We start from the raw sequence: 57,671 nt of genomic DNA on the forward strand, positions 1-57,671 counted from the left end.
GGGGTCATGGCTGATTCCTTTGTGTAAGTACGGTTGGAATCAGTGTGTTGAAGTCGAATCAGGAAAAACAGGTGCTGATTCTTTGGCGCTTACAGTCCGCAAAACTAATACGCTGGATTTCCTCGGGTTCACTTTCAAAGGAAAGCAGATCCGCTGGAGCGAGAAAGCGATACGACACTTCAAGTACCGGGTGCGTCAACTGACGGGCCGGTCTTGGGGAGTATCAATGCAGCGTCGGATACGCGAACTGAACCAATTCCTGAGCGGCTGGATCAACTACTTCGCCTTAGCCAAATACTACCGGCCTCTCCCGCTCTACGATGAGTGGATACGCAGGCGGTTACGCATGTGCTTTCTCAAGCAATGGCGCAAACCGCGAACACGTATCCGTAATCTCATTAAGCTAGGTGTACCGGAAAAGCCCGCAATATCAATCGGGCTGAGTTCCAAAGGGCCGTACCGGCTGGCGAAGACGTTTGCAGTTCACCAAGGGATCAGTAATGAGTTCCTTAGTAAGCTGGGGCTCGTCTCGGCAAAAGAAATATGGGTGAAATTTCACTATCCGAATGGATAGTGTTAATGAACCGCCGTATGCGGACCCGCATGTACGGTGGTGTGGGGAGGGCGGGTTAGAAACCCGCCTTTACCCGATTATGTGCCTTCCAGTTTAAACTCATTAATACAGTTCCTTTGATTTTCATTAGAGCCATATCCCCAGTCGATCGGAACTGGAAGGAGAGTATCCAAGCTGATTAGCAGATTTCCTGGATATCCATCTTTATGGCCTAGTGTGATGTATGGCGGCAACGAGCTAGCACGCTCACCATGATACCAAGATGATGTTATTAATAACTTACTAACATCAAAGTCGAATTCGGATTTAACACATTCAGGAAAGATTACGACTTTTCCTGATATTGACAATCTTAGATCCGACAAATTGAATTCTGCAGGATAGTATTTCTCAGGCAGACCTCTTAACTTCCCATCGTCTAGCTGCAATACAGTATCGCTATGAGGGTATGCGTTAAGAGAAAACACTGAAAGTAAAAGTATTAGGATATTTCTCATGACTGCCCTTAAACATAACGCCCAGCGCAGGCGCAGCCAACGCGGAGCGCCTTTTGTGTTAATGTTTGAGCGACAGCGAGTAACACAAAAGGCGCGTAGTGTTGGCTGTCGCTCTGCCGCTGTTTGTTAAGTGCTGTACGTGTAGAAGTGCCATGTGCTCTTGCTGGTGCCCATAGAATCATAGAGCTTCTGGGCTGCTACATTATCTGGGGCCGTGACCCACTGGAGCCTTGCCGCACCATTACCTTTTGCGAACTCTCGACAATGGTCTATGAGTTGACGGCCGATGCCATTACCCCGAAACTTTGGCAGAGTGTATAGATCATTCAATATAGCGATCTTTGATGTAATTGTTGAAGTAAACGTAAAATACACCGTGGCAAAACCAACCACTTCTTCTTCTTTCCGAAATAGAAACTGGCTCCCTTGCTCTGAAGATCCGCAAAATTTTGAAAAGAACTCAAAATTTCTTTTGTCGCAGACACTTTGAACTTTGTAAAACTCTTGGTACGCCCGCACAAGCGGTAAAACTTCTTCCAAACTTTCTCTTGAAACTTGCTCAATCACTTGAATTCCGTGTGACACTTAACATTTATATAGTGGTCATTCTCAACGTATTTCTCACGATCACTATCGCTTGGTTGAAAATTGATCTGAAGTCTCTCAGCCACATGCGAGACGGGCTTTGTGCGATATTTCGGTGCCCGCATTTGAATCTGCAAAATGGTCCCCATGCCTTATATACGCCAAACATTGGCCGGACGTAACTCGTTGTTTTTCTGTAGGATTATCCACCCCATCGAGATTTGCCCGAGATAGTGGGCGCGGTGACCGTTTTTCTGCTGTCTTTATAACCTTCTTTGTATTCGGTGTCAGCCCGTATGTTGCTTTACGTCTTTAGTTGGCGAATAGAAAAGGGTCGGCAGTGCCGACCTTTTTATCTTGAGCGAAATTTAATAAGCCTGCTTAAATTTTAATTAGCTCTTTGGGGTTATAGGTGGAGGTATTTCGTGATTTCTACAGCCCCAAATTAGGCAGTACAAATGATTTGGTATTGCGGTGCAGCCTGATCCACAACCCTGGGTTCGCATTCAATTGCTGTAGAGCTTCCTGTCTATCTGAGCTCAAACGCGTATTCAGCACATTCGCATACGTCTGCACCTTGGCCGGCGCTGTATCCGCATCGACTATGGATTGCACAACTTTCTTCGCCTGTAATATCGCCGCCGGGCCCAGGGTTAAGATGTATTGGGCGGAGCGGCATTCGGTTTCGTCCTGCTCGCTTACGGCGCTGCCACCGGCTTTGAATTTGCTGATGTGGTGTTCGAGGATGCTGCTGGAAATCGGGATTACGCCGGCCACATGATGGCCCTTGGCGCCGGAGTAGGGCTTGATGTAGGCGAGGTGCGAGGCCTGGTTTTCTTCCGGGCCGTGGCCGATGAAGAAGATATCCAGGCCGCCGAGGGATTCCAGTTTGTTCAGGTAGGCGATCAGTCCGGCTTCCAGGTCGGCGGTGTCGGTCTGCATGGGTGTAAAACTTTTGATCTTTTTGAAGAAGTCGGGGCCGAGGATGCGCTCGAAGTCGCGCACGAAGCTGAAGCCGTTGTCCATGCTCATGGGGGCGAGGGCGTCCTGGGTGAATACGTTCAGGCGGTCGAGCAGTTCGTCGTATTGTGAGGTTTTGGCCAGTTCGCCCAGCAGGCGGTGCAGGGCCTGGGCGCCGCGGCCGCCGAGGAGGGCAATATTGATATCGCCGGTTTTTGCTCTGGCGGTTTCGAACAGTTCATTCAGCATGGCTTGGCCGACTTCTGCTTCTGAGTCGAGTACGGTGGGGGTAATACCGTAATCGGTCAGGCCGGTGTTGCGCGCGTTTTCCTGGGAGAGCCATACGTTGCCGCTTTCTTCGGCTCTGGTGAAGGATGTGTTGTTGTTTTCCATGGAGTTTACCTCTTTATTCTCGTCTGCAGCTGGCGCTGTTAGGTCGTCAATTTTATAGGGGTGGGGAGGAAAGTTCATTCCTTGTCGTCCTTTATTGGTAAGGCCGGTGCTTCGGGGGGGCTGGATTCCCGCTTTCGCGGGAATGACGGGGTTGGAACTGGAATGTCGCTTTCGCGGGAATGACGGGGGTTGGAAGTGTTTATGCGTAAAAAAAGCCGGCGATGCCGGCTTTTTTGGGTTTTGGCGGGACTGGTTTTAGTCTTTGCGTGCTTTTAGTGGGCCGCGCAGTTGTTCGGCCATGTTCAGCAGCAGGGATTCGGTGGTTTCCCAGTCGATGCATTTGTCGGTTACGGATACGCCGTATTCCATCTGGCTGCGGTCTTTGTTGATCTTCTGGTTGCCGGCTTTGATGTTGCTTTCCACCATGATGCCGATGATGGATTTATTGCCGTCGAGGATCTGGTGGATGACGTTGTCCACTACCAGCGGCTGCAGCTCGTGGTTTTTGTTGGAGTTGGCGTGGCTGCAGTCGACCATGATGTTGGGGATCAGGCCGGCTTTCTCCAGTTCTTTTTCGCACACGGCGACGCTGACGGAGTCGTAGTTGGGCTTGTCGTTGCCGCCGCGCAGTACCACGTGGCCGTATTTGTTGCCGGCGGTGTGGATGATGGCGACCTGGCCTTCTTTATTGATGCCGAGGAAGCGGTGCGGGTTGGCGGTGGACTGCAGGGCGTTAATGGCCACTTCCAGGCTGCCGTCGGTGCCGTTCTTGAAGCCCACGGCGGAGGAGAGGCCGCTGGCCATTTCCCGGTGGGTCTGCGATTCGGTGGTACGCGCGCCGATGGCGGACCAGGAGATCAAGTCCTGCAGGTACTGGGGAGAAATCGGGTCCAGCGCCTCGGTAGAGGTGGGCAGGCCCAGCTCGGCAATATCCAGCAGCAGTTTGCGGCCGATGTGCAGACCCTCTTCGATCTTGAACGAGTCGTCGAGGTGCGGGTCGTTGATCAGGCCTTTCCAGCCCACGGTGGTACGGGGCTTTTCAAAATACACGCGCATGACGATCAGCAGGGTGTCGGAGACCTGGTCTGCTACCGCCTTGAGGCGGTGGGCATAATCCATGGCCGCATCGACATCGTGAACGGAGCAGGGGCCGATAACCACCATCAAACGGTGGTCTTTGCGGTCGAGAATATTGCGAACTGCGGCGCGGCCGGCGGCCACGGTGGTTTCAGCGGTGTCGCTGACGGGCAGTTCCGCTTTGAGTGCCTGCGGGGTGATGAGGATGTCCTGGGAGAGGACATTTAAATCGTCGAACTGCTGCGTGGTCATGGTATTTCTGTCACTACTTGCTGAATGGGATCGTCTTCCTTGCCCGCGGCATGCGCACCGCGGGGCAGTTATGCTAACCAGTGACTAGGGGTAGGGCTAGGGTTTCATTTGAAACAGTTTTAAGTGTCACCTTTGGTGGCTTCTATCGTAACTGATGTCCGGTTTTATTGCCGATTGATGGGATAGTTTTGCTTGACGATTGATGTGTATGGCGGATTGTAGGATGGGTGCACTCGGCGCTCCATCCCGCACGTTGGGGTCTTTTGCTACTCCGCCGGCAGTTCGGCGAGCTGTTGGAGCAGGGGGAAGTACAGCGCGCAGCGGATATTGCGTTCGCCGCGCTGGTAGAACAGGCGGCGGTAGCCGTCGAGCTGTCGACGGTATTTCTCCAGCTGGGTCTCGATAAACGCTTCCACGGTTTCCCCGGCGGCGGGTTCCGCGGTTTTGTAGTCGATGATCCAGCGGGTGCCGTTGCCTTGGCCATCCCCTTCAACAAATGTGCGGTCGACGATGTTGCGGCGCAGCTCCTGGCCGCTGCTGTGGAGTTCCAGTTCCGCGGCGGATTGCTGATGGCTGGCGTCCAGCAGCCAGCGGCCGGTGTTGCAATTCAGGGTGCGCAGTACCGCCTGTTCCACTTTTTCCAGCGCTTTTTCCAGGCTGCTGCCGTTAAGACCGAGCTGGCTGAGGCGCAGTTGCCACAGCGGGCGCAGTTCTTGTATGAGTTGTTCTGGTGCGGCCGCAAGGCGTTCGGGGGATTCTGTGAGTGTCGCGAACGTCTCGTGCGCGACGGTACCGGCGTGTCGGAACCAGCGCTGGTGCACAAGGCCTAGGTCCGGCAGGTTGATTTCCTCCTCTTCTCCGCGCTGGTTGTTCCCCATGCGGTAGCGGGCGAGGTACTCCCCGCGGGGCAGCGGTGGTGCCTGCCAGTTTTGCGCCACGCGCAACAGGTAACTCTGCCCCGTGTGTTCGGTTTTCGTCACCAATTCATCGGCGCTGAGCCAGTGGCACCAGTCCGCCTCGGTGGAGAGCGCGGGCCAGATGCTCGCCAGCAGTGAGGCCGCGGCGGGGGCCTTGAAGTCCTCGTTCTTTTTGTCTGACGACTTCACGCAGGCCAGCAGGTGCAGGCTGTGAATGGCGCGGGTGCAGCCCACATACAGCAGGCGCGTGCCTTCTAGCCGCTCGCGCTCGCTGTTGTCGTGTTTCACGTAGGCGTAGAGCGGGTCTTTGCCGCTGCGCGGACTTTTTGGTGCGAGCAGGAAGCGGTTTTCCACATCGCTGTTGAGCCAAGTGCACCAGCGCAGCAGCTGGTCGCTGCCGCCGGCGCCGCCGGTTTTATCCAATCCGGGAATCAGCACATGCTCAAACTCCAGGCCCTTGGATTTGTGAATGGTCATCACCTGTACGCGGGCTTCCTGCGCGGGGCGGGCGAAGAGCTGTTGCAGCGCCAGTTCGAACGCGGACCAGTCGGTGATGCTGCCGCCGCCGTCGTATTTTTCCAGCAGCTGGAAAAAGTCTGCGGCGTTGCTGAGCTCCCGTTTGTCCGCCACGGTGGCGGGGCCGCCGAGGGCGAGCCACAGGCCTTCCACCCACACACGTAGCGGTTTGCGGCCGCGTTGCTGCCAGCTCTGTAGAATCAGTGCGGCGGTTTTTTGCAGGCGGTTGCGACCTTCGTCGCTGATGCCCCGAATTTCTTCGAGGGTGGTGAGGGTGTTCAGGATTGGCGGCACGCGCGGGTCGCGCGGGCCGTGTTCGCCTGGATTGTGATTGGCCACGGCGTAGAGGTCCGGCAGCGCCAGACCGCACCAGGGGGCGCGCAGTATGGCGAGCCAGCTGATGCGGTCGCTGGGGTCCTGCAGGGCACGGGTAAGACTAAGCAGGTCCAACACCACCATTTTGCTCGCAAGCGGCGCCAGGTCCTGGGCCTGGTAGGCGATGCCGGCGCGGGTGAGGGCGGGCAGTATCTGCTGCAGGTGTTTCTTGTTGCGCACCAGGATGGCGATGTTGTTTTCCGGTGCCTTCGCTTGCAGCTGCTGGATAATCTCCACGCACTGCTCGGCTTCTTTCAGGCGCTCCTCGTCGTCCACGCAACCGTAAAAAGACACCGGGGCGCCTTCCCATTGTTGCGGTCTGAAGGCGACGGAATCCAGATAGCGCACGGCGCCGCGGCTGATGTTGTCGCGGGGCGGGAAGGCTTTTAAAAACGTGCGGTTGACCCAGTCCACCACTGCATTGCTGGAGCGGAAGTTTACCTGCAGGTTGAGCGGGGTGAGCGGCAGTTCGCCGATGCCCTCGTTGCGAGCGTCGAGGAAGATACCCACGTTGGCATTGCGGAAGCCGTAACAGGACTGCATGCCGTCGCCGACGATAAACAGGCTGCGTCCGTCGCCCGGCTCCCAGCCGGCGGTGAGTTTCTGCAGCAGTTCCAACTGCAGCTGCGAGGTGTCCTGGAATTCGTCAACGAGGATGTGGCGGATCTGCACGTCGAGTTTCAGCGCTACATCCGTGGGGGCTTCGCTGTCTCCCAGCGCCACCAGTGCGGCCTGGGCCACTTCGGTAAAGTCGGTGCTGCCGAGCTGCTGGAACACGAGCTTGAGTTCCGCTACCAGCAGCGGCAGCACGCGCGCCATGGCGCGGAGTATCTGCCACTGGCTCTCGTCCATGCCCGCGGGCAGGGTACGTACTTCGGCAATGATGTTCAGCAGTTCATCGTTGTCTGACAGCGCTTCCAGCAGCGCGGTGATGCGCTCTTTTTGTGCTTTGGCGCGCTCTGGATCCGGGGATTTTTTGTCTGCGGCGGGGAACCCCGTGGTTTTGGTGACGGACTTGCGCCAGGTGCCGGTGCCGGTCACCAGCAGATCCGCCAGCGCCAGCCACTGGGGCAGCCCCTGGTCGTTGCACGGCGGCAGTTCGGTGATACCGGCGAGGCTGCTGATGATGTGGTCTGGTTTTTCTTTCTGCAGATTGCTGCCGGCGTAATCGGCGAGATCCAGCAGTTCGCCGGCGAAGGTGCCAAGTGCCGTTTGGAATTGGCCCAGCTGATCTTCGATCAATTCACGGATAACGAAGGTGAAATAGTCTTCGGCTTCTTCGCGGTGTACCGACAGCAGCGGTTCCAGCCACTGCTCGCGTTTTTCCAGCAGGGTCTGCAGCAGGTCGGTAACTTCCGGCAGGTTGTTGTCCAGGTGCAGCAGCAACAGGCTGAGGTCTTGGTCCGGTTGCTCCTTTTCCAATTTTTTCAGCAGATTGGCGATGGCCTTTTGATAGGCGATGGCCGGCTGTTCCAGCGGTTCGCCGGGGGCGCCAAGGCCGCTGTCGATGGGCAGCTGGCTGGCGATATTGCGGCACAGGCCGTCGATGGTCTGGATGCGCAAACGCTGCGGGCTCTGCAGCAGGTGCCATTGGTGCTTTTCGTCGTGGGCGAGCAGGTTGCTGGCCAGCTGCCAGGTGATTTTTGCGTGCGGGTTTTCCGGTTCGGGATTGTCGCGGGCGTCGAGCAGCGCGTGCAGCAAACGCTCGCGCATTTCACCGGCGGCCTTGCGGGTAAAGGTAATCGCGAGCACTTCTTCCGGTTGCTGGCAGGCCGCCAGTAGTTTCAGCAGGCGCTGGGTGAGCAGGCCGGTTTTGCCGGAACCGGCGGGGGCGGATACGGCAAAGCTCTGTGTGATGTCCAGCGCCTGTTCGCGTTCGCTGGCGTCTATGGGTATGTGGGTGGTCATGGTGTTACTGCCTCTCCGGCCAGCGGTTCAGGGGCCAGAGCGCTTTCTGGTTTTCATTGTCTGCCGCGCGGTCGAAGATGAGGGCGGCATGGCCGGTTTTGTATTCTTCGGCGAGGCCTTCCAGCGCCTGTTGCCAGTGCTGCGTTAGCTGGTCCCACTGGATGATTTCGGGGTCTTTGTCTTTTTGGCTATCGGCGACGGTTTTTATCCCGCTGATCGGCTGGCTCAGTTCGCCGCAGCCCTGGTATTTGCAGTCGCCATTTTTGATGGCGCCGAAGGCGATGGCTTTGGCCTGGGGTTGGAACAGGGCGTAGAGCGGCAGCTGTGGCTCGCGCACGCGCGGTTGCAGCCAGTCGGCCACGGAGGTTTGGCCGGTTTTGTAGTCGATCACCAGTTCCTCGCCGTCAGTCAGGGTGTCGGCCCGGTCGAGACGCAGGGTGAAGGTGAGGTCCTGCAGGGTGACGGTGAGTTCGGATTCCACCTGGGAGACGGTGAATTCGGGGCGCGCCTGTTCCAGTGGCAGCCACTGCTCGAAGATGTCGCGCAGGCGGATCTGTTCCAGCTGCCAAAAGGCTTCCGGCAGTTCCGGGTGCTTGCGCTTGAGTTTGGCGATGGCAGTGTCGATGGCGGACGTAATCTGCAGGTCGCGCTGTACGGTGGCCATGGCGGCGAGCTGTTGCGAGCTTTTGCACTGCAGCCAGAAGGCGGCGAGCATTTCGTGGATCAGGTTGCCGCGCTCGGCGGCGCTGAGACCAAGGGCGGGTTCTGAAAAGGCTTCCGCTCCCAGGCGGTAGCGCAGTTGGGCATTCTGCGGGCACAGGGCCTGGGCTTTGAGCACGCCGGCGCCGCCTCGCACCTGGGCGCAGTCCTCGGGGCTGAGCGGTGGCAGGGTGGTGTCGGTGATGTGCTCGAGTTCGGGGGCGTCGGTGAGTGTTTGGTACAGGTGCGAAAGTGCATCGCTGTTCTGTACCTGCGCTTCGCCGTTGCTGTCGAACAGCGCGCTCAACATCTGGCCCACGCCGTCTTCCTCACTGGCATAGCTGACGACGATATCATCGCTGGCGTTCAGCAGATCGCGAGTGAGCTGGCGGGCCAGTTCCAGTTCGCGCTCGGCGCTGGCGCGGGGCATTTTCCACTCTTTTTGCCACAGCACTGGCAGCATGGGATTCGGGGACGGTGGTGTGGGCCACTGTTGCTGGCCGAAGCCAACCAGGCGGATATGGTCGAAAGCGAGGCCGCCGGCTTCCAGTACGCCGAGTATCTGCAGGGGGCCATCGCGGGTTTCTGCCTGGAACGGCGTGCGGCTGGCGATCTGGCGCAGCAGCTGCAGTGCTTTGGCCAGCGGCAGGGCGCCGGTGAATTCACTAAGGCCGGCGAAGTTTTCCAGGGCCTGTTCCCACAGTACCAGCTGCTGGTATTCCTGGCTGTCCGGGTTGCGCTGGCCGGGCCAGCCGAGTCTGGTCAGCAGTTCGGAAAATCGCTGTGCCCAGATTTCTGCCGGTGCGCGCTGCCAGCGGCGGGCCCAGTCGCCCAGCTGGTTCAGTTGCGCGGGCAGCGGGCTTTCCGGCGCGAGCTCCTGGGCGAGTTTCTCGGCCCAGTTGCGCAGGATGTTGCCGGGAACTTCCTGTAGTTCGAGTTTTTGCAGGCGGCGAAATAGGGCGCTGCGCAGGTGTTGTTCCGGCGCGCTGTTGTCGCCCCAGAATGGCGAGAACAAGAGGTTGCGCAGCTGGCTGTAATCGAACTTGTCCCGCAGCGTTTCCAGCAGCTGCAGGGTAGCCGCGCCCACGGGTGTTTTCGCCAGTGGAGTACCGGCGGAGAAGTTGAATGGCAATGTGTAAGCGGGCTGTGTGGGATCGAGCCACTGGGGCTCCAGTACGCGGGCAAAAATCTGTTCTACCTGCGGACGGCACTGGCCGAGGTTGTTCACGACGATGCCGATGCTGGTATCCGGGTTTTGCTGCAGTTTTTCCGCGGCCCAGCGCGCAGCCTGGGTGAGTTCGTCTTCCAGGTTGTGGCAGCGGGCTATCTGTAGCGCGCTTCGCGTTTTTTCCGGGATAGTAAAGGATTCAATCCGTTGCGCGGCGCAGGAAAAAATATGCTCGGTCAGCGGGGAATTCTGTACGAAGCCGGCGAGTGCGAGCTGTGGCAGCTTTTCCAGTACGCCTTCGCCAAACGCGCGCGCGATCAGCAGGTCTCGCTGGTCCTGGGTGATGGCGTTGTGCGCGCGCAGTTGCTGGTGGAATTTCGGTAGTACGGCGAACAGTGGATAGTCCGCCGGCTGCAGGCCGGTTTTTTCCCAGTGGCGGGCGAGGGCGGAGTCGGCCTGGTCCAGGTTGTCCAGCAATCGCCATTGGATCAGCTGTGCCAGCGCGGTGTCGCAGTTGGCAGCGAGCTGTTGTGTGTTGATCAGCCCCTTGTCCAGGCTGTCTTCCACGCAGCCTTGCCACAGAAGTTGCCGCTGTTCCCGGTTCAGAACCCGGCACATGGCGGGCTGCCACTGGCGCTGCTGCAACTGGAACCACAGCTTGTCGAGCCAGCCCTGCAACGATTCCACCGCGGGCGGTGCCCAGTTCTTGTTGGCCTGTTGCCAGGTGCCGTACACCTGCTGGCAGCGATTGCGCAAGCGGTTGGTTGGTGTGAGCAGCAGGCCGCCCTCGGGCAACTGGTCGAGGATCTGCTTGAACGGAAATGCGGGTTGCAGCATGGGGTCTGTGGCGTTGTGGTTTTAATTATCGACAAGATACAGGCGCTGCCCGGCTGTGTGGGCGGCGCCGCAAGGCGGGTTACAGTCTAACCGGCTCAGGCTTTGATTGGGATGCCGGCGCCGAGGTAACTGGGGGAAAACTCGGCAAAGGCGCGCTCAATCTGCTCGCGGTTGTCATCGCTGCTGGTGAGCAGTTGGCTGATGCCCGGCGTTTGCGGGAGCTCCAGTTTCAGTTCATCGAGCAGCCAGCGCACGCGGCGGGCGATGGCGTCACCGGAATCGAGCCAGTTCACCGGTCGCGGGGCGGCCTTGGCGAGCTCTTCTTTCAGCAGGGGGAAGTGGGTACAGGCGAGCACTGCGGTATCCACCAGATTACCATTGGGGACGGAGAATATCCGCTCAATCACCGGGATCAGGTCTGTGCTGGTGACGGCTTCCCCGCGCAACTTGGCCTCTGCGAGACTAACCAGTTCCGGCGCCGGTACGTTGATAACGTGTGCACCGTTGGCGAACTGCTCAATCAGCTCGCGGGTGTAGCGGCGGTTTACGGTGCCCTCGGTGGCAATCAGCGCGATGGTGCCGGTGGCGCTGGCGGCGGCGGCGGGTTTGATGGCTGGCACCACGCCCACCACCGGCTGGCTGAGGGCTTCCCGCAGTGGCGGCAGGGCGAGGGTACTGGCGGTGTTGCAGCCCACCACAAGAATGTCGGCGCCGCACGCGGCCATCATGCCGGAGGCTGTGTCGACGATGCGCGGGCGCAGCTCCTCTTCGGTCTTGGTGCCATAGGGATAGAAACCGTTGTCGATGCCGAAATGCAGGGTGAGACCGGGAATCTGGCGGCGCACCTCGCGGGCGATGCTGATAGCGCCCACTCCGGAATCGAATATCAATGCACTGGGGGCCTTGTTAGAATGGCCGCTTCCTGTTGGCATGTAAAAACCTGTCTCCCGTAACGGTTTGTTGCGGGGCCAAGGATAACTCAGCCCGCGATTTGTAATAAGAGATCACTAAAAGTCGTAAGATTTTTGGTGGTCTCTGTAAGTTTAAGTGAATTTTTATGACCTGGTTTCCCTTGGAATTATCCCTTGAACAGGCCGTGTTGGCCGCTGTCGCCGTACTGATCCTGGTGGTACTGGCAGGGTGGGCGGGCCGGGCGCGTCTGGTTGCCAGGGTCCGGTCACTGGAGGCGGAGCGCCAGGTCAGCGCGTCGCAGCTGGCGAGTGCGCTGGAGCGCGAGGCCCGGCAGGATACTGAAATCCAGCAGCTGCGGGAGGAACTCTCTTCCAAATCCCAGCAGCTGGCGCGATACCAGGTTCTGGTGGAGAAGGGCGAGGCGGCGCTGGCAGAGCAGAAGCAGCAGCTGGAACAGACCCGCGCAGCCATGACTCAGCAGTTCGAAAACCTCGCCAACCGTATTTTTGAAGAAAAGCAACAGGCGTTTGTGCGCCGCAGCGAAGACAGCCTGCGCAAGAGCCTCGACCCGCTGGAGCGCCAGCTGGGCGACTTCCGCAAGCGTGTGGAGCACGTCTACGACCGCGAGAATGCCGAGCGCAACAGCCTGCTCGGTCAAATCAAGGCGCTGCGCGAGCAGACTCAGCGCATCAGCGACGAGGCCCTGAACCTTACCTCCGCGCTCAAGGGCGACCGTAAGATCCAGGGCAACTGGGGCGAGGTGGTGCTGGAGCGGCTGCTGGAGGAATCCGGACTGCAGAAAGGCCGCGAGTACGAGACCCAGGTGACCTTTACCAGCGACGGCCGCCGTCGCCAGCCCGACGTGATTGTGCGCCTGCCGGAGCACAAGGACCTGATCATCGACTCCAAAGTCTCCCTGGTGGACTACGAGCGCTACGCCTCCGCCGAGACCGACGAGGAGCGCAGCCAGGCGCTGAAACAGCATGTAAATTCCCTGCGCGCGCACATCACCGGTCTGAACAAGAAAGCCTATGAGCAGCTGGAAGGTGTGCGCACCCTGGATTTCGTATTCATTTTCGTGCCCATCGAGGCCGCTTACATGCTGGCGATGCAGGCGGACCCGGAGTTGTTCCGCTTTGCCTATGAGCGCCAGATCGTGTTGGTGAGCCCCACCAGCCTGATGGCGACATTGCGTACGGTGGAAAATATCTGGCGCTACGAAAAACAGAACAAAAATGCGGAAAAAATCGCCGCGGAGGCGGGCAAGCTGCACGACCAGTTCGCGCTGGTGCTTGAATCCCTGGATGCACTGGGCAGCCGTATCCGCCAGGCGGATGAGGCCTATCAGGAAACCTACAAGCGTCTGGCCACCGGCCGCGGCAATGCGGTGAAACGGATCGACAGCCTGCGCAAGCTGGGGGCGAAAACCCGCAAGCAAATCGCCGCGGACCTGCGGGAAAAAGCGGAGGATGAGCACCGGTTGCCGGCTTTGGCGTACGACGCCGACGACGAGCTGCTGGATGAAGAGTTGTCGGAAGAAGAACGTACCGAAGAGAGCGAAGCGGAATAAATCTTGAACGCCGTACTGGACACCTTTACGTTTGCGCTCTCGGTTACTGCGCCGATTTTCCTGACCCTGCTGGTGGGGTATGGGCTCGCGCGGGTGGGCCTGCTGAGCGAGAGTTTCGTCGACGACGCCTCGAAACTGGTGTTTCTGGTCACACTGCCGGCGCTGCTGTTTTTCAATATATTTGGCTCCGACGCCCACCTCGGCGACGAATGGCCGCTGTTGGCCGCGGGCCTTATCGGTACCGTACTTACCGTACCACTGGCATGGCTGGCGGCGCGCCCGTTTGCGTTTGGCGATCGCAGTGCGTTTATCCAGGGAGCATTTCGCGGCAATCTCGGCATTATTGGTCTCGCCTGGGCGGCGAATGCCTATGGACCCCACGGCCTGGCGCAAGCGGCGCTGCTGATGGCGGTGATCACCATTTTCTACAACATCGCCGCGGTGGCGCTGTTTGCGGTTTACAGTCAGAAGGCGAAATTCAGCTGGGTCAAACTCGGCAAGGATATCAGCCGTAATCCGCTGATTCTCGCCATTGTGGCAGCGCTCATTGCCAAGGCGGTGGGGCTGAAGTTGCCGGCAATGATCGTGCAGACCGGAGATTATCTGGCGTCGGTGACGCTGCCTCTGGCCCTGCTTTGCATCGGCGCTAGCCTCGATCTGAGTATGCTGAAGCGCAGCTCCTTCGGTGCGTTTGCGGCGAGCGGTTTTAAATTGTTGATCGTGCCGCTGGTACTGCTCGCATTTGGCTGGTTGTTTGGACTGGATGAGCAGCCGATGGCGATTCTGTTTCTGCTGGCCGCAGCACCGACGGCCTCGGCGTCGTTCATCATGGCGCGCGCGTTGGGCGGTAACAGCCAGCTCGCGGCCAATATCATTGCGATCAGCACCCTGTTTTCCATTGTTACTGCCAGCCTGGGGCTGGCGCTGTTGAAGGTGTCTCTCTCATGACCGAAGTACCGGTTTGGATTCTGGTAATTGCCGGACTGATTATTTTTACCCTGTCTGCCATCGCGACCTACTACTGTTTGGAACTGCGCAAGGCGCGCAAGCGGCAGGCGCAGCAGTTGGCGGAACTTGAAGCGGCGGCGGATGCGCAGCGGGATCGGGTAAATACGAGTATTCAGATTATTGCCAAGACACTGCTGGACGAGGGCGTGGGCCTTACCGAGGCTTCGCTGCGGATTCGCGTGTTGCTGGATTCACTGCAGGTGGACGAGCCAGTGAAAAAGGAATTTGTGGCGTTTTACAAAGTTGCGGACCAGACCAGCCATATTCCGATTCTGCAGGACTGGAAAAAGCTTTCGCGCAAGGAGCAGTTTGCATTCGAGAAGGAAATGGCGCGGGTGGAAGACGAGTACCGCGATTTCGCGCTGGACGCAGCCAAGCGGATCCTTGGGCGCAAATTCTGAGCTATAGCGGTGGTATGCCGCTGGTCTATGAACAACCGGTTAGTGACTTAGAACCAGAACCGAACACCTGCAACAGCAAATGTCATTTCTCGGTCGCCGCCATCTTCCTCAATCAGGTCAGCGGTATCGCCAAATTTGCGTTCCCAGGATACGCCGATATAAGGCGCGAACTTGGGGGTAATCATGTATCGCAGGCGCAGCCCCAGTTCGATACCGGTAAAGCCGTCGCCGATGTTGTAAGCGGGAATATCCGAAAAGGAAAAATCGGTTTCCAGTCGAGGCTCCAGCTCAAGGCGCTGGGTAAAGTGAAAGCTGCGCTCGATTTCCAGCCGCCAGGACCCATCGCCATCCTCACTGACATAGCCGGTCAGGTCGGTTTCAAAGCCGTAAGGTGTCATGCCCTGAAATCCGGCGGCGAGGAAGGACCGGCTCTGCCCGGGATTGAAGTCGTGCCGTGCGCCGAGCTGTAGGTCCCAGTAGGGGCGCACGGCGTGGTTCCAGAAAACTTCCAACCGAGCAGATTCCGTCTTTCCTCCCACTTCCCGCTCACCTTCCGATTCCAGGTAGAGCTTGTTATGGTCGCCACCATACCAGGCGTCAATTTCCCATAAGGTATTTTCGTTATCGCCGTCGCGACGATACTCAAGGCGCTTGCCCAATACCTGAAAAAATTTGTGGTTGTCGTGGATGGGAATGACCCCAAAATTTTGCTGGGGCCGATCCAGTGTATCCTCGGCATATTTCCTGATCTGTTTTCCCGGCGGTGGTGGCAGCGGCGGACTGCGGTAACCCTCGGGCTTTGGCTCTGTGCCGTTGTCGCTGGCCTGAATTGGCACAGTGTGCGGTGGCGGCTCCTGGGCCAACAGGAGTGGTGATAGCAGGAGCAGGGGCACGCCGATAGTGAATGTTTTCATGGCGGTGTAATTCTTTGTGAGAGTCAGGCGACGCGCACCACCTGGAACATGCCGGCTTCCATGTGGTAGAGCAGATGACAGTGAAACGCCCAGTCGCCTTTTTCGATCGGTGTAATCAGCACAGAGAGTGCCTCACCGGGTTTGATCAGAATGGTGTGTTTGTAGGGGATCTCGTTGTGGCTGGCTCCGTTTTCAAGCTGCATCCACATGCCATGCAGATGCATCGGATGTTCCATCATGGTGTGGTTGACGAGAAACAGTCGCAATCGTTCGTTGTGCCGAAACAGATAGGGACCCGGTTGTTCGGTGAACTTTTTTCCGTCCAGGGAAAAAATAAACCGTTCCATATTGGCAGTGATATTGATACACATTTCCCGGTCTACCGTCGGTTTGTACGGTTGCGGTTCGGCGGAGGCCAGGTCTTTGTAGGTGAGCACCTTCCATCCGTCGTGGCCGAGACCCACACCGGGCTCTGCCAGCCGGTTTTGTGGGTTCATTACCACCATGGCCACGTTGGGATTGTCCTTGTTCGGCAGGAAGGGCATGGGCCCGTTGGGGCCAGGGATGCTGTCATCCTGCATTTCCATACGCTTGCGATGCAGCTTTTTCTTCATCGCGTCGCTCATGCCGCCGAAGTATTTCCCTTTCATCATTCCCATGCCGATGTCTTCCAGTTTGCGATCGGGAACCGGGCGCGGCGCAGGGATCGGTGCCTGCATGCCTGATTCGGGTGCCAGGGTACCGCGGGCATAGCCGCTGCGGTCCAGGGATTCCGCATACAGAGTATAGGCATTCGCGTCACGGGGACGGATCAGCACATCGTAGGTCTCGGCAACACCGATACGGAATTCATGGCAGCGCACGGGCTTCACCGCTTTGCCATCCACCATAACCACGTCCATGTCGAGCCCGGGAATACGCACATCAAAATTGCTCATGGACGAAGAGTTGATAATACGCAGGCGCACGGTCTCACCGGGCAGGAATTTGCCGCTCCAGTTCATGTCTGGCGAGTGGCCATTCATCAGGTAGGTGTAGATATAACCGGTGACATTGGAAAGGTCTCGCGGGCTCATATTCATCCGGCGAAACGGTAGCAGCTCTGCATTTGCGTCGGCGAAGCCCATCTTGCGGACGTCGCGCAGGTAATCGAATACCGTGCGCTTGTAGTAGATGTAGTACTCGGGTGAGAGGTTGATATTGCGGAACAGGGTTTCGGGATTTGTGAAGGCCCAGTCCGACAGGACAACCACGTGGTCTCGATCGTAGAGAAACGGCTCGCCGTCTTTGGGGTCGATGACCAGCGGGCCGTAGGAACCGCTCTGCTCCTGAAGGAATGAATGGCTGTGATACCAGTAGGTGCCGGCCTGCTTTACGCGGAACTGGTAGCGGTAAGTTTCTCCTGGCTGGATGCCATTAAAGTTGACACCTGGTACCCCGTCCATGCGAAATGGCACGAGAATGCCGTGCCAGTGTATGGAGGCGTGCTTGGTGTCTGGCATATTATTGGTGACGTCCAATGTCACTGTGTCACCTTCCCGCCAGCGTATCAGTGGCCCGGGGACAGTGCCGTTGATAGCGGTGGCGTTACCAGTACGGCCATCTATTTCCAGTGGAGTATTGTGGAAAGCCAAGTCGAAATAGGTCTGTGGCTGATGGTCGCGGATGCCGCCGTGCAGGTATTTGGGAGAGGTGAGGGCCCAGGATGCCAGGGGAAAGGTGGTGTTGATGCCGGTGGAAAACACGCCGGCGCCCAGAGTTCTCAGGAACTGCCGTCGCGTGCCGAATAGCGGCTGCCCGTCTTCCTCCTGCTGTGCCATGGTGAACTATCCCTAAGTTCCGGATGTGTACCCCCAAGCTAGTGCACAGGGCGCGCCAGGCAGAGCGAAGCGCGCCATATTTCAATAAAGTACCGGAATTATTTTCTCACCAGTAGTACGCCCGACTCGGTATGGTCTGTGTACGGAAACTGATCAAAGATTGCGAAGCGTTCGATGCTGTGAGTCTTGGTTAACTCAGCCAGGTTCTCCAGCTGGGTCTCCGGGTTGCAGGAGATGTACAGAATGCGCGGGAAGCGCGCGATCATCGCGCAGGTGTCGGCGTCGAGGCCGGCGCGGGGTGGGTCTACCAGGACGGTTGAGAAGTCGTAGCTGTCGAGATCAAAATCTTTCAGGCGGCGGAAGGGACGCACCTTGTCGATGGCCTGGGTGAATTCCTCGGCGGAGAGGCGCAGGATATGCAGATTCTCAACCCCGTTCGCGGCAATGTTTTCCTGTGCAGCATTCACCGATACCTTGGAAATTTCCGTCGCCAGCACTTTGCGGAATTTCTCTGCGAGCGGGAGAGTGAAGTTGCCATTGCCGCAGTAGAGTTCGAGCATGTCGCTTTCTGCGCTGCCCTCACAACAGCTTCTGGCCCACTGGATCATGGCGCGACAGATCTCGCCGTTGGGTTGAGTGAAACTGCCTTCCACCTGTTTGTACTGGTAGGTGCGGCCGTCGATATCGAGTTTTTCGATCACGTAATCGCGGTCGAGTACAATCTTCTGCTTGCGCGAGCGGCCGAGTATCGGCACGCCGAGTTGTGCCTGCAGTTCGCGGGCTTCTCCCTCCCAGGTCTCATCCAGTTTTTTGTGGTAGATCAGGGTGATCAGTGCATCGCCAGAGAGGGTGGTGAGGAATTCGGTGCAGAACAGCCGTTTGCGCAGTATCTCGCTCTGATTGATGGCGTCGAGAACCTGCGGCATCAGTTCGTTTATTCGCTTGGAGCCGACAGTAAATTCTTCGATCACAAACGGTTTTTTGTACTCGCCCTGTTTGTACATGGCGTAGTCCACGCGGCCACCTTCCTGCCACATTTTGAACTCCGCGCGCAGGCGATAGTGGCTGGGCGGGGAGGTGAAGACTTCGGGGGCGAGATTGGTATAAGAGGCATAGGCCTCCCGCAGGCGGGTCACCTTCTGGTCCAGTTGCTGCTGGTAGTCGTCGGTGTTTACGCGGTGCAGTGCCATTCAATTAACCGTAAAAAGAACCAAATTTGTCGGGGCGCGGATTATAGCGGATGCGGCCCTTGAAAGTGAGACTGGTGTGGCCAGCCTGATCTCAGGCCTGCGACGGGTAAGCGGGTTGATCAAATAGTCTTGCTCCCGGGCCATCCTCGGCGGCGGAGTCACCCGGATTCCGTAATGGACAGCTCGTCAGTGACAGACATCCGCAACCAATACAGTCACCCAGCTGATCTCGCAGCAGCACAAGCTTCTCAATTCGGCGATTCAGGTCGCTGTGCCACTGTTGAGACAGCATTGCCCAGTGTTTCGCGCCAGGTGTCTGTTGCTTGGGTAGCGCCGATAGCGCTTTGCCGATCTCGGCCAGGGGAATTCCCAGTTGCTGCGCCGCTTTTATGATGGCGACACGACGGAGCACGTCCCGCGAGTATCTGCGCTGGCCGCCGGCGTTGCGGGTGCCGCTGATCAAACCTTCGCTCTCATAGAAGCGCAGAGCCGAGGCGGCCACACCAGTGCGCTTGGCGACCTGGCCGATGGTCAGCGCATTCCCCTCTACGCTGTAGATGTCCTGTTCGTCCGATTGTCGTGTGCTCATCCGCTCGGTCTCCCTGTTGAACAGGAGCAAGTTTAGGGAACTTGCACCTTGACTTAAAGTTAACTTTAAGTATTAGCCTGCGCTCGCCAACTTGAAATGGCACGAAACGGCGAAACATGGAGAGACGAGTATGAAGCAGGTTCAATCTGATATCTGGGAAACCGAAATGCAGAGTCCTTTTCCCGGGCTGAAGACACATGCCTATTTATGGGTGCGCGAGGGAGGAAATGTGCTGTTCTACAACACGGGGCATTCTCATGAGATTGCCCGTTTGGAGGAGTTCGGTGGGGTGGAGCGCCAGTATCTCAGCCACCAGGATGAGCTGGGCGAAACACTCAATGAGATTGCCGGCCGGTATGGATCGGTACTCTATGGTCACCGTGCAGAGTTGGAGGCGTACGCGAAAGTGCGTACGCCAGATCATCTGTTGGATCGTCGGGAAATCCATACTGGCGGTATCGAGGTGATTCCAACGCCGGGGCACAGCCCGGGAAGTACCTGCTTTCAGGTGGATTCGCCCACGGGCAAAAAATACTTGTTCACCGGAGATACCCTGTTCCTGGATCGGAAATATCGCTGGACTGCGGGCTTTATTCCCGGAGTGCATGACGAATCGGTTCGCCCGGCACTGGCGAGCAGTCTGCGAATCTTGCGTGTATTGAATCCAGATGTGGTGTTTGGCAGTGCATTTTCGGGCGATTTCGGGTTTGAGGAAATCCCCTCGGGATCCTGGTCTGAAAAAGTGGACGCGGCGCTTGACCGGCTGTTGGCCGGATCCACAGCGGGAAGGCGGGTTGACCGATCGCAATTCTGAAACGGTACAATCCCCCATATGAACAGGGCACCGAGATGCGTGCGGCTGCTGATAGAGGAGTGGTGTTATGGCGATTGGTCAGCTGGAAATTGCAGTGCGGGGACAGGGGCTGCACGAATTTACCGATGCGGTGGGGCACTGGCTGCGGGGGCAGATATTTTCTGGCGACGGCCTTTGTACCCTGTTTATCCAGCACACCTCGGCGAGCCTGCTGATACAGGAGAACGCGGACCCCAGTGCGCGGGTGGATCTGGAAAACTGGTTGAATCGCCTGGTGCCGGAAAATGACCCTTTGTACACGCACACCATGGAGGGCGCCGATGATATGCCTGCGCACATCAAGGCCGCACTTACCGCGAGCAGTCTCTCCATACCGATACATAGTGGTCAGCTGATGCTGGGAACCTGGCAAGGGATTTACCTGTGGGAGCACCGTCACCATCGCGGTAAACGAAGAGTGATAGTGCATGTGAGTAGCTGATCGAACAGGTCGACCTGCAGATCGTAGAGGTTCTCGCTTCCAGTGATAAAGGGGTGGATATCGATACGCGAGTAGAGCTGCTGCGTTGTTGGAAGGTAGCGGCGTGTGTGATCTCCCCGGCATTCGCACGCCCAGCGGTACCCTGATAACGGACACGGCAATTTCGACGTGAGAATTGCAGTTTCAACGTTAGTAATCGGGCCTCTCAGCACCTAAGCTTCGAGAGTCCAAAGCAACTTTCCAGCGTTGCAGGATTGCTCACGTATTTATTCGTTCGCTAGCGCGCTTGGCAAAGTGAAATCGGGGCACGCCACCATAATAAAATTGGCGCCACTCAACCGCTGGTTTTTTGCGTACACGAGTCCGCTGATTACAAGAGAACGGTAAATGAAGGCATCTGATTTGTTTGTTCGAGCCCTGGAGGCGGAAGGCGTCGAATACGTGTTTGCCATCCCGGGGGAAGAGAACCTCGACCTGTTGGAGTCCATGCGCGGTTCGAAGATCAAGCTCGTCATTACGCGCCACGAGCAGGGGGCCGGTTTTATGGCTGCTACCTATGGTCGACTTACCGGCAACTCTGGCGTTTGCATGTCGACATTGGGGCCGGGGGCGACCAACCTGGTGACTGCGGCGGCTTACGCGCAGCTCGGCGCGATGCCCATGGTGATGGTTACCGGGCAGAAGCCGATCAAGAGTTCCAAACAGGGGCAGTTTCAGATCATCGATATCGTCGACATGATGCAACCTCTGACCAAATTCACGAAAACCATCGTGAGCGGCGACAACATTCCCGCCCATGTCCGTGAGGCCTTTCGCCAGGCAGAGGAGGAGCGTCCCGGCGCGACGCATCTGGAACTGCCGGAAGATATTGCGCACGAGCATTCCACCATGCCGGTGCTCGAACCGAGCTATACGCGCAGGCCCATCGCCGAGGAAAAAGCCATCCGGCAGGCGGTAGAAGCAATTTCCGGCGCGCGCAAGCCTCTGCTACTGGTCGGTGCTGGCGCCAACCGGAAACTGACCGCAAAAATGCTGCGCGAGTTTGTCGCCAAGCTCGCTATTCCGACGGTTACCACCCAGATGGGCAAAGGCGTAATCGACGAATCCGGCCCGCATTTCATCGGCAACACAGCCCTGTCCGACGGCGATTTCGTGCACCGTGCCATCGACCAGGCGGACTTGATCATCAATGTCGGCCACGACGTGGTGGAGAAACCGCCTTTCTTTATGCGTCCCGGCGGCCCGGAAGTCGTGCATGTCAATTTCAATTCGGCCCGGGTGGACCCGGTCTACTTTCCGCAGATCGAAGTGATTGGCGACATCGCCAACAGCCTGTGGCAGATGAAGGAACAACTTGAGCCCCAGGATCACTGGAGCTTTGCCGATGCGCACCGCATACGCGATGCGCTGCAGAAGCACATTCACGAAGGCTGTGGTGACGACAGCTTTCCGATACGCCCCCAGCGACTGGTGAAGGAAGTGCGCGATGTCATGCCGGAGGACGGCATCATTGCGCTCGACAATGGTATGTACAAAATCTGGTTTGCGCGTAACTATCCGGCGTACGCGCCCAATACCGTCCTGCTGGACAATGCGCTGGCGACGATGGGAGCAGGCCTGCCATCGGCCATGGCGGCCAAGCTGGTGTACCCGGAGCGCAGGGTGCTGGCAATCTGTGGCGACGGCGGTTTTATGATGAACTCCCAGGAGCTGGAGACGGCTGTACGCCTGAAACAGGACCTCATCATTCTGGTTCTGCGCGACGATGGTTACGGCATGATCAAGTGGAAGCAGGCGCATATGGAATTCCATGATTTCGGCCTCGACTTTGGCAATCCGGATTTTGTCGCCTATGCCGAATCCTACGGCGCCCACGGGCACCGGGTCGGTGCCGCCGCCGAGTTGCAACCGCTGATCAAGAAGTGCTGTACAGAGGGTGGCGTACACCTGATCGATGTGCCGGTCGACTACAGTGACAACGACCGTATTCTCAATAACGAAATACGCGAACTGTCCCGTAAGCTATAGCCAGTTTCCAGGTGGGAACGACTGAGAGTACCAGCCCGCCAAAGCGACAATGACGGTCCGCCAGGGAGTAGAAAATCGTGCTTCGGGAAACCTATCCTTACTATCTCGCCAATGAGGCGGTATTCGCCAACACCGACCTGGAAGTCACGGACAAATATTCCGGCAGCGTCGCCACGCGGGTGGCCATGGCAGATACTGCAACCATCGACCAGGCTATCGACTGGGCGGTGAAAGCCGAAAAGCCCATGGCCGCAGTGCCACCCTATGAACGACAGGCGGTTCTCAATCATTGTGTCAGGCGCTTTCAGGAACGTTTCGACGAACTCGCCGAGGCGCTGTGCATTGAGGCGGGTAAACCGATAAAGGATTCCCGTGGCGAGGTCACGCGCCTGATCGATACGTTTAAGGTCGCCGCAGAGGAATCGGTGCGGATCAATGGCGAAGTCATCAATCTGGAGATATCCGCGCGCGCCAAGGGCTATCGCGGGTTCGTAAAGCGCGTGCCTATAGGGGCCTGTTCCTTTATTTCGCCGTTCAACTTTCCCCTCAACCTGGCGGCCCACAAAGTGGCGCCCGCGATCGCCGCTGGCTGTCCATTTGTACTCAAGCCGGCAAGCCGTACTCCGATAGGCGCGCTGATAATCGCCGAGGTGCTCGCTGAAACCGACCTCCCCAAGGGCGCTTTTTCTGTACTGCCCTGTCACCGTGAGGGTGCGGACCTCTTTACCGTCGACGACCGCTTCAAGCTACTCAGCTTTACTGGCTCACCGGCGGTGGGTTGGGATTTGAAAGCGCGTGCCGGGCGCAAAAAAGTCGTGCTGGAACTCGGCGGAAATGCAGCCTGTGTGGTGGATGAGGGCACCGATCTGGATGACGCGGTGGAGCGCATCATTTTTGGGGCGTTTTATCAGTCCGGACAGAGCTGTATCGGTGTGCAGCGCATTTACGGCCATGCGTCAATCTATGCTGAACTCAAACAAAGACTCGTCGAGCGCACCCGTGGGTTGAAAAAGGGAGATCCAAAAGACGAGGGCACCTTTATCGGCCCAATGATCTCCGAGGGCGAAGCCACCCGTCTGCATAACTGGATTCAGGAAGGCGTAGCGAAGGGCGCTACGCTGCTGTGCGGAGGCGATCGGGATGGTCCCATGCTCGAGCCGACGCTACTTGAAAACGTAGCGAAAGGTTGTGCTGTGGTTGAACAGGAGGCCTTCGGGCCGGTGGCGATACTGGAATCTTTTGATGATTTCGATGCTGTGCTGTCGCAGGTTAATGACAGTGTCTTCGGCCTGCAGGCCGGCATATTCACCCGCGATTTATACAGGGCGCAGAAGGCCTGGGATGTATTGGAAGTAGGGGGCGTGGTAATCGGTGATGTACCGAGCTGGCGCGTGGACAATATGCCTTACGGCGGTGTGAAGGACTCGGGCCTCGGTCGCTAGGGTATCCGCTGGGCGATTGCCGACATGTCGGAAGAGCGGCTGCTGGTTATCCGCACCCCGCAATAATTGATTTTGATTAACGGCGATAAATAAATATTTCAATTTATCGACATGGCAATGCACTAGGCTGTATGGACATACTACAAGCACTCAAAGCGTTAGGTAGTCAGGCAAGATTATCGTTACTGCATAGCCTTTGAGAGCCGGAAAAGCACTTTCTGAACCGCCCCGGGCGGCGGAAATACTTTTGCATGTCAGGCGTTAACGCTGGGCGCCGAAACCCGGCAATGCCTCGTACGCTCCTTGGGCGGAACAGGGAATTCTTATCTGGCAGGCTGATTTAGCAGCCCCGAAGCCAGTGCCTGGAAGGCCTCTACGGCAAGTGGCAGAACTTCCTCTGGGGTGGGGCTGGCAGCGACCCAAAGTGCAGCATTAAGCGCAGCGCCGTTGAGCAATCGAGCAGCTGCTTCTGCGTCAACTGTTTTCATGATGCCCTGGGAGATCAACTTCTCTACGATCTGTATTGTTGCCTGAAGGCAACTGTTTTGACTGGGCCATTGGGATGGGTCACCGAGCACTGCTGGTCCATCAAGCAAAACGATGCGTTGAATTTCTGGGTCAAGAGCCATTTCAATATAGGCAGTGCCTTCGGCAAGCAGCCCTTGCCAATCGTCCCCGGTTTCTGCGCCGGCCTTTTGCGCATACAGGGCCATTTCTGAATCAATTTGATCGACCACCGCCGCCAGTAAACCGCGCTTATCGCCGAAGTTATGGTAAAGCGCGCCCCGGGTTAACCCCACCGTCGAGGTCAAATCATCCATAGAGGCCGCTGCATACCCCTTTTCGGCAAATGCTTTCCTGGCTGCGGAAATGAGCTTGGCCCGATTTTCTGCCATTTTTTCTGCACGTTTATTCATTCTCACTCCCAATCTTGAACTACATACGGCCCGTATCTGAGTGTTGACATACGAGCCGTATGCGAAATAATCTACATACGCGACGTATGTGAGGTGGCCTCACTGCACCGTATAACAAAACTTGGGCTTGCTTGTGAAGCAAAAAGGCGCTTCTTGGCTGCTACCCCATTTATTGACTGTTGATTCAGAGGTTTAACATGACCCAACGCAAAGCAATTTTCCCTGCAGATAGGCACGCACTGTACGAGGAGCATGGTTACTCAGCAGCGATTCAATCCGGTGACCTTCTGTTTGTATCAGGGCAGGTAGGCAGCCGCTCGGACGGCAGTCCCGAGCCGGAGTTTAAGCGTCAGGTTGAGCTGGCCTTTGAAAACCTTAAGGCCGTATTGGCGGCTGCTGGCTGTACATTAAATGACATCATCGATGTAACAACCTTTCACACAGATCCTGAAAATCAATTTGAGGCAATCATGGAAGTGAAGGGAAGGGTATTCAGTACTCGCCCCTACCCAAACTGGACGGCTGTCGGTGTGAGCTGGCTGGCGGGTTTTGACTTTGAGATTAAGGTTATTGCCAGAATTCCGCCAAAGGATTAAGAGCTAAAAAGTAAACCTCCGCAATCACAAGGCTATTGTTAAGTTCAATGAGATAGTTGAGTGATTCCTGATTTTGGCGGTGGTGTACACAGTTGATGCTCGGTACATGGCAGGGGATTTATCTGTGGGAGCACCGGCACCACCGGGGCGAGCGGCGGGTAATTGTGCATGTGGGTAGCTGAGCTGTCGGAAAAATTCCGTTGTAGGAGCCTGCCTTGCAGGCGAACAGTTCGGAGCAGGGAAGGTTCGCCTGCAGGGCAGGCTCCTACAGAGGGGATGTGATCCGGGAATTTTCAGAGGCAGTTGGTGGGTTTGGGCAGGCCCGCGATCTTGCTGCCGATTTTTGCCGGGCTTGGCGGGAACAACTGCATCAGGAATATGCTGCGGCCTTTCTCCGGGCCCAGGTGCTGGTCGATATATTTGACCAGCGGGCGCATCGCCGGGGACAGCTCGAACTCCCGATAAAAATCCTGCAACAGGCGGATCACATCCCAGTGGTCTTCAGTAAGAACAATGTTTTCCTGCGCAGCCAGCGCTTCCGCCACCTGCGGGCTCCAGTCGCCCAGGTTGCGCAGAAAGCCCTCTTTATCCAGCGGGATCTCGCGGCCTTCGATCACCAGGTTTTCCATAGCTTTTACCGGAACCAGCTGACGATGGGATTGTGTTCGGCGCAGAGCGCCACCCAGCGGGCTTCATCAATGGTTTCGATGCTCTCCGGAACGGTTACGCCACGCGCGATTGCGTCGGCGCCGAGGCAGAAACTGTTGTCGGCCGATGCCGACAGCCGCGGGTCATTGACCGCATAAACGCCGTCTTCGATCAGCACCACAGCGTCGCCGGGGTGGAGCGCATTCAGGCAGTCACTCAGGGCACTGCCGGCATAGGGGGACTGATTAACGATATGCAAGGTCATTTCAAAAACTCAGTACCTGGTCGAACCCGGCAATAAACGCGCCGGGATTCTGCAGCAGTTTCAGTTCTGTGCCGGGGAGGCTCAACTGCGCCGGGTCGATGCCGCGTTCCCGCAGGCTGCGCTCACACAGATGCAGGGTCTCCACGCCGAACATGGGCAGCGCGGCTAGATTCCGGCGCAGGTTTTTCTCGCCGATCTGCTGGGCATCCTGCTCCAGCAGCAGGAACACACCGTCGTTGATCAGCAGTACCGCGGGAACTTGATCCATGGCAGCACACGCGAGGATCGCTTCCAGCCCTTCGCGGGCGAGGGCATTGCCGTAGGGCGCGTGGCGGCAGATGGCGAGTATGGATTTGCGGGGCATAGCATCAGCCTCCAAAGGTCACAACGCGGTCGCTAAGCGCCGCGGCTTCTGCCAGTTGCCCAAGCCCCGCCAGGGTAAATCCGGCGGCGATATTTACGGCGGGCTTTTCCAGGCGTTTGGCTTCGCTCTCACTCAGCACACCGCGGCGTTGTGCGGCGGCGATGCACAGGGTGAGGTCCAGATTGTGCGCTTGTTGCAGTTGCTGCCACTGGGCGAGCAGATCCTGTTCATCCTGCGGTGGCGCGGCCAGGGCGCTGCCGTTGTGGATGCCGTCGCCGTAGAAAAACACCCGGTAGATTTCATGGCCGGACGCGAGCACGGCACGGGCGAAGCGCAGCGCGGTGGCGGCGCCTTCGGAGGCGTGGGGTGCGCCGTAAATAACGAGGGTGAACTGCATGGGCGGTAGTTTCTTTGCCAGAGAATCGTCTTCTGCCGATAAAAAAATGCCCCGCAGAGCGGGGCACTGTTTGATCCTGTAGCGCGTGCCGATTAATCGTCGGAAGCGAATCCGAAGATGTGCAGCAGGCTGGTGAACAGGTTCAGGATGTTCAGGTACAGGGAGGTGGTGGCCATGATGTAGTTGGTTTCACCGCCGTTCACGATACGGCTGGTGTCGTACAGGATGAAACCGGAGAACAGCAGGGCAATCACACCGCTCAGGGCCACGCTCGCCAGCGGCATGTACACACCGAAGAAGCTGGCAATCATCATGCCGAGGGCGCACACCAGTACCGCGATCAGGCCGACAAACAGGAAGCCGCCCATAAAGCTGAAATCCTTGCGGGTGGTCAGCACGTAGGCGGACAGCGCGAAGAAGATCAGCGCGGTGGTGCCCAGCGCCTGCATAACGACCTGGCCACCGCCGGGCAGGCCGACATAGTGGTTCAGCATCGGGCCGAGAGAGGCGCCCAACAGGCCGGTGAACGCGAACACCACACCCACGCCGGCGGCGGAGTTGGCGGTGCGCGGCAGTACGAACCAAACCAGCGCGATGGCGGCGATGGAGCAGATCAGGCTCATGCCACGGCCCATGCCGATGGCCATGGATACACCAGCGGTGACTGCGCTGAAAAGAACAGTCATCGCCAGCAATGCGTAGGTATTACGCAATACCTTGGCGGCTTCCGAGCGTTCCAGCGCTCCGGACTGTGAATAAACTTGCGGCTGCATTAGCGTCTCCTGCTAGTGAACATAAAATCTTCCGGGATCATATAACCAGTGCATTGGACCTTCAAGTAGGCACCGGGTTCGACCTTCTTTAAAAACTTGGGGCAAAATAGCGCGTAAAACCGAGGATTGGAAATGAATTTGTCAAAATATCTGTGGGCACTGTTTTTCTGTGCTTTCACTCTGCTTACAACCCCTGCTGTGGCCACTGAGTCAGAGGCACAGGAGGCGCAAACATCAATAAAACAGGTGCCTTCTGCGGATGAGATGGGGGCGATTGTGGCGAATTACAATCGCCTGCGCCCACAACTGGCCACTGGAGGCAGTATAGATCTTGCGGAGGTGAATTCCCTGAAACAGAAGGGCTTCCGCACCATCATTGACTTGCGGACACCGAAGGAGGGCACCGCGGAGGAAAAGGCGGCGGTTGAGGCGGCCGGAATGCGCTATGTAAACCTTCCTGTTGCCGCCGGTGTGCCCTCCGACGCGTTGATTGCGGAACTCGGAAAAGTGCTTGAGGATGCTTCTGCTGCACCGGTACTCCTGCACTGTGCGTCCGGCAACCGGGTGGGGGCGGTATGGGCGATCTATCGCACAAGAAGGGGCGTACCGTTGGAGACTGCGCTAGAGGAAGGGCGCTCCGCCGGCATGCGCGATGCCAGGGAAGCCCAGGTGCGCGAGTTGCTGGAGGCGGGGGATCAGTCGCCCTGTTGCTCTTGACCGACATGGCCGGCCACTGGGACCGTCACCCTGAGATCGACGATCAGGGGCAGGTGGTCTGACGCCTGTCGGGTGAGTTCGCTGCGGGGTACGTGGATGTCATTGACCTCGAGCTCCGGATCTACAAACACATAATCGATGCGCGCCTTGGGCAGCCGGCTGAAAAAGGTGCCCTTGGGCTTGTGGCCTTTCAGTTTCAACTGCGTATCGTCAAGCCATTCGGAAACCCGTCTGATCTCCTGGGAGCCGGGCAGGGCGTTGAAGTCCCCCAGGAGTATGCGCGGCCGCTGGCAGTGGTCGCTGCCCATCCATTCCTTTCCTGTCAGGGCGTCAATCTGCCGCAGGCGCTCTGCTTTGCTGAGCCCGAGGTGGGTATTGAATACCTGTATCTTTACGCCATGAAAATCCATTTCAATCCATAGCGCGCCCCGCGGTTCGGCAAAACCGGGTAGGCGCGATTTCGTCGGCGGACCCGGGAGTATGCCTTTCTTGACCAAGCGCACCGGAAAGCGCGACATGATGGCGTCTCCGTAGCGCTCATCCTCCAGGTGCATGGCGGGCTGAAAGTGGAAATCCATGGCCAGCAGCTGCGAGATCTGGTGCGCCTGGTCGATACCGCCGGTGCGCTGGCGTCGAACATCCACCTCCTGCAGCGCAACGACATCCGGCGAATAGCGTGCGATGACCCGCGCGATGCGCTCCGGCGAGAGCTTGCCATCGGTGCCCTCGCAGATGTGCACGTTATACGTCATTACCCGCAGGATTTTTGTCGTCGTGGGGTGTTTTGTTGTTTCGCCCTCACGGGAGGCAGGCGCCGATACCGTAGACGAGAGTGTTTCGGCATTGCCCGATGAGACCACCGTAACCGCCGGTGGCGATTTCAGTTTCCGCGCGGGCTGCGCGCGCAAGAACCTGAGCGCCGCATCGCGGATATCCTTTGGTCGCCAGTGTTCTTTGCCGTCACTGGGGAAGTGGATGTCGCCGGGCATCAATGCGAAGGCGTGGGTCTCATTGGGGCCAGCGCCACCGTGGCTGCCACTTTCGATTGCAAAACTGATGCTCTCGTGGCCGGCGCACCAGCCACTGATGACAAAATCGCCGGCGTCCGGATGACGGCAAAGGTTCGCCAGATCCTCTACGGCTTCATCGACAAACGGGTGTTCGTCGCCGAACACGAGATGTCCGTCTTCTGGCAGAGAGAAGGCACCTTGGCGCCACCAGCCGCGCACTTTGGTTATCGCGTTGCCGTCGGGGCCCATCTCCGTGGCGTTGGGGTCTTCATAGAGCACCATGGGGGCTTTGGTTTTTTCGACGATCAGCCTGGCGATCTCGGCGTGAGGAGTATCTCTGCAACGGATGTTGTACAACAGCGCCAGCGGACCCATGGCCGAGAGCGCCATGGGGCTCTCTCCTGTGCGTTGACTTTGTTGTGTGCCGACGGGGAAGAGCTTCTGTACCCACTGGCCGCCAAACAGGCGTATGCGCTGTAGCTGTATGCCGTGATTACCATTGGCGAGATAGCCCTTGGGGCTTTGCGGCAGATTGGAGAGTGCTTCGCTCACCGCATCGGCAAGGCTGCGCCCGTGCAGGGTCTCATAGGGAATACTGTCTTCCTGGCCGTGATCTGAGTAGATCCACACATCGTAGTGACGGCGCGAGGAGCGGTGTGCTGCGCGCCAGATACGCGCGATGGCGTCATCGATACCCTTCAGTGTCCAGTGGGCGAATTTGGAACTGGGGCCGCGGCGGTGGGCCTGCTCGTCGTACCCCAGAAAGTTGATATAGATTACCGGCAGGCCGCGGGCGATGTCGATCTTTACGCCCACGGTGGAGAGTTCGCGCAGCAGTATGGTGATACCGATGCGTGTTGGGATAAACATCAGCTCGCGGATAAAGTCCTGGCCGTCGGTGAGACCGCGGAAAAAGTCCACCACGGATAACATCAACTCAAGCAGCACCAGCGCGCCGGTGCGGATCAGACTCCAGATGTTCGCCAGCAGCAGCACCAGCAGCGCTAGTGGCCCCGCCTGTTTTAAGCTCGGACCCCATCCCTGGGAGGCAGGGCAGAAGTGCGCCTCATCGTTATCGGCACCGGCGCGAAATACACTGACGTAACAGCTGCCGCGCTTCAGCAGCGGTTCGTGGCCTGTGCTTTTGAGCTGCTGCTCCACCTTCGTGGCTGCGTTGGATTCGTACATCCGCAGCATTTCCTGCGAATCGGTGGACATAAAGCCGAAGGCCGGCACAGCCGCTTTCACGCCGTAGAAAATCTCCGCCTGTACGGCAGGCGTGGTTGCCGGAACGCCGGAATACATATGGTCCAGATGGTAGTGCTCGCGCTCAATCAGTCGTTTCAGGAAAGGCATTTTGCCGTCGGCGAGCGCGCGGTCGAGCTGTGGGCGGCCGAGGCCGTCGATCTGGATCAAAACCAGTGCGGGCGCGTCGGGATCGCGCTCGTTGATCTGTAATTTGAGCATCCGCGCCAGCCACTCACTGCGGCTGATCTTGCGACGCCAACGGCGCAGAGTACTCTCAAGGCGGGTAATCATGGTGCTGCGTCCACCTGTCCTTCAGCTGTCATTCTTCCGCGACTCATTTTTTCAATGCATGATCCGGGTCGAGCGCGGCGGTGGCCGCACCGGTGACGCCTTCGAGAATTTCCCACTGTGCGCCGATGGTATTGCGCAGACGCATCCACTGGGCGTAAAGGGAGTCGTCCAGTGGCCAGTGTTGGTGAACAAGAGACTGGTAGTGCCGAAGTGCGGAGGCTGCGCAGTTTTCCATGGAGAAGCGCTCCGCGGTCTGCAATGCGGCTTGGCACAGGCGCTGGTATTCCTCCGGTGCGAGATCGTGTACCCACTGCAGGGCCGCGATCATTTCGCGGGTGCTGTGCTTCAGTACCAGGCGGCCATTGATCCGATCCTCCACCACTTCCCGGCAGCCGCTTGCGTCCAGTGCCACTACGGGTACGCCCGCGGCCATGGCTTCAGTCAGCACCATTCCCTGGGTTTCACTGGTGGAGGAAAATCCGAAAACATTCATCGCGCTGTAGGCATCGCGCTGGGCGTCGCCCTGGAGTGTACCGGTGAGGTGCAGGCGTGAAGAGAGGCTCTGTGTATCGAAGAGGCTCCGTATCCGTTGCTGCATTGGGCCTGCACCGACCACCAGGAAATGTATGTCGTCGTTGCGGTGCATCAGTTCGATCACGACGTCGGTTAAAAAATCCAGATTTTTCTCTTCCGCAAGCCGCCCGAGATGGCCAATAACGAAAGCAGACTGTGGGATGTTGTACTGCTGGCGGGCGCTGGCGCCGTCGCCATGGCGATAGTTTTCTAACTGTACACCGGTAGGCACTACGGCGATGGGGCGCTTTACACCGCGTTCGCGCAACAGGTCGGCGACGCTCTCGCTCGGGGCAAATACCATACTTGCCAGGTTGCCATAGCGGGTCGCGAGTTCGATCACAAAGCGCTTGAGTGTCTCTGAATCCGCCGGTACGTAATGGGTGTAGCGTTCGTACAGGGTGTGGTGAGTGAAAATCAGCGGCAATTCCCGGCTGCGGGCAATGCGCAGGGCGGTCATGCCGAGCAGGAACGGGTGGTGTGAATGGACCAGGTCCGGCTCAAAAAAATCGAGCCTCTCCGTCAGCTCGCCGGATAAGGGCAGGGCCACGGAAAAGTCACTGCCGTTGAAATTCTGGATGGCGGGAATACGCACAACATCTTTTTCGTTGTCGATTTTCTCCGCAAACTCCGGAGCCACCACGAGAACCTGATGTCCCTGCCGACGGTATTCCCGGCTAAAGGCATCCACTGATCGCGCCACGCCACCCACATGGGGCAGGTAGGTGTTGGTGAGCATGACGATGTTCACTTGGGTTGCAACTCCATCATTTCCACACCGGCTTCGGCAATTTCCGCGTTATAACCGAAGGCGCGGACTTCAATGGTGGGCGCGTCCCTGTGCCATTTTCCCGACCAGGAAATTCTGGGTCTTACTCCTGGAGTGATTTCCAGGGAGATAGTTCCGAAATGTGTGGGCGCGGGGCCAAAGCGGATCGGCTTTGGCGCGCTCGCATCGCGCAGCCATTCCGGTGGCAGGCCGGAGGCGAGGATCAGGCTTTCGCCCTCTTCGCGCACAAAACAGTTGCGTTGCATGGTGACCCATTCGGCCGCAGCCCAGGCATGCTGGCCGTCGCCCATGCAACCGCCGAAAGAGTGCGGATGAATGGCCTCCGGCCATTGACCGGTGGGGGAGGCGAGATTGGCGACATTGCGCATCAGCTCAATGCAACGTGGGTCACCTGCGCGCAACAGCACTTGCGCTACGTGAATGGTGAGGTAGGCATTGATTCCCGAGTGGATCATGTCCTGGAAAAAACCACCGGACACAAAACATTTTTCCATCAGGAATTCCACCAGGTCCAACAGGCGCGGGTCGTCTTCTGGGTACAGCTTCAACGGGTAGCCGGCGGCAATGGAACCTATAGCGCCGGCATCCAACCGGCGTTTGGGCGAGGCCGGCATGGCAGGGCGCTTGAGGCGCTCTGCGCATTTCTGCAGTGCGTCGTCAATGGTGAGCATGAAGTCATCGGCCTGTCTCTGGAACGTATCCGCATCCTGTTGGTGTCCCTCGCGCTGGCAAATGGCTACTGCGGCGAGCTGCCCGCCAATACCCCAGAAATCGTCCCAGAAATAACAGTCGTTGGGGCCGAGGTGTTCAGCGCTGAATCCCGCGGGCAACAGACCGCCGGTGAGGCTACCGTCTTTTGGCATGCGCTTGTTGTCAATCCACTGTGCACCGCGCAGCACCGGGTCCAGCCACTCAGACTTGAGCTTGCTGTCGGTAATGCGACAGTACTGGTCGATGATCCACAGCGCTTCGCCGTTTGAGTCCCATTCGCCATCCTGGGAATGGAAATAGCCATCGCGCTTCTGGCGCGAGGGAAAACGCTCCAGGGCGCGTTCGGCACGCTCCAGCAGACCGGCGTGCAGCAGCGATTGAATCATGAACGCGGCGTCGCGGAACCAGAATCGCTTGTAGGTGTAGGGCCCTGGGTAGACATCGTAGGGCGAATGGAGAATCAGCGTGCGCACCGCCGCGTCGTAGAGAAACTGCATTTGCGGGTCGGGAATGGTCATGGCGCAGTGATGCGCGAGATTCTGCTTCCAGCCAGCGGGCGCATTGCCGCTGTTGAGCTTGCAGTGCTGTGGGATTTTTACCACGGTGTCGAACAATTCTCCCGGCTCAAGCCGGAACAGTGCAGCCGCGGTGGCCATGCCCACGTCGCACTCTGCGTGCGTCTCGTTGCCTTCCTCGCGCAGGTATAACGCGATGTCGCCTGTGCGATAGTCAGACGCGTGGTGGCGATCCACCGGGCGATCGAAGAAAATCCGGTCTTTACTGTCGATCAACCAGTGGCTGCGATTTTGATCGAGAGCCACTTTATTGATGAAGGCCACGCCCTCTGGATTGCACGGCCGCAGTGCGACGACCAGCCAGCCTCCGGCTCTGTGCTGCGCCTGCAACCGCAGCAGGCAATTGTTGTTGCGCTCATCCACCTCCGCCCACACACGGCTGACAAGCGTGGCGTGATCCGATTGCGTTTCTGTGACTACCGCCACACCGCCTTGCAGGTCCAGGTGCTGTGTGACCTGATTGTGCTGGGAGGGGAAGAGATCCTGACCGTCGTCGCCGATGACCCAGCTGTCAATGGACCAACCGTCGTAGTGGGGGGTGAGCAGCCCACGGGGATCGACGATAGGCATTTCCTCACTGCCGGGCACGCCCACTGCGGTCCAGTTGCGATGGCTCAGATTGCAGTGGGTAATGGAAAAGGCGCGCGGGATGAACGAGACATCCGCCGGATCGAACTGGCGCTCGATCCAGTAGGGCCACACCCAGTCCAGGTTGTGCTGAATGACCTTGCTGTTCATCAGCGCGCGGGCGTGGAAGATCACACCCGCGCGCAACAGCTCAATTGGTTCACTGACTTCCGAGGGCTCGGCAAAACGCTGCAGTCGGGCCATGACCGCGAGGGGGTCCAGGAAGCCATGGGCAGTGGCGAACTTGCGCACGAAGAATCGCCAGGGAAGCCATTTCATCCAGGGCATCAAAGGTCTCCTTCGCCGATTTTTTGCTTCAGTGCCCGGCGTGCCATCCGCGTCAGGCCGATGATGGCGATAATCGCCAGCAGGAATCCGAGACCGTAGAGAGTCCACTCAATCGGGGTGCGCGCCGCACGTCCGGTACCAATACTGGCGAGGTCCGAGGCAATTGAGCCAATGTATACGTTGTTTACAGTGATGGGGATGACCCCGAACAAGTTGCCGATGAGAAAGTCCCGAAACCTCAAAGGCGTAAGACCGAAGAAGTAGTTCGAAAGCTTGAACGGAAAGAATGGCACCATGCGCGTGTACATCACCATACGCCAGCCTTCGTCCCGCAGGATTTCGCCGAGATTGGGCGGGTGTATCTTCGACAGAAGCCACTGGGAGGCCCGTTCGCCGAAGACATAGCGGGCGATCAGAAACGCGATCGCGGCTCCCAGAACTGTGCCCAGTACAACATAAATTGTGCCCTTCAGCACACCGAATACGAAACCTGCTCCCATGGTGAAAATGACGCCCGGTAGCAGGAAAACAATGGCGATGGCCACGATCAGCATAAACCAGACACCCGCCTGCCACCCGAGCGTGTCGAGCCACTGCAGCAGTTTGAGAATTTCGTCATCCAGGTTGAAATAGTGGAGTATTCCCAACGCCGCACCAACGGCGGCTGTACAGATGACAATCAACCAGATCGGTGAAAACTTCACGCCAAATTGTTCCACTGGCCCCGGAGTTTCTGGTGGCCGTATTTAAAGAATCGAACTGGGTTCGAATATTGTGTACTCCTTAAGACTAGCCAAACCCGTGACGGGCGTGTCCACCTGTTTCGAAGAATATAACTGTTTGGTATTTTCAAGTGTCTGACTATCAGGAGTACACCTAAGGCCACAGCCAGAGCGCAGCCAGCCCTGCGGCAAAGGGGATGGCAAACAGTGCAAACACACGGCGCAATAGTGTCCAGCCGCCGAGAAACCCGGCCGCGCAGAGCTTGAAGACGAGGTTGGCAAGGCTTGCGATAACCATCGCGCGCCAGGCGATATCTGCGTCCATGGCACCGGAAGCCGTGAGGTTGGCCGTGGACAGCGTAATGGCGTCTACGTCGGTAAAGCCGGACAGTAGGGCGACAACATAAATGCCGCGATTGCCGAAGTACTCTTTACCGGCGGCAATTGCCAACAACACCACCGCGTAAAGCGCGCCGAAGATCAGCGCCGGTTTTAGTTCCGCCGGATTACCCGGCTCCGGCATGGCGTTCTCGCGGTGCTGGACGCGCAGGTAGGCGGCGCCACAAACTGTCAGGCTTACCACAAACAGCATGCCCAGTGGCGGGATCAGAGCGCTAAGCATGCGTGGCGCCACCGCAATTATCTCCACAAACATACGAATAAACATGCTGGTGGAGGCGAGCAGTATGACCAGTGCCGCCAAGCCCGTGGCTTTCTCCTGGCTGCGCGCCATACGGGCATAGGTGACCGTGGTCGCGGTAGACGATATGAGGCCGCCAATCAGGCCGCTGAGCATAGTGCCGACCCTGGGGCCGGCGATCTTGTATACCGCGTAACCGCCGAGACCGATACCGACGATCAGTACGACCAAAAGCCAGATCTGAAACGGATTGAGTACGTCGTAGGGACCGAAGGTGCGGTTGGGGAGCACTGGCAGGATGATCAGTGAAAGTACGGCAAACTGCATGATGGACCGCAAGTCTTTGTCCGACAGCTTTTCCGCAAAGGCGTGCATTCCGGGTTTGAAATGCAACAGCACGGCGATCGTTGCGCCTAAGACTACAGCGACGGTTTTGTCGCCAAGCACCAGGAATGCTCCGAGCAAATACACCAGCAGTGCACTGACTTCCGTAGTGATACCGGTGTACTCGTCCCTACCGCGCAATCGCTCCAGATTTCCCAGCAGTATGAGCACCGTCATGATGAGCAACCCGGTGAGCATCATCCAGCCCATACCCGGATTGCGGCCCAAATGGGCGGATAGAGCGCCAAACAGGGCAATCAGCGGGAAAGTGCGGATACCCCCTAGGCGGTCCGTCGTGCGCTCGCGTTGCAAGCCAATAATCAGGCCCAGGCCCAATGCGATGGCGAACGAGAGAATACTTTCGGTGTCCACCAGGATTGGCGGCGGCGCTGTGGTTTCGGGGGCTCTATTCATCGTGTTGATGAGTATTGGCGAAGCGTTCCCGGTTTACCGGAAGAATGTGTGCCGGTGGCGGCATTAAGCATTAATTGATGGCGTTTTAAGAGGGGCGCGAGAGATTTTTCCGAGGTTGGTCAAAATCTATACTGCAAGGTCAGTTCGGTAAAACTCAGATCGTCTGCAGGGCCAGTGTCCCGGAAAAACGCTTCCGGATTGCCAAACGTATAAATCGCGGTGAACACCAGTCCGCGGAAGAAGGTATATTCGGCGGTCAATGAGAGGGCGGTGGTAGCGAAGTGACTGTCGCTGCCCATTGGCGCGCGGATAATCTGTCCACTCGGACTGTATAGACCATCCTCCGTCTGCAGGCGCCAGAAAAAATTCAGGTCGGCAGTCAGTGACCAGTCAGCAGTGGGCAATATGTTGACGAAGGTATGGAAATTGTAAAAATTGCGCGGGCCTAGAACGGCGGCTTCAGAGAAGTAGTTGCCGCGGGGAAACAGTGGATTGAAAGTACCCAGGGTCCCATCGTCCGGATTTTTGTCGCCACTGGCGATATTTACGCTGAAGCGCAGCTGTGGTTTCCATGGGTGCTGCTGCCAGCGGTAGGCGGTCTCCGTCGCCAGCGTCCACGCGTGGATGTCATCGCGGGCGAAATGGCCAAACTGATACAGTGTTTCCCAATTCCAGCTCCAATCGTTCTGTTCGCCCCAGTATCGAAGTCCGATCGAATGTCTGTGCTCCCGGCCGGAGCCTTGGACATAGAGCGCATTTTTGTCTTCATAGCCCAGGTAGTACAGGTCGAGATTTCCCGCGGTGTCGAGCGGCCGCGCTTTGGTTGCGTAGGCGCCCCACAGCGCGTATCGGTCGCTGGTCTCGTCATCAAATACGCCGGGTTCATCGGTGCGGGGGCGGGTAGCGAGCAGATCCAAGCGAAACTGATCGCAGAGATAAAACCCGCGGACGCCGTCGAATGTACGTCTGACGTTGGGGCCCTCCCGCACATCCACCAGTCGGCCGGAGCCGAGCACAATTTCCTGGCGGCCAGGGCGGAGGGTCAGTACGCGCGCGTCAGCGCTGGCAAAGCCAATGTCCAGAAAGAGGTTTTGCCAGGCAAGTTCGTTTTCGTCGACGGGACTTGGGCCTTCGGCTCGACCCGTTTCAAGCGCACTGTTTAATTGTGCAAACAGGCGAAACCGCGGACTCCAATGCACGTCGGCCAGAATCGAATAGCGTTGAAACCAGACGCCATGGGCATCCTGCGGGCTTTGACCAAACGTCGGATTGTTCGTGTACTCATACCGCTGCCGGATTTCTCCGCCGAGGGTTACGTAGCTCGGGCCGGACTTTCCGAAGGGAATGTACTTTACGCGCTCGGGCCAACCCGTTGCGGCCGGCTGGTTGCGCATGTCTGAATAATCTTCGTCAAACCGCAGCTTTGCTAATGGCGGCAGTGTGCCGTCGGCATCAGCCAGTACGCCTTGGGTCAGCAGAGCGCCGGTAATAGCTACCACATACAAGGTTTGTGATGTCATCAACGCAGGGAATGGTCGTCGACCACTGCCTGGTCTGAGGCCGGACGCAGGGGATCGGGCGCGAGATAGTGGGTAACACGCGGGGCGCTGCCGTTTGCCTGGAAGCGCAGGACGCGCTGTTGGATCTCGCTGTCCAGGACCGATGTGCGGCGGTGGTGGCGTAAATGCGCCACCCAGGAATCCTCGATAAAGTATTCGAGCATTCGGCCCGGATCGGCCACGTCCTCAAAAAGCCCCCAGGCGTAGGCTCCGTGTCGTTGGCGCGAGGCCTTCAGCTCACAGATCGCGGCCACGAATTCCTGGATGTTATCGGGATCAATACGATATTCGACGGTTACCATCACCGGCCCGCGATCCAGCGACACGTCACTGGCGACCACCGGTTGTGGCCAGTAGCTGCTCGGCGAGTGATTCAGCTCGTCTCCCTGCAACAGTCTGAAGCGCCAGCTGAGAAGTGCGGCAATTAGCGCCCCTGCTGCCGCCACCAGCTGGGTAAAGGGAATGCCAATGCTCGTTGCCACCTGCCCCCAGAGGATGCTGCCGAGTGTCATTGAACCGAAAAATATCGTGATGAAGATCGACAGCCCCCTGGCGCGCACCCAGTCGGGCAGCGCCAGCTGTGCGGAGATATTCAGGCGCGAGAGCACCGTAATCCAGCAGGCGCCGGCGAGCAGACTGGCGAAGATCGCGGCATCGGCTCGCTTGACCAGCGCGAGAACGATCAGAACCAGTGCCGTGCCCAGTGTGCCCAGTGCGACCAGTTGATCCGGGCCGAATTTTCTCGCCAGCCTGGGAAGAAAGAGCGCGCCCACCACGGCACCCACGCCCACAGCCGCGAGAATAATGCCATACAGTTGCGGGCCACCATTCAACTCCTGGCGTGCGACCAGTGGCAACAGCGCCCAGAAAGCGCTGACAAACAGAAAAAATGCCACAGCGCGTATCAGTGTCGCGCGCATTGCGAGACTCGCCCGCACATAGCGCAATCCGGCGCGCATGGCGCTGAAGAACCGCTCGGCGGGCAGGTCGCTTGGGGGAGAGGGTGGCGGGTGCCACCATACCAGCGCGGCGATCACCACCAAAAAACTCACCGCGTTTATCAGATAGGGCCAGGCAATGCCGATCGCGGCAATGATGGCTCCGGCCAGCGCGGGTCCAATGGCCCGGCTGATATTTATGCCGACGCCGTTCAAGGCGATGGCGGACTGCAGATCGGCCCGTGGCACCAGCTGCGGGACAATCGCCTGCCAGGCCGGTGCGACAAACGCTGCGCCGGTACCGGATAGAAATGTGAACAGGAGCAAGGTCCAGGGCGTGACCCTGTCTGTGAACACCAGGCCAGCCAGTGCCAGGGTATTAAAAAACAACAGCACCATGACGGTGATCAATAGCTTGCGGCGCCCGGCAAGATCGGCAAGGGCGCCGGCGGCGAGGGCGAACAGGAATACCGGCGCGCTGGTGGCGGCCTGGACCAGCGCCACCATCAGTGGAGATGGTGATAGCGACGTCATCAGCCAGCCGGAAGCAACATCGTGCATCCAGGTACCGATATTGGAGATGACGGTCGCCATCCACAGCACCGCAAATGCACTGTGGCGAAACGGCGCCCACGCCGAGGTGTTTTCTACGTGCTGGTCGACCGACACCCTTTATCCTTCCGCGTCTCAGATGGCGAAACAGGAACAGCCCAGGACGCCCCAGAAATCCCTTGGATCACGTGCGGGAATAGGGGAATTCCAGGCGATCTGGTGACGGTGGCCGTGAAGCGCACAGGCGTTCGCGCATCCTTCGTGGCAGGCGCGCGCAACGGGCCCGGGTTGCTGTCCGTGCGCCACAGCACTGGCTTGGCGCATGGCCGGCGATGGCTCGCGGTTGACCGGGCTCCAGTCCGGGCTGGCCGGGGGCAGGGGAGGGTCCAGTTTGCCGAACGGGCCTGCGGCATAAACGATTTTTCCGTCCACGACCGTCAGTTGCGAAACAAGCTGCCGGATCGCCGCATCCGACACATGGAAGTAGTCCTGAGACAGCACCGCGAGATCGGCATACTGGCCGGGTGCCAGGCTGCCTTTGACATCGTCTTCGCCGGAAAACCACGCCGAGCCCTGGGTCCACAGGCGCAGGGCAGTGGCCCTGTCGAGAATGTTCTCGCGGTCATACAGCGATAGTCCGCCCACCGTTTTCCCGGTGGTGAGCCAGTACAGCGCGGTCCAGGGATCGTAAGAGGCGACGCGGGTGGCATCTGTGCCGGCGCCGACCGGTAGATCCATAGCGAGCATCTTGGCGATGGGCGGCGTCGTCTTGGCGGCATCGGCGCCGTAGCGATCGACAAAGTACTCGCCCTGGAACGCCATTCGATGCTGGGTGGCTATGCCGCCCCCAAGCGCTTTGATACGTTCGATATTACGCTCGCTGATGGTCTCGGCATGGTCAATGATGAATCGGGTTTTGAACGGCGTTTTTCCGTTGACCCGTTCAAACACGGTAAGAAATCGGTCGATAGATTCATCGTAGGTGGCATGTATCCGGAAGGGCCATGCTTTCTCCGCCAGGAGTTCGACAATCGGTTCCAGTTCCTTCTCCATGGTCGGAGCGAGGTCGGGGCGGGGTTCAAGGAAGTTTTCAAAGTCGGCGGCCGACCAGGTCAGATTTTCGCCACCGCCATTCATCCGCAGCATGTCGTCGCCGGCACCGGGCTCCGTCATTGCAACCCAGCGCTCGTAGTCACTGAGTTCCGAACCGGCTTTCTGGGCAAACAGGTTGTAGGCTATCCGTACGGTGAGCTGCTCGTCGTCGTGTAATTTCTGCACCACCGCATAATCGTCTGGGTAGTTCTGGCCGCCGCCACCGGCGTCGATGACGGATGTGATACCCAGACGGTTCATCTCGCGCATAAAGTGTCGTGTGGAATTGATCTGCTCCTGTAGCGGCAGTTTTGGACCCTTCGCCAGTGTGGAGTAGAGAATCATCGCCGAGGGTTTGGCAATCAGCATGCCAGTGGGTTCACCTTTGGCATTTTTCTCTATCACCCCGCCCGGCGGGTTGGGGGTATTGCGGTCAATTCCCGCTGCTTTTAGGGCGGCGCGGTTCAACAGCGCGTGTGAATACAGATGGAGAACAAAAACAGGGGTATCTGGGGCGGCCTTGTTAATTTCATCGAGCGTCGGCATTCGGCGTTCAGAGAACTGAAACTCGGACCAGCCTCCGACAACGCGTACCCACTGGGGCGCAGGCGTGCGGTCTGCCTGCTCCTTCAACATCCGCAGAGCGTCCGCCAGGGATGGAACATTCTCCCAGCGCAGCTCCATGTTGTAATTGAGTCCACCCCGAATCAGGTGGGTATGGCTGTCGTTCAAGCCCGGAATAACGCGCTTGCCATCGAGATCCACTAGCTGTGTTTTGCTGTCCGCCAGGCGCATGATTTCTTTGTCAGTGCCTGTATCCAGTACCAGCCCGTTGCGGATGGCAATTGCGGTAACTTCCGGCTTTTTCGGGTCCAGCGTGGTGATTTTACCGTTATACAGAACCAGGTCTGCCATTGCGGTTTCTCCTCCGGGAGCCCCGCCCGCCGCCAGGGGACCGAACAGTGCGAGCATGCCAAGCGCCGCCGCATTCTTTACCGCTTTTCTGCGGGTGATCGCATTCTCAGGGGGCGCAGCAATCTGGGGGGAAGGTTTATTCATGGGTGACTTCGCTATTTTCCGGACGTTTGTTGCGCGTAGCTGGTCATGAGGTTGCGATAGTCGGGGATGTGATTACTGAACAGTGTGCCGAGTCCCTCTATGTCGTTGCGCCAATCGCGGTGCAATTCGCACGCGACGCCGAACCAGGTCATCATTTGCGCACCCGCTGCGGCCATCCGCTGCCATGCAGAATGTCGGGTGAACTCGTTAAATGTGCCTGAGGCGTCCGTTACCACGAATACATCGAAACCTTCTTCGATGGCCGACAATGCCGGAAAGGCCACACAGACTTCGGTAACGATGCCGGCAATCAACAGCTGTTTTTTGCCGGTGTCTTTCACCGCTTTGACAAAATCCTCATTGTCCCAGGCGTTGATTTGGCCCGGGCGGGCAATATAAGGCGCATTCGGGAACTTATCTTTTAATTCGGGTACCAGCGGTCCGTTGGGGCCGTCTTCGAAACTCGTGGTCAGAATGGTGGGCAGCTTGAAATATTCGGCCAAGTCCGCCATGGCCAATACGTTGTTTTTGAATCTGTCCGGGTCGATATCCCGCACCAGAGACATCAGTCCAGCCTGGTGATCCACCATCAAGACGGCGGCGTTCTGTTTATCGAGTTTCGTATAAGGGGTGGTCATTTCTGAGTCCTCAGATTGTCGAAATTGCACGATGAACATCGCCTGGAGATTCAGGCGAGTTTGCAGCGAAAAGGGGAGGGTAGGTATCGAATCCGAGTATTCAGCGTAGCAGGTAATCTTGTGTTGAACGGGCAACGTGGCGCGCAGGGAACGTTTGAAAGGCGCGCTGGATAGGAACGCTGGAAAGACGCGCTAGAAAGACGCGCTGGAAAATGCAGGTATAAAAAAACCCGGCATAAAGCCGGGTTCTTCTATATGGCGGAGGGGGTGGGATTTGAACCCACGGAGCTGTTACACTCGCCGGTTTTCAAGACCGGTGCTTTAGGCCACTCAGCCACCCCTCCAAATTGTTGGCGCATTATACCGGGCTGTTTTTCCGGTACAAGTGCACGGACAATTTTTTTTAGGAAGTTCAATGGGTTAGCTGCATTTTTAATCAGCTAACCCAATTGGGCTCCCGTATAACAACAGGTTCTCAGCCAGCTTCGGCGGAGCCGGAACCATTTTCCTCTGCTACATCGCGTTTGACACGGGGGTCATTGGCGGGGCGCTGCAGGGGGCGTGGCTTATGGGCAATCTCTGCCGGTTGAGCGGTGTCCAGCGGGCGCAGTTCGCCGATTGCCGGGCGCGCGGTAACGACGGTGAAATCAACCAGCGGTTTGGGGTTGATACGCGGATCGTTCCCCGCACGGCCGGGCTGGCGCGCGGTAGCGACAGGGGTGACCTCAGCGGTTGCTGGCTCTTCCGCAGTCGCTTTTGTCTCAGCTGCCGCTGTGCTCACCGCGGGTTCAGTCTGTTTGGTTTCTACCGTTTCCGCCTCGACTTCCCCAGCTTCTTCCGTTTCAACCACTTCTGCGGTTTCGGCTTCGGCAGGGGCTGCCGCAGCCTGTTCGGCTTTGGGCGCAGTTTCCTCGGCTGGCTGTACTTCCGCGCTGACCGCTTCCGGCGCCGCTTCCTCGGACACTATGGGCTGTTGTGCAGTGTGCGTGTCGCGGGTTTCGACTGTGGCCTCCGCTTTTACCGGGCGTTCGGCCGGCTCGGCAGCAGGTTTAACTTCGGATTTCTCCTCAGGAGCTTTGACCTCAGGAGCCTTCACCTCTGGCGCTTCCACTGCTGAATCAGCGGATATCTGCGGTTTGCTGTCGGACCAGGGATCGCGCTTGCGCGGGCTTTCGCTGTCGGCGGCAGATTTTTCCGCGCGCGCAGGCCTGACGGCCGTTTCGCGCTCCGCTGTATCAATGGCTTCATTGACTTCGCGATTCAGCTCCTGCTGCTCGCTGTCAGCGCTTTCCTGGCTTTCGGCTCTTTCCGCATTGTCGCTGGTGTCGGCGGTTTCTCCGCGACGACCGCGACGGCGGGGTTGCGGTCGTCCGCGCACATTGCTTGGGCGACGCGCTGGGCGCTGCTGGTCCTGGTCTGAATCCGATGCTTGCGCTTCGTTTTCAAGGCTGGTGTTTTCAGCTTCCGCCACATTCGGCTGCTGTTCGCGGCGATCACCGCGGTCGCCTCCGCGGCGTCTGCGGCTGCGGCGCTGGCCATCACGTTGGCCGTCGCGGCTGTCCTGGGCGCTGTCACGAGATGTGTCGCGAGAAGTGTCACGAGAGGTTTCGGCGCTGTCCTGGCGGCGCTCGGCGGCCGCACTGTCATCGCGGTTTCTGTCGCCGCGACGCGAGCGGTTGTCAGATTTCCGCTCTTCGCGTTCATCGCCAGTCTGGTCATCGCGACGGCCGCCACGACTTCCGCGGCCGCGTCCGCGACCACCGCGCTGGTTGTTGCGGTTGCGCTGCTGCTGGTAATTTTTGCCGCGACCTTTGGCTTTTTTGTGTTTGCTGTCGGACTCTTTTTCTTCAGAGCTGCTAAACAGTGCGGCGATGGCGCTGATCAGGCGGCTGAACAGTCCAGGCTCGGCTGGCGTCTCGCTTTTCGGCTTGGGCTTGGCCACAGGAGTCGGTGCCGGAGCCGTGTGTGCGATCTGCTGTACAGCAGGCTGGGCAACCGGCGCGCGCAGGGGCTCTTCTTCCCGGTTCTTGTTGACGGTTTCCTCGATGGTGCCTGAGATCTTGTAGGAGGTCTCAACGGTTGTGGAATCGTCATCGCGCAGGCGCAGCACTTCGAAGTGCGGGGTCTCCAGATCGGCGTTTGGCACCACCACCACGCGAGTGTGGTTGCGGGCTTCGATGTTGGAGATGGCCTTGCGTTTTTCATTGAGCAGGTAAGTTGCGACGTTCACCGGAGTGATCGCGCGAATCTCTGCGCTGCGCTCTTTCTTGGCTTCCTCTTCCACCAGCCGCAGGATGGACAGGGCGAGGGACTTGGTGCCGCGAATGGTGCCTTGGCCGCTACAGCGGGGGCAGACGCGGAAGGTGGTTTCACCCAGAGACGGGCGCAGGCGCTGGCGGGACATTTCCAACAGGCCGAAACGGGAGATACGGCCTACCTGTACCCGGGCGCGGTCCATGCCGAGGGCCTTTTCCATGCGCTTTTCGACTTCGCGCTGGTTGGACTTGTTCTGCATGTCGATGAAGTCGATGACCACCAGGCCGCCCATGTCGCGCAAGCGCAGCTGGCGGGCGATCTCGTCCGCGGCTTCCAGGTTGATGGCGCGCGCGGTTTCCTCAATGTCACCGCCTTTGGTGGCGCGGGAGGAGTTGATGTCGATAGAGACCAGCGCTTCGGTGACGTCGATAACGATGGAGCCACCAGAGGGCAGCTTCACTTCGCGCTCGAACGCGGTCTCGATCTGGCTTTCAATCTGGTAGCGATTGAACAGCGGGATGTTGTCTTCGTAGTACTTCACCTTGTTGGCGTAGTTCGGCATCACCTGACGGGCGAACTCGGCGGCCAGCTGGTAGGCGCCTTCCTCATCGACGATCACTTCGCCGATGTCATCGCGCATGTAGTCGCGGATGGCGCGGATGATGACGTTGCTTTCCTGGAACAGGAAGTGCGGTGCCTTGGCTTCGTCGGCTTCTTTTTTGATGGCGGTCCACAGTTGCAGCAGGTAGTTGAGGTCCCACTGCAGTTCTTCGCCGCTGCGGCCAACGCCGGCTGTGCGCACGATGATGCCCATGCCGGAGGGGACTTCCACATCGGACAGGGCGTCGCGCAGATCGCTGCGCTCTTCACCTTCGATGCGGCGGGAGATACCGCCTGCGCGCGGGTTGTTGGGCATCAGTACCAGGTAGCGGCCGGCGAGGCTGATAAAAGTGGTCAGGGCTGCGCCCTTGTTGCCGCGCTCTTCCTTGTCCACCTGGACTATGACTTCCATACCCTCTTTGACCACATCCTTGATCTTGATGCGGCCTTCGATGTCTTTGGGCTGTTTGTTGAAGTATTCGCGGGAAATTTCTTTAAGCGGAAGGAAGCCGTGGCGCTCAGCACCGTAGTCGACGAAGGCGGCTTCAAGAGAGGGTTCTACACGGGTGATCTTACCCTTGTAGATGTTGGCTTTTTTCTGTTCGCGGGTGCGGTTTTCAATATCCAGGTCGTACAGCCATTGGCCGTCGACCAGTGCAACGCGCAGCTCTTCGGGCTGGGTTGCGTTGATCAGCATTCTCTTCATGCGTTTGTCTTTTCCTTGCGTTGCGCAAAGGTAAAACACCGCTGAAGCTCGCAGGCTATGGTGGTACGGCGGTGAGACGGGAGAATCCCGTGTTCACGGCAGTATGTACGCGCACCGCACGGAGCCGCCCCTATAGGCGCCTGCGGGCGTCATACCTTGTTAACTCCGGATACCCGTTCTCGGTTTGGTATCCGTTTCCTGCCAGGCCGGCCTCGTGTAGTTCCCGGGCGGGTCCTGGCTGCCTGCCGGCTAGGGCAGACATGGGTTACATCGCTTCTGGCTCCGGGGCCGGCTCGTGGCTGGGCCCTGATGGTCATATCTAGTTGTTACCGGCGGTGCAAGGATGGCATTGGGCATCGTTGCAGAGGCCGGGGGCCAGTTCGGTCGCTGGCGGATCGTTCTCGGAGCGAGATGTAACGAATCGAGTTTGTTCCAAGCGCTGCGGGCGTCAGCCCGTCTTACCTTCGCAAAAATCCCGTGTCGACGGGGTCAGGTCGGCGAGAGCTTCAGGAGTGGCTTCTTTAGCCTGGTCCCTTTGACGCTATCTTTCGATAAGCCTTTCGACGCGCTCTCGAAGTGTCTTGCCGACAGAGTTTTGTTGATAACGCGGTTTTCCGCGCACCGGCCCGATTGGCGGTATTTTCTCAAGAGCGGCACCTGAGTTTTGTATAGCAGAAAAACCGTGCACCGCCGAAAACCAGCCCCAATACAGGCCGGCCGAATATACCACGGGGTATTTCCTGCTTCAATTGCGGCGCTTTAAAAGGGCAGGGCATGGAGCTATCATGCGCCCGGTAAGCAGTAACCCTCCCGTTTTTACTTCCCAGGTCGCCCGTTCCCTCATGAGTACTGATCAGTCGCCATCGCCCCAGGGCTCCGGTGTGCAATTTTTTACTGTCCCCGAAGAGTTGGCGGGGCAGCGCATAGACAATTTTCTGCAGGCACGCCTCAAGGGTGTGCCGCGCTCGCGCATCTACCGGATTCTGCGCAAGGGCGAGGTGCGGGTAAATAAAGGAAGGGTGAAGGCGGAGTATCGGCTGCAGGGTGGTGATCTGGTGCGGGTGCCGCCGATTCGTATGGCCGAGGAGTCTGTGCCGGCGGTGGCTGGAGAAGCGCTGCGCAGGGTGCTGGAGAGTGCGATTCTGTTTGATGAAGGCGGCCTGCTGGTGGTTAACAAGCCCGCCGGGCTTGCGGTGCATGGTGGCAGCGGCGTGCGCCTGGGGTTGATTGAGGCGCTACGGCAGATGTATCCAGAGAGTCCATTTATGGAGCTTGTGCACCGTCTTGATCGCGACACCAGCGGTGCCATTCTGGTGGCGCGCAAGCGGGCGGTCCTGCTGCATATTCAATCTGAGCTTCGCGCTGGCAAGTTGGGTAAATCCTACCTGGCGCTGGCGGCGGGCAAGTGGCCCCGTGGGCGCAAGCTGGTTGAGGCGCCGCTGAAGAAAAATACGCTGAAAAGTGGTGAGCGTATGGTGGTAGTAGATGGCGAGGGCAAGCCGTCGACAACCCGATTCCAGGTTGAGGAGCGCTTTAATGGGGCAACCCTGATGTCCGCCGAGCCAGTGACCGGGCGCACCCACCAGATCCGCGTGCATGCACAGTTTGTGGGTTGCCCTCTGGCTGGCGATGCCAAGTACACACCGGATGAGGTGAACAGCGCCTTTCGCGATCTGGGATTGAGGCGCCTGTTTCTTCATTCCGCAGGCGTGAAATGTACTTTGCCAGACGGGAAAAGAGTGGATGTCACGGCGCCGCTGCCTGCGGAGCTTGAGGCAGTGCTGGGCAATCTGCGGCGGGCGTGACAATCCGTGTTGCGCTGTGTGAGGGTGTGGCGAGCACGCCTAGTACCGTGTCGCAGCGCTGGCAGTGTCAGCTTGGCGTGCGGCTGAGTGGGTCGAGTTGGTACTGTCTGAGTAGGTCAATCAATCGTATTAATGGGAGTCCGATCAGGGTATTAGGGTCATTCCCTTCCATTTTTTCGAATAAAGCGATGCCTAAGCCTTCGGCTTTAAAGGATCCCGCGCAATCGAGTGGTTGATCGAGCTCGACGTAGCGTCGAATCTCTTCCGGGCTCAGGTTGCGGAAGTGCACGCTGAAGGTTTCACACAGTGTGCTGTGTTTGCCGCTCAGGGCGTCTGCGAGGCAGAGGCCTGTGTGGAAGTTGACCTTTCGCCCGGCACAGAGCCGGAGTTGCGCGATGGCATTTTCCGTATTGCCGGGCTTTCCGAGCAGTTGTCCGTCGCATTCCGCTACCTGATCCGAGCCGATGATCAGGGCGCCGGGGAATTGCGCGGTCAGTGCAAGTGCTTTTTCCGTTGCCAGGCGGCTGGCGAGTGTTGCGGCCGACTCACCGGGTAATGCTTCTTCCTTTATATAGGGTGCTGCGCAATCGAATGGGATGCCCAGCTTTGCGAGCAGGGCGCGGCGATAGGGGGAGCTTGAGGCTAGAATCAGTTGGCGCATGAGTTGAGTTTCTGGCTTGGTGTTCGGATCGGGTATCCGGCGGGAGACCGGCTGGCATAGGGGGATTGGGCGCTGATCATGCGTTGGCTGAATTGTTTTGACAAGGCTCAGGTGAGTCCATAGAATTGCGCGCTTATGTCGATACCCCCCCAGAAATCTGCGCTTCCGCGCCGCATAGACGCCCGAAAACTGGTGCAGCGCGAGCAGCAACTGGAAGGTACGGTGCCGCGGGATGCATTGCCGCGACTGGTATCTTCCACGGAGTCGGTGGTTGGCGACGTTGCAGTCACCTTGGCCTTTGCCCGGGATCTGCAGCGCAACCAGATAGCCACCGGCCATGTCGAGCTGCAAGTGGAGCTGACCTGTCAGCGCTGTCTGCAACCAGTTCGCGAGCAGATTGAAGCGGATATTGCATGGGGCTTTGTGTGGTCTGAAGAGCAGGGGAAAAATCTACCCCGGTCTTTGGATCCGGTGATACAGGAAGGCGATGAGCTGGATTTGTATCAGGTGTTGGAAGATGAAATTTTGCTCAACTTGCCAATGGTTGCCTATCACGAAGAGGAATGCGTCTCGCGGGACGAGTTTCATAGTGGCAAGGCGCCGGAAGCGGTGGAGCAACAGGAAAACCCCTTTAAAGTACTGGAACAGTTGAAGGGTTCGTCAAACAAGTCTTGAGCGTTGGTCTCGAGGGATGTTTGAAGGGTTTGGGCTCGCCGGTAGGCGCCCCGGTTCCGGTGTTAACTGTTAGTTATGTTTAGGAGCACCAAATGGCTGTTCAGCAGAACAAAAAAACCCGTTCCCGTCGCGGCATGCGTCGTTCTCACGATGCGCTGAGCGGACCGACTCTGTCCGTAGATCCGACTACTGGTGAGAAGCACCACCGTCACCACGTGACCAAAGACGGTTTCTACCGTGGTCGCAAAGTGATTGATGTCGGCGGCTCTTCCGAAGAAGAGTAAGTTTTGTCCAGCCAATTACGATTGGCCGTGGATGCGATGGGCGGGGACTTAGGTCCCCGCTCTGTCGTTCCGGCCTGCGCAAGATTCCTCATCCGCTTTCCCCAGGCAGAACTGAAACTGTTTGGCCCCCGCTCCCAGCTGCAAACCCTTCTGCTCAAAGAGCCGCCCTCGGTGCGTGAACGTCTCGAGGTGGTTGACTGTGCCCAGGTGATTACTCAAGGCTGCAACCCGGTGCAGGCGCTGCGGCACAAGCGAGAGTCTTCTATGGCGAAGGCGCTGGAAGCTGTTGCCAGTGGCGACTGCGGCGCCATGGTCACATCCGGTAATACTGGGGCGCTGCTGGCGCTGGGTCGCAGTATTCTCGGCACTGTTGAGGGGGTGCGCCGCCCGGCGCTGGGGAAATCGCTGCCAACAGAAAATGGCACCTGCTTCCTGCTTGATCTCGGTGCCAATATCGACTGCAGTGCTGAAGATCTGCTGCAGTTTGCACGTATGGGCTTGGAGGCCCAAAGGGTTTTTTCCGGTAAGGCCGACCTCACCGTCGCGCTGCTGAATATCGGCGCCGAGGGGCACAAGGGGACCGAAGAGATTCGCCGCGCCGGACAGTTGCTACAGGCGGCCCCGGGCATCAACTACGTGGGGTTTGTGGAAGGGCACGATATTTTCACTGGCATTGTCGACGTGGTGGTGTGCAATGGCCTGATGGGCAATGTGGCGATGAAGTCCGCTGAGGGCGTCATACGACTAATTGGTCAAAAGACATTTACAATCGACAAAAAGGCGCCGATCAAGCGTTTTTTTGGCCAATTAGCCATAAATCTGTTGCGAAAATGGCGCGCACAGCTAGAACCCGGTCGTTATAATGGCGCCAGCTTTTTGGGGCTGGAAGGCAATGTCATCAAGAGTCATGGCGGAGCCAGTAGCGAGGCGTTTTACCGCGCCATGCTCACAGCGAAAGAGTGCGCAGAGTCAGATCTGGCGCAACAGATTGGCGGAGCTATGGTGCTGCAGGCGCAGCGCCAGGCAGGGTGCGACTGAGTTTGCGCGCTGGGCTGTGTCGCCCGCTTCCAGACCCACCCAGTTAAGGCTCCACTTATTTGGTTGAAGGATGTTCCATGACCAATCCAGTTTTAGCGTTTGTATTTCCCGGCCAGGGTTCCCAGCAGATCGGTATGCTGGCGGAAGCGGCTGAATCTTTCCCGGAAATCAACGCAACCTTTTCCGAGGCTTCCGCCGTGCTTGGCTACGATCTGTGGGATCTTGTCCAGAACGGTACTCAGGAAGACATCAATCTTACTGAACGCACCCAGCCTCTACTGTTGACGGCGAGCGTCGCGTTATATCGCGTGTGGCTTGCGCAGGGCGGTGTGAAGCCGGCAATGATGGCGGGCCATAGTCTCGGCGAATGGTCTGCGCTGGTCTGTGCCGGTGTGCTGGCGTTTGAGGACGCGGTGCGCCTGGTGCGTGAACGCGGCCGTCTGATGCAGGAAGCTGTTCCTGCCGGAGAGGGCGCTATGGCGGCCGTTATCGGTCTTGACGATCCTGCAGTGGAAAGTGCCTGTGCTGAGGCCGCTCAAGGGGCGGTCGTGGCGGCGGTGAACTACAACTCGCCTGGCCAGGTGGTGATTGCTGGCAGTGCTGCTGCTGTTGAGCGCGCTATTGAAGCCTGTAAGGCTGCGGGAGCAAAACGCGCCTTGCCTTTGCCCGTCAGTGCGCCTTTTCATACCGAGCTGATGCGCCCAGCGGCGGAGAAGCTGGCGCCACAGATTGAGGCGACTACTTTCCTCGCGCCGCAAGTACCTGTCATCCACAATGTGCACGCAACATCCGAAGCCGATCCGGCGGCGATCAAGTCGCTGATGGTGGAGCAGATCTATAGCCCTGTGCGCTGGACTGAATGTGTTCAGGCCATGACGGCGGCTGGTATCGAGCAATTGGTCGAATGCGGTCCCGGCAAGGTACTTGCCGGTCTGGCGAAGCGAATCGATCGCAATCTTGTCGCGCACAATATCGAAACACCGGCACAGTTGACTGAAGCCGTAAAATCCACCGCACAATAAAACCAAGCTTGTTCGTCGCGATACTGCCGGGTGGCAGTTGGCGTGACGCACTGGCGAACGGGAGAAATTATGACTTTTTCAACTTCGCTCGAAGGCCGGGTGGCTCTGGTTACCGGTGCCAGCCGCGGTATTGGAGCCGCCATTGCGGACCTGTTGGGTGCGCAGGGCGCTACCGTGATTGGCACTGCAACCAGTGCCGCAGGCGCTGAAAAAATTTCTGCGCGCTTCGCGGAGAAGGGCGTTAAGGGTGCTGGCAAGGAGCTGGACGTCACTAGTCCGGACAGCGTGGCCAATGTTCTGGATTCTATAAAAGCGGAGTTCGGCGCGCCCACTATTCTTGTCAACAATGCCGGGATCACCCAGGATAACCTGTTGATGCGCATGAAAGACGACGAGTGGGATTCGGTGCTTAACACCAACCTTACCGCCGTCTACCGTGTGACCAAGAACTGTCTGCGGGATATGACCAAGGCGCGCTGGGGCCGCATCATCAATATCAGCTCAGTGGTGGGCAGTATGGGCAATCCCGGTCAGAGCAACTACGCTGCTACCAAGGCCGGTGTAGCGGGCTTTGCGCGCGCGCTCGCGGCGGAAGTGGGTTCCCGGGGAATTACCGTCAATACCGTTGCACCGGGTTTTATCGATACCGACATGACTAAAGTGCTGCCGGAAGCCCAGCGCGAAGCGCTTATGGGCAAGATTCCACTGGGCCGCCTGGGTGCGCCGGAAGAGATTGCTTCCGTTGTCGCATTTTTGGCCAGTGACGCCGGCGGCTATGTGACTGGAGAGACCATTCACGTGAATGGCGGCATGTATATGGGGTGATTTTTTTTCGAAAAAATCACCCTAACTGATTGATTGGTAAAGAAAAATTTATCATTCAAGGGTTGCTGGGAGGCGGTGCATTACATCCCGAAAAAATCAGGGTACAATGCCGCCTCGCATTAACCATAAGCTGTGTTAGCCGGTTGCTGAATTACCACATGAAGTGGGCAACTTTTAAACAGCGACCAAATCAGATTTTTATCCACTAGGAGTTAAATTGAATCATGAGCAGCATTGAAGAGCGCGTAAAAAAGATCGTTGCTGAACAACTGGGCGTGAAGGAAGAAGATGTAAAACCTGAAGCATCCTTTGTTGAAGATCTGGGCGCTGACTCCCTCGACACAGTTGAGCTGGTAATGGCTTTGGAAGAGGAATTCGAAACTGAGATTCCTGACGAAGAAGCAGAAAAAATCACCACTGTTCAGCTGGCCATCGATTACATCAACCAGAACCTCGGTTGATCCCAGCTGGATAGCTCAGGTAAGGGGTAGTATTACCCGTTACTGAAGTACTGTGAGAGCCGTTCTATGTTACATAGCGCGGCTCTCCGTCTATTGGAACCTTGTAAAATAGCGACCGGCATAAACAGTTTAGTTTCCGGCGTGTTTGATTGATTTCGGGGGAGGCGCAAGTGTCGCGTAGAAGAGTTGTTATTACCGGGATGGGCGCAGTCAGCCCACTGGGAAATACCCTTGAAGATACCTGGACCGCCTTGTTGGCCGGTACCAGCGGCGTAGTGCCGATTGATACTTTTGATGTGTCGGCGTTCAGTACCCGGTTTGCCGCAACGGTTAAAAACTTCGACCCCGAACCTCATGTCGCGCAGAAAGAAGCGCGCAAAATGGACATGTTTTTACAGTATGGCCTTAGTGCCGCGGTTCAGGCGGTTGAAAACTCGGGTTTGCAAGTGACCGATGCCAACGCTGCGCGTATTGGCGCCTGTATCGGTTCCGGGATGGGCGGCATTGCGGCGATCGAAGACAATGCTCTCCTGATTGCGGAAAAAGGTCCGCGTCGGGTTTCTCCATTCTTTGTTCCCGGTGCCATCATCAACATGGTGTCCGGTAATCTGTCGATTAAATACGGTATGAAAGGCCCCAACCTTTCCACTACCACTGCATGTACCACCGGCACCCATGCGATTGGTCTTGGCCTGCGCACTATTCAGTACGGTGACGCAGACGTCATGGTGTGTGGCGGCGCCGAGATGGTGACCACACCTGTCGGCCTTGGTGGTTTCTGTGCGGCGCGCGCTCTCTCAACCCGCAATGACAATCCGCAAGCGGCCAGTCGCCCCTGGGATAAAGATCGCGACGGTTTCGTGCTGGGTGAGGGCGCCGGTGTACTGGTACTTGAAGAGTACGAGCATGCGAAAGCCCGCGGAGCGAAAATCTACGCGGAGCTGAGCGGCTTCGGCATGAGCGGCGATGCACATCACATGACATCCCCTCCCGAAGACGGCGCCGGTGCTGCGCTGTCCATGGCCAATGCACTGAAAGATGCCGGTCTTGAGGCATCGGCGATCCACTACATCAATGCACACGGCACTTCCACTCCGCTGGGCGACAAAGCGGAAATTGCTGCAGTGCGCTCGGTGTTTGAAGGGTGTCTGGATCAGCTCGCAGTGAGCTCCACAAAATCCATGACCGGTCACCTGCTGGGCGCCGCCGGTGCCATCGAGGCGATTTTCTCGGTGATGGCACTGAAGGATCAGATCGCACCGCCCACCATCAACCTAGACAACGTCGATGAGAATTGTACTGGGGTGAACCTGGTGCCTCATACCGCGCAGGAAATGAAGATCGATGCAGTGCTGTCCAACTCCTTCGGATTTGGTGGCACCAATGGCTCGCTGATCTTTCAGCGGGTCTGATGCCTTCCCTGACATTATCGGAAGCCGCGGGTGCGACTGTTGCCGGTCGCACCCGCGCCGCTTATCCGACGTTGTGATTCACCCAGTGCCTCTGTCGCTTTCTTCCCTGGGCCGTCAGAGTTCCCTGCCGGACGACGACGAGTTCTCCAGTGGCTTGCTGGAAACCATGCGTGCCGACAAAGGCACGATTCCACTATTGCCGCTGCACCTGAGCCGCTTTGGCCGCTGCGCTTCTGTGGATCCTTCTTTGCTTTCTTTGGTCAAAACCGCTGCGGAGAATGTTGCCGGGAGCACCGAGGAATGGCCTTTCGGTGCACGCATGCGTTTTCGCTATGGTGTTTGGCGGGGGGCTATCTACTGGGATGTGTCTGCGGTACCACTTGAACGGGTTTCTCCATGGGATCGCGGGGTTAACCTGATCCGGTGTGAGACACTCCATCAACCGGAAGTCTCCCATTCTCCATTTACCTCCGCGGGTGTCGTGGAAACGAGAAGTAGTGATACGCCCGCCGCTGTCACTGGCTGTAAATTACTGCAACGCAGTCTGTACGATCGCGCGGCAAAGGAATTACCGGGCTCCTTGCCTGGGAGGGCGTTAGCGGAAGGATTGCTTTTTGACTGCCACGGCCATGTGGTCGAAACGCTGCGCTGCAATCTGTTGCTGTATCGAAGGGGCCGCTGGGTAACTCCGGACCTCTCTGACTGCGGGGTGAGGGGGGTAATGCTCGAGTGGCTGGCTGGTCATGCGGAAATCGGCGAAGATCGCCTGCGGATGGAAGATTTGCAGCAAGCAGACGAGCTGGCAGTGTGTAACAGCGTGCGCGGTGTGGTACCGGTTGTGGGGCTTTTGAACTCACCGTCCCAACGATTACAGCCGTTCGCCTTCGGCCCTGCGACAAGGGCTTTGCAGCAATCGATTGCCGAAAAATTATGGTAGAGGCACCGTGATAGAAAAGAAGAAGAAAACAACGAACGCAAAAGTGAAGCGCAGCAATGCGGGTGGGCGAGGTTTGAATTCCTGGCTGCGTGGATTTCTGTTTATTTTTTTTCTCGCTTTTGTAGGTGCAGCCGCTGCCTTATGGTCCGCGCAGAGTGCGCTGGTAAAACCCTTGCCGCTGCCGCCGGACGGAATGCGAATGGATGTGGAAAACGGCAGTAATCTCTCCCGTGTTCTCTCGCGGCTGCACGACGAGGGTGTGGTGCATTCACCGATCTGGGTGCGGATATATGCCCGGCTGAAGGAGCAGAGCAGTATTCATCCGGGGGAATATATGGTCCCCGCAGGCAGCAACGCCATGGATCTGGTGGCACGTTTACATCGAGGCGATGTCACCCGTTATCGGGTAACGCTGGTGGAAGGTTGGACGTTCCAGCAGGCCCTGGCACAGATCCGCAACGCCACACGGATAAAAGCGACAGCCGCTGGCGAAAGCGTGGCCGCCGCCGCTGCCGCACTCGGCATTGAAGGCAACCCGGAAGGCCGAATTTTCCCCGACACTTATGTGTACCGCTCCGGTTCCTCCGATCTTGACCTTCTGCGTCAAGCGTATCAGCGCATGGAGATTGTTCTGGAGGAAGAGTGGCAACGGCGCGCAGAAAATCTTCCCTACAAAGATCCCTATGACGCACTCATTATGGCCTCTATCGTGGAGAAGGAAACCGGTGTGCCTTGGGAGCGGGACGAAATTGCTGGGGTGTTTATACGCCGGCTGAACAAGAATATGCGCTTGCAGACGGACCCTACCGTGATTTATGGAATGGGGGAAGGTTACGATGGCAATCTGCGGCGCGCGGATTTGCGTGCAATTACGCCCTACAACACGTATGTGATCAGCGGTATGCCTCCGACGCCGATAGCACTCCCGGGACGGGAGGCAATACATGCGGCACTGAATCCGAAAGCCGGTGACTCTCTGTACTTCGTCGCCAAGGGCGACGGTTCGCACCATTTTTCTTCGACGCTTTCAGACCACAACCGCGCAGTTCAGGAGTACCAGCTGAAGCGCCGCTCGGATTATCGGTCGGCACCCGCGGAAACCCAGAATCGCGAATGAAGAACCGACGCGGTAAAACAACAGAACAATTCGGTGCGCACGCACAACAGGCTCAATGAAAAAACCATGACAGATTTACCCAGAGGCAAATTCATCACCCTGGAAGGGGGAGAGGGTGTGGGCAAATCCACCAATCTGCGTTTTATTACCCAGTGGCTGGAGGCGCGTGGTATTGATTTCATCCAGACCCGCGAGCCTGGCGGCACACCTCTGGCGGAGCAGCTGCGCACACTGCTGCTGGAAAAGCGCGAAGAAGTGGTCGACCCCGCGGCGGAATTGCTGATGGTGTTTGCCGCCCGCGCACAGCATCTGAGCCGCGTTATACTGCCGGCACTGGCGGCCGGCAAGTGGGTAGTGTGTGATCGTTTTACCGATGCGACATACGCCTATCAGGGCGGTGGTCGCGGGCTGGACCGCGCACTGATCGCGGAGCTTGAGCAGACAGTGCAGGGCGACCTGCGCCCGGACTGCGTTCTGCTGCTGGACCTTGATCCGGCAATCGGTCTGCAGCGAGCGGCCGCCACTGGCGAAGCCGATCGCTTTGAAAGCGAGCAACTGGCATTTTTTGAAAAAGTGCGTGCCGCTTATCGCGAGCGTGCCGAAGCGGCACCGTCGCGCTATGCCATCATCGACGCTGCCATGTCTCTGCCAGAAGTGCAGCAGCAATTGGCTGAAGTGCTCGAAACCATTGCTGCGGCGCCGTAAATCATGCCTGTGAAATCTGATCCCGCGCGCGAAGAAACCATCGTAGAACGGCAGCCGGCAATCCCGTCGCCTCTGCCTTGGCAGGCGGCGCAGTGGCAGAGGCTCGGCGCCCAGTGGACCGCCGGCCGGTGCCCCCATGCGCTGCTGGTGAGCGGCCAACCTGGCCTCGGTAAACGGCGTTTTGCGGACGCCTTTGCTGCGCTACTGCTGTGCGATCAACCGCGGCACGGGCTCGCTTGTGGTGAATGCCGCGGCTGCCAGCTGCGCATCGCCGGCTCTCATCCGGACTTCATCCGCGTGGTACCTGAAAAGGCCCTGGGGCCGCTGAAGGTCGAGCAAATACGGCAGTTGGGTGAGTTTGTCGGCCGCACAAGTGGTCGCGAGGGCGTCCGGGTTGTGTGGCTTGCGCCGGCGGAGGCCATGAATGTCAACGCTGCCAACGCTCTGCTCAA

50 protein-coding genes and 1 tRNA gene (1 of these 51 running past the window's edge) are annotated in these 57,671 nt (G+C 58.1%); 23 read left to right on the forward strand and 28 right to left on the reverse strand.

Annotated elements, in window-relative coordinates:
* A partial coding sequence (locus tag FDY93_RS13055) for a group II intron maturase-specific domain-containing protein (protein ID WP_281282514.1) occupies positions 1-574 on the forward strand: 574 nt, incomplete at its 5' end.
* 623 nt (positions 575-1,197) lie between these two features.
* On the opposite strand, the gene FDY93_RS13060 is transcribed toward FDY93_RS13055, so the two are convergent.
* The 6 genes from FDY93_RS13060 to murI form a co-directional block, all read right to left on the reverse strand.
* The gene (locus FDY93_RS13060) at positions 1,198-1,638 is read right to left on the reverse strand and encodes a GNAT family N-acetyltransferase (RefSeq protein ID WP_138236209.1); all 441 of its coding nucleotides are present in this window, start codon (positions 1,636-1,638) and stop codon (positions 1,198-1,200) included.
* Positions 1,639-2,088: 450 nt separating this feature from the next.
* A complete protein-coding gene (locus FDY93_RS13065) occupies positions 2,089-3,009 on the reverse strand; it encodes a hypothetical protein (protein WP_138236210.1) in 921 nt (306 codons plus the stop codon).
* A gap of 255 nt (positions 3,010-3,264) precedes the next feature.
* Entirely contained in the window at positions 3,265-4,338 is a 1,074-nt protein-coding gene (locus FDY93_RS13070; protein WP_138236211.1) for a 3-deoxy-7-phosphoheptulonate synthase, read from the reverse strand.
* A 266-nt stretch (positions 4,339-4,604) separates the two neighbouring features.
* Positions 4,605-8,054 carry a UvrD-helicase domain-containing protein gene (locus FDY93_RS13075; RefSeq protein ID WP_138236212.1) on the reverse strand — a complete coding sequence of 1,150 codons (3,450 nt, stop codon included), beginning with the start codon at positions 8,052-8,054 and terminating at the stop codon, positions 4,605-4,607.
* A 4-nt stretch (positions 8,055-8,058) separates the two neighbouring features.
* Positions 8,059-10,758, reverse strand: a complete 2,700-nt coding sequence (locus FDY93_RS13080; RefSeq protein WP_138236213.1) for a PD-(D/E)XK nuclease family protein — start codon at positions 10,756-10,758, stop codon at positions 8,059-8,061.
* 95 nt (positions 10,759-10,853) lie between these two features.
* Positions 10,854-11,690: a glutamate racemase gene (murI, locus tag FDY93_RS13085; protein ID WP_138236214.1), complete on the reverse strand. Its 837-nt coding sequence runs from the start codon at positions 11,688-11,690 to the stop codon at positions 10,854-10,856.
* Positions 11,691-11,815: 125 nt separating this feature from the next.
* Between murI and FDY93_RS13090 the strand changes: the two genes are divergently transcribed.
* The 3 genes from FDY93_RS13090 to FDY93_RS13100 are packed head-to-tail and all read left to right on the forward strand — an operon-like array spanning position 11,816 to position 14,649.
* A complete protein-coding gene (locus FDY93_RS13090) occupies positions 11,816-13,240 on the forward strand; it encodes a DNA recombination protein RmuC (RefSeq protein ID WP_138236215.1) in 1,425 nt (474 codons plus the stop codon).
* Positions 13,241-13,243: 3 nt separating this feature from the next.
* Entirely contained in the window at positions 13,244-14,188 is a 945-nt protein-coding gene (locus tag FDY93_RS13095) for an AEC family transporter (protein WP_138236216.1), read from the forward strand.
* Positions 14,185-14,649: a DUF2489 domain-containing protein gene (locus FDY93_RS13100; protein WP_138236217.1), complete on the forward strand. Its 465-nt coding sequence runs from the start codon at positions 14,185-14,187 to the stop codon at positions 14,647-14,649. Before FDY93_RS13095 ends, FDY93_RS13100 begins: the two co-directional genes overlap by 4 nt.
* 47 nt (positions 14,650-14,696) lie before the next feature.
* Here FDY93_RS13100 and FDY93_RS13105 read toward each other — a convergent pair whose 3' ends face one another.
* The 4 genes from FDY93_RS13105 to soxR form a co-directional block, all read right to left on the reverse strand.
* Positions 14,697-15,563, reverse strand: a complete 867-nt coding sequence (locus FDY93_RS13105; protein ID WP_138236218.1) for a copper resistance protein B — start codon at positions 15,561-15,563, stop codon at positions 14,697-14,699.
* A 23-nt stretch (positions 15,564-15,586) separates the two neighbouring features.
* Positions 15,587-17,383 (reverse strand): copper resistance system multicopper oxidase, encoded by a 1,797-nt coding sequence (locus FDY93_RS13110; RefSeq protein ID WP_138236219.1) that lies wholly within the window; start codon positions 17,381-17,383, stop codon positions 15,587-15,589.
* 98 nt (positions 17,384-17,481) lie between these two features.
* On the reverse strand, positions 17,482-18,573 hold the full coding sequence (trmA, locus tag FDY93_RS13115) for a tRNA (uridine(54)-C5)-methyltransferase TrmA (protein ID WP_138236220.1): 1,092 nt from the start codon (positions 18,571-18,573) through the stop codon (positions 17,482-17,484).
* Positions 18,574-18,664: 91 nt separating this feature from the next.
* A complete protein-coding gene (gene soxR, locus FDY93_RS13120; RefSeq protein WP_138236221.1) occupies positions 18,665-19,162 on the reverse strand; it encodes a redox-sensitive transcriptional activator SoxR in 498 nt (165 codons plus the stop codon).
* 91 nt (positions 19,163-19,253) lie between these two features.
* On the opposite strand from soxR, the gene FDY93_RS13125 reads away from it, so the two are divergent.
* From FDY93_RS13125 to FDY93_RS13140, 4 genes are all read left to right on the forward strand, one after another.
* Positions 19,254-19,976, forward strand: coding sequence for an MBL fold metallo-hydrolase (locus FDY93_RS13125; RefSeq protein ID WP_220446190.1), 723 nt, complete (start codon positions 19,254-19,256; stop codon positions 19,974-19,976).
* A 67-nt stretch (positions 19,977-20,043) separates the two neighbouring features.
* A complete protein-coding gene (locus FDY93_RS13130) occupies positions 20,044-20,457 on the forward strand; it encodes a secondary thiamine-phosphate synthase enzyme YjbQ (protein ID WP_138236222.1) in 414 nt (137 codons plus the stop codon).
* 387 nt (positions 20,458-20,844) lie between these two features.
* Positions 20,845-22,485, forward strand: coding sequence for an acetolactate synthase large subunit (locus FDY93_RS13135; RefSeq protein WP_138236223.1), 1,641 nt, complete (start codon positions 20,845-20,847; stop codon positions 22,483-22,485).
* A gap of 77 nt (positions 22,486-22,562) precedes the next feature.
* Positions 22,563-23,927: an aldehyde dehydrogenase family protein gene (locus FDY93_RS13140; protein WP_171018983.1), complete on the forward strand. Its 1,365-nt coding sequence runs from the start codon at positions 22,563-22,565 to the stop codon at positions 23,925-23,927.
* Between the two features lie 323 nt (positions 23,928-24,250).
* On the opposite strand, the gene FDY93_RS13145 is transcribed toward FDY93_RS13140, so the two are convergent.
* Positions 24,251-24,844 (reverse strand): TetR/AcrR family transcriptional regulator, encoded by a 594-nt coding sequence (locus FDY93_RS13145; RefSeq protein ID WP_138236224.1) that lies wholly within the window; start codon positions 24,842-24,844, stop codon positions 24,251-24,253.
* Positions 24,845-25,041: 197 nt separating this feature from the next.
* Between FDY93_RS13145 and FDY93_RS13150 the strand changes: the two genes are divergently transcribed.
* Positions 25,042-25,440, forward strand: a complete 399-nt coding sequence (locus FDY93_RS13150; RefSeq protein ID WP_138236225.1) for a RidA family protein — start codon at positions 25,042-25,044, stop codon at positions 25,438-25,440.
* 95 nt (positions 25,441-25,535) lie between these two features.
* Positions 25,536-25,622 carry a YjbQ family protein gene (locus FDY93_RS13155; protein WP_246068585.1) on the forward strand — a complete coding sequence of 29 codons (87 nt, stop codon included), beginning with the start codon at positions 25,536-25,538 and terminating at the stop codon, positions 25,620-25,622.
* A gap of 111 nt (positions 25,623-25,733) precedes the next feature.
* On the opposite strand, the gene FDY93_RS13160 is transcribed toward FDY93_RS13155, so the two are convergent.
* The 5 genes from FDY93_RS13160 to FDY93_RS13180 all read right to left on the reverse strand — a co-directional run bounded on the left by FDY93_RS13160 (position 25,734) and on the right by FDY93_RS13180 (position 27,887).
* The gene (locus FDY93_RS13160) at positions 25,734-26,069 is read right to left on the reverse strand and encodes a TusE/DsrC/DsvC family sulfur relay protein (RefSeq protein ID WP_138236226.1); all 336 of its coding nucleotides are present in this window, start codon (positions 26,067-26,069) and stop codon (positions 25,734-25,736) included.
* A gap of 5 nt (positions 26,070-26,074) precedes the next feature.
* On the reverse strand, positions 26,075-26,353 hold the full coding sequence (tusB, locus tag FDY93_RS13165; protein WP_138236227.1) for a sulfurtransferase complex subunit TusB: 279 nt from the start codon (positions 26,351-26,353) through the stop codon (positions 26,075-26,077).
* Between the two features lies 1 nt (position 26,354).
* On the reverse strand, positions 26,355-26,717 hold the full coding sequence (gene tusC / locus FDY93_RS13170) for a sulfurtransferase complex subunit TusC (protein WP_138236228.1): 363 nt from the start codon (positions 26,715-26,717) through the stop codon (positions 26,355-26,357).
* Between the two features lie 4 nt (positions 26,718-26,721).
* Positions 26,722-27,114 carry a sulfurtransferase complex subunit TusD gene (gene tusD / locus FDY93_RS13175; RefSeq protein WP_138236229.1) on the reverse strand — a complete coding sequence of 131 codons (393 nt, stop codon included), beginning with the start codon at positions 27,112-27,114 and terminating at the stop codon, positions 26,722-26,724.
* Between the two features lie 92 nt (positions 27,115-27,206).
* Positions 27,207-27,887: a Bax inhibitor-1/YccA family protein gene (locus tag FDY93_RS13180; RefSeq protein WP_138236230.1), complete on the reverse strand. Its 681-nt coding sequence runs from the start codon at positions 27,885-27,887 to the stop codon at positions 27,207-27,209.
* A 132-nt stretch (positions 27,888-28,019) separates the two neighbouring features.
* Here FDY93_RS13180 and FDY93_RS13185 point away from each other — a divergent pair, with 132 nt between their 5' ends.
* Positions 28,020-28,604, forward strand: coding sequence for a protein tyrosine phosphatase family protein (locus FDY93_RS13185; protein ID WP_138236231.1), 585 nt, complete (start codon positions 28,020-28,022; stop codon positions 28,602-28,604).
* On the opposite strand, the gene FDY93_RS13190 is transcribed toward FDY93_RS13185, so the two are convergent.
* The 11 genes from FDY93_RS13190 to rne all read right to left on the reverse strand — a co-directional run bounded on the left by FDY93_RS13190 (position 28,583) and on the right by rne (position 46,277).
* Positions 28,583-31,153 (reverse strand): endonuclease/exonuclease/phosphatase family protein, encoded by a 2,571-nt coding sequence (locus FDY93_RS13190; protein WP_138236232.1) that lies wholly within the window; start codon positions 31,151-31,153, stop codon positions 28,583-28,585. The two genes, FDY93_RS13185 and FDY93_RS13190, sit on opposite strands and share 22 nt — an antisense overlap.
* 43 nt (positions 31,154-31,196) lie before the next feature.
* Positions 31,197-32,477, reverse strand: coding sequence for a glycosyltransferase (locus FDY93_RS13195; RefSeq protein ID WP_138236233.1), 1,281 nt, complete (start codon positions 32,475-32,477; stop codon positions 31,197-31,199).
* The gene (locus tag FDY93_RS13200) at positions 32,474-34,717 is read right to left on the reverse strand and encodes a glucosidase family protein (RefSeq protein WP_138236234.1); all 2,244 of its coding nucleotides are present in this window, start codon (positions 34,715-34,717) and stop codon (positions 32,474-32,476) included. The genes FDY93_RS13195 and FDY93_RS13200 overlap by 4 nt, the downstream gene beginning before the upstream one ends.
* Entirely contained in the window at positions 34,717-35,436 is a 720-nt protein-coding gene (locus FDY93_RS13205) for a TVP38/TMEM64 family protein (RefSeq protein ID WP_246068576.1), read from the reverse strand. Before FDY93_RS13205 ends, FDY93_RS13200 begins: the two co-directional genes overlap by 1 nt.
* A 157-nt stretch (positions 35,437-35,593) precedes the next feature.
* The gene (locus tag FDY93_RS13210; RefSeq protein WP_138236235.1) at positions 35,594-36,877 is read right to left on the reverse strand and encodes an MgtC/SapB family protein; all 1,284 of its coding nucleotides are present in this window, start codon (positions 36,875-36,877) and stop codon (positions 35,594-35,596) included.
* A gap of 119 nt (positions 36,878-36,996) precedes the next feature.
* Positions 36,997-38,397: an alginate export family protein gene (locus tag FDY93_RS13215; protein ID WP_205828062.1), complete on the reverse strand. Its 1,401-nt coding sequence runs from the start codon at positions 38,395-38,397 to the stop codon at positions 36,997-36,999.
* On the reverse strand, positions 38,397-40,043 hold the full coding sequence (locus FDY93_RS13220; RefSeq protein ID WP_138236237.1) for an MFS transporter: 1,647 nt from the start codon (positions 40,041-40,043) through the stop codon (positions 38,397-38,399). Before FDY93_RS13220 ends, FDY93_RS13215 begins: the two co-directional genes overlap by 1 nt.
* A gap of 18 nt (positions 40,044-40,061) precedes the next feature.
* Positions 40,062-42,077, reverse strand: a complete 2,016-nt coding sequence (locus FDY93_RS13225) for an amidohydrolase (RefSeq protein WP_220446191.1) — start codon at positions 42,075-42,077, stop codon at positions 40,062-40,064.
* A gap of 11 nt (positions 42,078-42,088) precedes the next feature.
* Positions 42,089-42,754 (reverse strand): isochorismate family cysteine hydrolase YcaC, encoded by a 666-nt coding sequence (gene ycaC / locus FDY93_RS13230; protein ID WP_220446192.1) that lies wholly within the window; start codon positions 42,752-42,754, stop codon positions 42,089-42,091.
* Between the two features lie 217 nt (positions 42,755-42,971).
* Positions 42,972-43,059 (reverse strand) — tRNA-Ser (locus FDY93_RS13235).
* A 131-nt stretch (positions 43,060-43,190) separates the two neighbouring features.
* Entirely contained in the window at positions 43,191-46,277 is a 3,087-nt protein-coding gene (gene rne / locus FDY93_RS13240; protein WP_138236238.1) for a ribonuclease E, read from the reverse strand.
* 842 nt (positions 46,278-47,119) lie between these two features.
* Here rne and rluC point away from each other — a divergent pair.
* Entirely contained in the window at positions 47,120-48,082 is a 963-nt protein-coding gene (rluC, locus tag FDY93_RS13245) for a 23S rRNA pseudouridine(955/2504/2580) synthase RluC (RefSeq protein WP_138236239.1), read from the forward strand.
* Positions 48,083-48,149: 67 nt separating this feature from the next.
* On the opposite strand, the gene FDY93_RS13250 is transcribed toward rluC, so the two are convergent.
* Positions 48,150-48,743 carry a Maf family protein gene (locus FDY93_RS13250; RefSeq protein ID WP_138236240.1) on the reverse strand — a complete coding sequence of 198 codons (594 nt, stop codon included), beginning with the start codon at positions 48,741-48,743 and terminating at the stop codon, positions 48,150-48,152.
* A 135-nt stretch (positions 48,744-48,878) separates the two neighbouring features.
* Between FDY93_RS13250 and FDY93_RS13255 the strand changes: the two genes are divergently transcribed.
* From FDY93_RS13255 to FDY93_RS13305, 11 genes are all read left to right on the forward strand, one after another.
* Complete coding sequence (locus FDY93_RS13255) at positions 48,879-49,418, forward strand: YceD family protein (protein ID WP_138236241.1); 540 nt, start codon at positions 48,879-48,881, stop codon at positions 49,416-49,418.
* A 92-nt stretch (positions 49,419-49,510) separates the two neighbouring features.
* A complete protein-coding gene (gene rpmF, locus FDY93_RS13260; RefSeq protein WP_043316110.1) occupies positions 49,511-49,702 on the forward strand; it encodes a 50S ribosomal protein L32 in 192 nt (63 codons plus the stop codon).
* 3 nt (positions 49,703-49,705) lie between these two features.
* Complete coding sequence (gene plsX / locus FDY93_RS13265) at positions 49,706-50,740, forward strand: phosphate acyltransferase PlsX (RefSeq protein ID WP_138236242.1); 1,035 nt, start codon at positions 49,706-49,708, stop codon at positions 50,738-50,740.
* Positions 50,741-50,817: 77 nt separating this feature from the next.
* Positions 50,818-51,762, forward strand: a complete 945-nt coding sequence (gene fabD / locus FDY93_RS13270; RefSeq protein WP_138236243.1) for an ACP S-malonyltransferase — start codon at positions 50,818-50,820, stop codon at positions 51,760-51,762.
* A 69-nt stretch (positions 51,763-51,831) separates the two neighbouring features.
* Positions 51,832-52,587: a 3-oxoacyl-ACP reductase FabG gene (gene fabG, locus FDY93_RS13275; protein ID WP_138236244.1), complete on the forward strand. Its 756-nt coding sequence runs from the start codon at positions 51,832-51,834 to the stop codon at positions 52,585-52,587.
* Positions 52,588-52,811: 224 nt separating this feature from the next.
* Positions 52,812-53,048, forward strand: coding sequence for an acyl carrier protein (gene acpP / locus FDY93_RS13280; RefSeq protein WP_010130751.1), 237 nt, complete (start codon positions 52,812-52,814; stop codon positions 53,046-53,048).
* Positions 53,049-53,218: 170 nt separating this feature from the next.
* A complete protein-coding gene (fabF, locus tag FDY93_RS13285; RefSeq protein WP_138236245.1) occupies positions 53,219-54,460 on the forward strand; it encodes a beta-ketoacyl-ACP synthase II in 1,242 nt (413 codons plus the stop codon).
* A gap of 85 nt (positions 54,461-54,545) precedes the next feature.
* Entirely contained in the window at positions 54,546-55,397 is an 852-nt protein-coding gene (locus tag FDY93_RS13290) for an aminotransferase class IV (RefSeq protein WP_138236246.1), read from the forward strand.
* A 43-nt stretch (positions 55,398-55,440) separates the two neighbouring features.
* A complete protein-coding gene (gene mltG, locus FDY93_RS13295; protein WP_246068577.1) occupies positions 55,441-56,514 on the forward strand; it encodes an endolytic transglycosylase MltG in 1,074 nt (357 codons plus the stop codon).
* A gap of 66 nt (positions 56,515-56,580) precedes the next feature.
* Positions 56,581-57,219: a dTMP kinase gene (gene tmk / locus FDY93_RS13300; RefSeq protein ID WP_138236248.1), complete on the forward strand. Its 639-nt coding sequence runs from the start codon at positions 56,581-56,583 to the stop codon at positions 57,217-57,219.
* Positions 57,220-57,222: 3 nt separating this feature from the next.
* On the forward strand, positions 57,223-57,671 hold the 5' portion of the coding sequence (locus tag FDY93_RS13305; RefSeq protein WP_138236249.1) for a DNA polymerase III subunit delta'. 601 nt of this gene lie beyond the right edge of the window; the window shows 449 of its 1,050 coding nt (coding positions 1-449); its start codon is at positions 57,223-57,225; the stop codon falls past the right edge of the window.

Source organism: Microbulbifer harenosus (assembly GCF_005771435.1).
In the GTDB taxonomy this organism is placed as follows: Bacteria; Pseudomonadota; Gammaproteobacteria; order Pseudomonadales; family Cellvibrionaceae; genus Microbulbifer; species Microbulbifer harenosus.

Excerpts from the sequence above, each read along its gene's own strand:
- FDY93_RS13130 (WP_138236222.1), top strand. The coding sequence starts at position 20,044 with ATGGCGATTGGTCAGCTGGAAATTGCAGTGCGGGGACAGGGGCTGCAC.
- rluC (WP_138236239.1), top strand. The coding sequence starts at position 47,120 with ATGAGTACTGATCAGTCGCCATCGCCCCAGGGCTCCGGTGTGCAATTT.
- FDY93_RS13210 (WP_138236235.1), bottom strand. The coding sequence starts at position 36,877 with ATGAATAGAGCCCCCGAAACCACAGCGCCGCCGCCAATCCTGGTGGAC.
- FDY93_RS13105 (WP_138236218.1), bottom strand. The coding sequence starts at position 15,563 with ATGAAAACATTCACTATCGGCGTGCCCCTGCTCCTGCTATCACCACTC.
- trmA (WP_138236220.1), bottom strand. The coding sequence starts at position 18,573 with ATGGCACTGCACCGCGTAAACACCGACGACTACCAGCAGCAACTGGAC.
- FDY93_RS13100 (WP_138236217.1), top strand. The coding sequence starts at position 14,185 with ATGACCGAAGTACCGGTTTGGATTCTGGTAATTGCCGGACTGATTATT.
- tusB (WP_138236227.1), bottom strand. The coding sequence starts at position 26,353 with ATGACCTTGCATATCGTTAATCAGTCCCCCTATGCCGGCAGTGCCCTG.
- tmk (WP_138236248.1), top strand. The coding sequence starts at position 56,581 with ATGACAGATTTACCCAGAGGCAAATTCATCACCCTGGAAGGGGGAGAG.
- FDY93_RS13190 (WP_138236232.1), bottom strand. The coding sequence starts at position 31,153 with ATGATTACCCGCCTTGAGAGTACTCTGCGCCGTTGGCGTCGCAAGATC.
- tusC (WP_138236228.1), bottom strand. The coding sequence starts at position 26,717 with ATGCCCCGCAAATCCATACTCGCCATCTGCCGCCACGCGCCCTACGGC.
- FDY93_RS13075 (WP_138236212.1), bottom strand. The coding sequence starts at position 8,054 with ATGACCACCCACATACCCATAGACGCCAGCGAACGCGAACAGGCGCTG.
- soxR (WP_138236221.1), bottom strand. The coding sequence starts at position 19,162 with ATGAGCACACGACAATCGGACGAACAGGACATCTACAGCGTAGAGGGG.
- FDY93_RS13145 (WP_138236224.1), bottom strand. The coding sequence starts at position 24,844 with ATGAATAAACGTGCAGAAAAAATGGCAGAAAATCGGGCCAAGCTCATT.
- FDY93_RS13090 (WP_138236215.1), top strand. The coding sequence starts at position 11,816 with ATGACCTGGTTTCCCTTGGAATTATCCCTTGAACAGGCCGTGTTGGCC.
- FDY93_RS13150 (WP_138236225.1), top strand. The coding sequence starts at position 25,042 with ATGACCCAACGCAAAGCAATTTTCCCTGCAGATAGGCACGCACTGTAC.
- FDY93_RS13110 (WP_138236219.1), bottom strand. The coding sequence starts at position 17,383 with ATGGCACAGCAGGAGGAAGACGGGCAGCCGCTATTCGGCACGCGACGG.
- murI (WP_138236214.1), bottom strand. The coding sequence starts at position 11,690 with ATGCCAACAGGAAGCGGCCATTCTAACAAGGCCCCCAGTGCATTGATA.
- fabG (WP_138236244.1), top strand. The coding sequence starts at position 51,832 with ATGACTTTTTCAACTTCGCTCGAAGGCCGGGTGGCTCTGGTTACCGGT.
- rpmF (WP_043316110.1), top strand. The coding sequence starts at position 49,511 with ATGGCTGTTCAGCAGAACAAAAAAACCCGTTCCCGTCGCGGCATGCGT.
- acpP (WP_010130751.1), top strand. The coding sequence starts at position 52,812 with ATGAGCAGCATTGAAGAGCGCGTAAAAAAGATCGTTGCTGAACAACTG.
- FDY93_RS13155 (WP_246068585.1), top strand. The coding sequence starts at position 25,536 with ATGCTCGGTACATGGCAGGGGATTTATCTGTGGGAGCACCGGCACCAC.
- FDY93_RS13180 (WP_138236230.1), bottom strand. The coding sequence starts at position 27,887 with ATGCAGCCGCAAGTTTATTCACAGTCCGGAGCGCTGGAACGCTCGGAA.
- FDY93_RS13255 (WP_138236241.1), top strand. The coding sequence starts at position 48,879 with ATGTCGATACCCCCCCAGAAATCTGCGCTTCCGCGCCGCATAGACGCC.
- FDY93_RS13135 (WP_138236223.1), top strand. The coding sequence starts at position 20,845 with ATGAAGGCATCTGATTTGTTTGTTCGAGCCCTGGAGGCGGAAGGCGTC.
- ycaC (WP_220446192.1), bottom strand. The coding sequence starts at position 42,754 with ATGTTCATCGTGCAATTTCGACAATCTGAGGACTCAGAAATGACCACC.
- fabD (WP_138236243.1), top strand. The coding sequence starts at position 50,818 with ATGACCAATCCAGTTTTAGCGTTTGTATTTCCCGGCCAGGGTTCCCAG.
- rne (WP_138236238.1), bottom strand. The coding sequence starts at position 46,277 with ATGAAGAGAATGCTGATCAACGCAACCCAGCCCGAAGAGCTGCGCGTT.
- FDY93_RS13080 (WP_138236213.1), bottom strand. The coding sequence starts at position 10,758 with ATGCTGCAACCCGCATTTCCGTTCAAGCAGATCCTCGACCAGTTGCCC.
- FDY93_RS13215 (WP_205828062.1), bottom strand. The coding sequence starts at position 38,397 with ATGACATCACAAACCTTGTATGTGGTAGCTATTACCGGCGCTCTGCTG.
- FDY93_RS13200 (WP_138236234.1), bottom strand. The coding sequence starts at position 34,717 with ATGCCCTGGATGAAATGGCTTCCCTGGCGATTCTTCGTGCGCAAGTTC.
- FDY93_RS13225 (WP_220446191.1), bottom strand. The coding sequence starts at position 42,077 with ATGAATAAACCTTCCCCCCAGATTGCTGCGCCCCCTGAGAATGCGATC.
- FDY93_RS13160 (WP_138236226.1), bottom strand. The coding sequence starts at position 26,069 with ATGGAAAACCTGGTGATCGAAGGCCGCGAGATCCCGCTGGATAAAGAG.
- FDY93_RS13070 (WP_138236211.1), bottom strand. The coding sequence starts at position 4,338 with ATGACCACGCAGCAGTTCGACGATTTAAATGTCCTCTCCCAGGACATC.
- tusD (WP_138236229.1), bottom strand. The coding sequence starts at position 27,114 with ATGCAGTTCACCCTCGTTATTTACGGCGCACCCCACGCCTCCGAAGGC.
- FDY93_RS13185 (WP_138236231.1), top strand. The coding sequence starts at position 28,020 with ATGAATTTGTCAAAATATCTGTGGGCACTGTTTTTCTGTGCTTTCACT.
- FDY93_RS13065 (WP_138236210.1), bottom strand. The coding sequence starts at position 3,009 with ATGGAAAACAACAACACATCCTTCACCAGAGCCGAAGAAAGCGGCAAC.
- FDY93_RS13250 (WP_138236240.1), bottom strand. The coding sequence starts at position 48,743 with ATGCGCCAACTGATTCTAGCCTCAAGCTCCCCCTATCGCCGCGCCCTG.